Source organism: Mycobacterium sp. TKK-01-0059, assembly GCF_000709305.1.
Taxonomy (GTDB): domain Bacteria; phylum Actinomycetota; class Actinomycetes; order Mycobacteriales; family Mycobacteriaceae; genus Mycobacterium; species Mycobacterium intracellulare.
Map to the genome: position 1 here is coordinate 2636819 of NZ_KL446993.1, position 57399 is coordinate 2694217.

The following is a 57399-nucleotide window of genomic DNA, read 5'->3' on the forward strand; positions in this document are numbered from 1 at the left end:
GAAGTCGGGCCATTCGACCTAGCGCGACGACGATGGGGCATGGAACAGGCCGCTGAGAAGTCGGGCCATTCGACCTAGCGCGACGACGATGGGGCCTGGAACAGGCCGCTGAGAAGTCGGGCCATTTGACCTAGTGCGTCCAGCCCTCGGCGGCCTGTTCGTCGAAGGTCCGGTCGATGCGCTCGAACCTGCGGCGGATGGACGCCCGGGCCGCCGCGTGCGGCAGGATATACAGCCGGTTGGCCAGGATCGCGTCGGCGGTCAGCCGCGCGACGTCGTCGGCGCCGACGCTCTCGTCCTGGGTGGGCAACGTCCCGAACGCCCCCTCGGGACTGGCCGACAGCCCGTAGTCCGCGCCGCGGATTCGCTCGGAATTGGAGACCAGCTTGGTTTCGACGACCATCGGGCACAACACCGATACGCCAATGCCATTGGCCTTGACCTCACGCGCCAGTGTCTCGGCGAGGCCGACGACACCGTATTTGGCGACGCCGTACGTCCCGAGACCGGCGTTGGGCACCAACCCGGCGAAGGACGCGGTGAAGGCGATGTGCCCGCCGCTGCCCTGTTCGATCAACCTGGGCACGAAGGCCTCGACGGCATGGATCGATCCCCATAGGTCGATGTCGATCACCCAGCGCCAGTCGTCGTGGTTCATCTGGCCGATCGGCCCCGCGACGACGATGCCGGCATTGCTGAAAACGACGTCGACGCTGCCGAGCAACCGGAAGGCTTCGTCGGCGAGGTGAACCATCTCGTCGAGACTTCGGACGTCGCAGACCACTCCGTGTGCGTCGAAACCCTCGGCGCGCAGCCGATTCACCGCCTGTTCCAGCGCGGGTTGATCGACGTCGGAGAGCACCAGGCGGGCGCCGCGGCGGGCGAATTCGGTGGCCGTGGCCAAGCCGATGCCGCTGGCGCCGCCGGTGACCACGGCCCCTCGGCCGTCGAAGCCAGACAGAAAGCCGTCCATGGGACGGAACTCTATTTCAGGCAGCTACCCGCGTCGATCGGCAGGGTCACACCGGTGATGTAGCGCGCCTCGTCCGAGGCGAAGAACAGCACCGCGTTGCTGATGTCGATCGGCTCGACCCACGGGATCGGCAGCGTGTGGAACAGCTGACAGATCGGCGCCATGTCGTCGGGGCCCGGGTTCTCCAGGTCCGGCCGGAACATCTTGAACGTGCCCTCGTTGTGCAGCATGGGCGTTTTGACGTGCGTGGGGTGCACGGAGTTGACGCGAATCATGTGCTGTCCCAACTCAACTCCGAAGGCGCGCATGAGCCCGACGACGCCGTGCTTGGCCGCGACGTAGTGGCCGGTGTGGGGATAGGCCTTGAGGCCGCCGACCGAGCTGGTCAGGATGATGGACCCACCGTTGCCACCGGTAATGAGATGCGGCACACCGGCTTTCACGGTCTTCCACACCCCGGCCAGGTTGATGTCGATCATCTCGGTCCAGTCTTCTTCGCTGGTCTTGTCCAAAGTCTCGCCGCCGTTGCCGATTCCGGCGTTGGCCACGATGATGTCGAGCCGGCCGAGTTGCTCGACGCCGTTGTCCACCGCCGCCTTGAGCGCGTCGTAGTCGCGCACGTCGACTTCGGCCGTGAAGATCCTGCGGTTGTGCCCCTTGACCAGGTCGGCGGTCTCGGCGAGGTCCTCGGGCGTCGACGCCGGGATCGCGGTGTCCAGCACGCCCTCGCGGATGGGCTTGCAGATGTCGACGGCGATGATGTCGGCGCCCTCCTCCGCCAACCGCACCGCATGGCTGCGGCCCTGACCGCGCGCCGCTCCGGTGACCAGGGCGACTTTGCCCTCAACACGTCCGGTCATGGCTACCTCAACTCCTGACTTGATCTGATCGGCACAGCCTGCGCGGAGAACAATCGCGTCCCCGGATCGTGGGTCTTGCCGCTTTTGAACTCTGTCATTCGGCCAACACGGGTGTCAATGGCGAATCCGTTTCGGCTATTTGTGGTTCTAGATATTAGAGAATCTCATTCTCACGGGCAAACGGCGTGCGCTATCTGCTCAGCTCCGGAGCGAGGAAGATCACGGCCCGTGGGGGCGTGCTACGCGACGAAACCGCGTGAGCAGAAGTCCCATACCTCTTCTGCGGTGATGGGGTGGGTCGTCGCGTCGTCGGGGCCGCCGCTGGACTGGGCGATGAACATCACCGTCTGCATGGTCATGGCGGCCACGCGCTTGGGATTGATGGTGTTACGCAACTTGCCGGCATCGTGAGCCGCGTCCATCAGTTCCGTCAGCAACGCCAGAAGCGGAGCATGCGCGACCTTGACCTCCGCCGGATGCGTAACCAGCAGTCGCGGAGCAAAGTCGGTGAACAGCGGGCGCTTGGCGGTCGGATCCGGGCGCGAGGCCTCGTATAGCAGTTGCACGGCGACCTGCAGCCGCTCCAGCGGATCGGTGTGGCTTTCCGTGGCGGCGCGGATCTGGTCGGCTGAGCGGCTCAGCGCGTCTTCGAACAGCGCCAGCAACAGCTCGTGCTTGCCGTCGAATTGCAGGTAGAAGCTGCGCAGCGACTGGCGGGAGCGGTCGACGACCTCCTGGACGGTAAAGTCGGTGCTGCCCTTTTCGATGATGATGGCCTGGGCGGCGTCGAGGAAGCGCTGAACACGTTGCGCCGCACGCAGTTTCGCCGTCTTGATGGACCGCTCGACAGCGCGTTGCTTCCAGGCCGGCTCTTCGCTGGGACTGGTCACGGCCGACTCAGGTGATTGCCGCGCTGGGAGAACATGGTTGGACTCTACCGGAGAACGCCGTGACATCGCTGCGCTCGACCCCCTCACGGATCACGTGTCGGAGATTGTAACTTTCTTACCACGAGAATACTATTCTCTTAGACGTGTGTAGGGAAGCGTAATCGCAAGAGTGAACCGCGCCGCTGGCGGAAAGCATGATCTATCGGCGGCGCGATTGCGCTCAGGACCATTTCGGGAAGTGCCGTGCAGCTGACGTTTGATGCCGACGTGGAGGCGTTCCGCGCCGAATTCATCGCGTTCCTCGATGAGCATCTGCCTTCCGAGGCCGAGGCACTCGACCGGCCGCAGTCGAGTTCGGACATCCCTGCGTGGGCCCGCCGTTGGCAACGCCTGCTGTTCGACAGCGGATGGCTACTGCCCGGCAACCCCCCGGAGTTCGGCGGGCGCAACGCGACGCTGCTGCAGCAATACGTGTACCAAGAAGAGTTGTCACGACGGCGGATCTATCAAAGCTTCAACCCGCAGGGCGTGGGCATCATCGCGGCGTCGTTGTTGACGTTCGGCACCCCCGAACAGAAGCAGCGCTGGGCGGTGCCGATCCTGCGGGCGGAGATCACCGCGTCACTGGGCATGAGCGAACCGGGCGCGGGATCCGACCTCGCGTCGCTGAAAACCCGTGCGGTGCTTGACGGCGACCACTTCGTCGTCAACGGGCAGAAGGTGTGGACATCGGGCGCCCATCACGCCGACGTGCTGTTGACGTTCGTGCGCACCGATCCGGACGCCCCAAAGCACAAGGGCATCAGCGCGTTACTGATTCCGACCGGCACCCCCGGTGTGGTCCGCCGTCCATTCGCGTCGATGGGCGACATCGAAGACGTCGACTTCAATGAGGTCTTCTTCACCGACGCGCGCGTGCCGGCCGAGAACCTGGTGGGCGAGCTGAATGCGGGCTGGCGCGTGGCGACCGGTTCGCTCGGTCACGAACGCGCGATGCTGTGGCTGGATTACGCAGACATGTTGCACGCGCTGACCGTCGAGTCCAGCCCCGCGGGGCCCGTTCAGCGGGATCGCTACGCGACGCTGGTGATGGATTTCTACGCGATGCGACTGCTCGGGTCGGCGACGCTGGCCAAAGCCGCGCGCGGCGAAGAGGACGTGCCGGCCCAGTCGGTGCTCAAGCTGCTGGGATCGGAGGCAATGCAACGCGCCTGCGAGGACGCCCTGGGCGCCAAGGGCGGCGAGGGACTGGCGTTGCACGGGGTCACCGCCCCGTTCGCACCACTCAACCTGGACAGCCATTACGGCGCCTGGTTCGACCGGTACACGCGCACGTTCGCCGCGACCATCGCCGGCGGCACCTCGGAAATTCAGCGCAACATCATCGCCGAACGCGTGCTCGGGCTGCCGCGGAATTGATCCGCGCCTCAGTGCCTGGCGACGTCTAGCCTGGCGTAATAGCCGATGGCGACGAGACCGACCAGTACCGCGATCACGCCTAAAACCATTCCCGCCAACGCGGTTCGGGGATTGTTCGCCTCCCCGCGGGCGACGCGCCGCCGGGCGACGTCGCCCGTCACCACCGCCGCGATACCGAACGGCACCCCCAGCATCATCCAACACGTGATGAGCCCGACCAGGCCCAGCAGCAGCGAGGCGACGCCGGCCTCGTTGCGCGGTGCGTCGGGGTGACTCATTGCGTCCCATCCTTGTGGTGTCGGGACGAGTCTACGTGGACGCCGCCGAGAAGAGGCCCGCCGATCGTCATCGCGCGGGCCGATCCGTCACAGCTGGGCAAGCCGTGGGGCGGATCCCGTTGTCACCAAAGCTCTTCCGGCCTCGCGGGTGAGTTCTCGCGCGCTTCCCAGCAGTCCGTCGAGAATGAGCGAGCGTTTGATGTGGTGGTGCAGCGGGTGTTCGGCGGTGAATCCGACACCGCCGAGCACCTGCTGGCAGTGCCGTGCTGCGGTCAGCGCCGCCTGGCCGGCCGCGGCTTTGGCCAGCAGTGCGGCTAGCCCCTCGTCGTCGCACTCGGTGGCGGCCTGCAGCGTCGCCTCGGCGCCCTCGATGGCCACCAGCGTCTCGGCCAGACGGTGTCGGATCGCCTGGAAGGAGCTGATGTGGCGACCGAACTGAACGCGGTCCAGGGCATGTTGACGGGCCAGCGAGAGCATGGCGCGGCTGGTGCCGACCAGCCACCAGCCAAGGGCGCGCCATCCCGCGTGCAGCGCGGCCGATGGCAATGGATCGCCTTGCGGCACAGGGTGTATGGGAAGCAGCTCATCGATCGCCGCGTCGGACTCGTCGCGACGCTCCCACAGCACCCAGGACCCGCCGGCGAACGGCAGCGGAAGCGCGCCCCCGGGCGCATCACCGGCCGCGCACAGCAGCACATCGTTGAGCACGGGCGCGTGCGAGCCGGTCTCGCCGAGCAGCTTGAAGACCAACGGTATTGCGGCGTCGGGCATTTCGTCGAGCATGTCGCGCCAGCCGAGGTCGGTCAGTGCGGTGTCGAGCTTGGCTCCGGAGGCGGCGCCCATCGTCGTCCGCAACGCGTCGGCCAGCAGACGCAGCGATTCGGGGTCTGACTCGGTGTTCGGCGAAGGCGTCACGGTCACTCCTTCCCGAGGTCGAGCAATCGGCGGGCGATGATATTGCGCTGGATCTCGGCGGTACCGCCATAGATCGTCGCCGCGCGCGAGTACAGGTACTCCGAACGCCACGGTGTGTCTTCGAGTTCGAGCTTCCCCGGCAACAGGTCATGGACGGTGTCGTAGAGCCGCTGCTCGGCGGCGGCCAACAACACCTTGTCGATGGAGGTGTCCGGGCCCAGGCGGGCCCCGTCGCGCATCCGGTGCTGGGTGGCGCGCGAACGGCAGCGCAGGGTGTGCAGCGCCAGATAGGCTGCGCCCAGCGCGGATTCGTCGGGCTCACCGATCTCGGACGCTTCGGCGATCAGGTCGTCGAACCGGGAGTAGAGGTAGGCGATTCGCTGCCAGAAGCAGGAGGAACGCTCATAGGGCAGCAGGTCCATGGCGAGCCGCCAGCCGTCCCCAGGCCGGCCGAGCATCCTGCTCGCCGGAATCACCACGTCGTCGTAGTACACCTCGCAGAATTCGTCGACGCCGTGCATCGTGCGCAGTGGCCGGATGGTGATGCCGGGGGTGTCGAGGTCGACGAAGAAGGCGGTGATGCCGTCGTGGCCCGGCGCGGTGCGGGTGAGCAGGACGCACCGCGTCGAGAACTGCGCGAAGCTGGTCCACACCTTTTGCCCGTTGACGATCCAGTTGTCGCCCTGCTGGGTCGCGCGAGTGGTCAGCGACGCGAGGTCACTGCCGGATCCCGGTTCGGAAAAGCCCTGGCACCATTGCTCTTCGCCGCTCAGCAGCCGCGGCACCATCTCCGCGGCGAGCTCCGGGGGCGCGTAGTCGATCATGGTGGGTGCCAGCACTTCGAGCATCGAGTACGGGCCGGGTTCGGCCAGCCGACGGCCCACCACTTCTTCGCCGACGACCGCGCGCAGCACCGCCGGACCGCCCAATCCGCCGACGTCCTCCGGCCAGCCGTAGCGCATCCAATCGGCGTCGTAGAGCGCGCGACTGACCCGGGCGAACTGCTGCATGTGGCCCCGCAGCGAGTGGTCGGGCCCGGGTGTCAGATCGTTGTCGTCGAGCCACGCGCGCAGGTCCGCCCGGAACTGCTCGACATTCACCGCACCGTCGATCGCTTGGCTCCTTAGGTCGTCGGCTGGGCCGCCGAGTCACCGGCGGGGCGCCCGATGGCGTGCGGGCGCCCGGAATCGTGCACACCGCTGCGGCGGATGAACGTCATCGCGCGGGTCTTGAGGCGCCACCCGTCGGCGGTCCGCACATAGGTGTCGCGATAGTAGCCGATCCGCATGTCGTGGCTGGAGTGGTCGATGAAGCACAGCGGCTGGGTCCCGCTGGCCGCGTCACCGTCGAGGTCGACCACCGCAGTCCCGGTGAGAAACAAGCCCTTTGGGGCCGCGGCCACCAGTTCCGGGAAGCGGCTCAGGCTGTAGGTTTCGCCGAACGCGCTGTAGGTTCCGTCCGGGGTGAAGACCGCGACCAGCCCGTCGATGTCCTGCTGGGTGATGGTCACCGCGTAGCGGCCGAGCAGTTGCTGGATCTCGACGAGGTCGTCAGTTCTGGTTGGCCCGCTTTCAGGCTGACCGGGGGTCGACATAGACCTTGCCACCTTTCATCACGAAGCTGACGTTGCGGGTAACGGTGATGTCTTCCAACGGGTTCCCCGGCACCGCGATGATATCGGCGAGCTGGCCCGTCGCGAGGCGCCCCCGGTCGGTCTTGTCGATGAGCTCGGCCGCGGTGGTGGTGGCCGCGCGCAGCACGGCCAAGGGCGGCAAGCCCCACTCCACCAGCGTGACGAGTTCGTCGGCGTTCTTGCCGTGGGGTATCGCCGGGGCGTCCGTGCCGACCGCGATCTTCACGCCGGCCTCGTAGGCGGCCTTGACCGACGTCTTCGCCTTCGGGAACATCTCGGCGGCCTTGTCCTGCAACTCCTTCGGGGCGCGGGACACGTCCATCGCCTCGGCGAGCCTGCGGGTGGTCACCAGGAACCGGTCGTTGTCGACCAGCATCTGGATGGCCTCGTCGTCCATCAGGAAGCCGTGCTCGATGCAGTCGATACCGCACGCGACCGCGTGCTTGACCGCTTCCGCCCCGTGCGTGTGCGCGGCGACGCGCAGCCCGCGCCGGTGCGCCTCGTCGACGATCGCGCGCAGTTCCTCGTCCGAATAGTGTTGTGCGCCGGCCTCGCCGGTCAACGACATCACGCCGCCCGAAACGCACACCTTGATCAATTCGGCGCCGTGCTTGATCTGGTATCGCACCGCCTTGCGGATCTCGTCGATGCCGTTGGCGATGCCCTCTTCAACCGTGAGCTCGAGTGCGCCCGGCATGAACGCGGCGAACATCGTCGGGTCCAGGTGCCCGCCGGTGGGCGTGATCGCGTGACCGGCCGGGACGATTCGGGGCCCCTCGATCCAGTCCGCGTCAATCGCCTTGCCCAGCGCGACATCCAGCAGGTATCCGCCGGTCTTGACGAACAGGCCGAGGTTGCGCACGGTGGTGAACCCGGCGCGCAGCGTGCGTCGGGCGTTGCCGACCGCGCGCAGCACCCGCGTCGGTGGGTCGTCCTGCACTTGGGACAGCCCGGGCGTCTCGCCGCGCCCGCCCATCAAGAGGTTGACCTCCATGTCCATCAACCCGGGCAGCAGTATCTGGTCGCCGAGATCGATGAGCTCGCCTTCCGGCTCGCCCCCCACACCGACGATCCGGTCACCCTCGATCCGCACGATGCCGGGCCGAAGGATCTCGCCGCTGTCAACGTCGAGGAGCCCGGCGGCCTTGAGGGTCAGCTGCGGTGAGCCGCTTGCGCGAAGAGCGTCGGACAACGTCAGATCACCGGCTCCCGAAGCACCTCAACCCACGCCGCGCCGCTGTCCGGGACGCGGGGCTGCTTCCACGCCTCGATCGGGAACGACACCATCACCAACGATTGCATCAGGTGCATCAGGGTCTTTGCGTCGTCCGGCAGGTCGTCCAGCGGATATTTGTCGCAGTACGCGATCACGTCGTTCAGCAACGGGAACGCAGCATCGTAGAACTCCTGCATCTCCGGCATCGTCGAGGCCAGCCGCTTGGCGTAGCGCTCGGGCTCGGTGGCCAGGTCCCAGTCCAAATATGGCTCGAGGGCGGCGAATTCAGACGGTAGCGCCATTGCGCTGGTACTCCTTGACGTAGTTGGCGGTCGTGTGGTGCAGATGGCGGATCAGGACTTCCTGGTCGCACAGCAGGAACTCCTTGACGGCCCGGGTGCCGATCATGGTCTGGGTCGCTTCCAGGGTGTTGGCGTCCTGCAGCGCATACTCCTTGAACGTCACCGCGGCCAACTCCTGGGCCAGACGCTCCCGCGCATTGCGCGGCGGGACGAAATACAGCGTGGACTCGAAGATGTGCTTGTCCACCGCGGTGGGCCAGTAGTGATAGGTCAGGTACCAGCCGGGCTCCCAGATCAGCAGCATGAAGTTCGGGTAGAAGAGCCACGAGTCGATGCCCCACTGCGGCACCCGCTTGACGTTGACACCCGGAGGCAGCTCGAGCTTTTCGATGATCTCGGGCTTGTCCCAGGGGCCGAACAATCCGCTGCGCAACACCTGGTCCATGGGCTTGACCATGGACATGTCCGGGGGCGGCGCCTGGCCACCCCAGGTCGACTGCAGGCTGTGCGGGCCGGCCACCTCGTAGTGCAGCGCCTCGTAGCCGAACTTTTGGATCTTGGCGGCTTCTTCCTTGGTGTACTGCCCCTGGTGCAGGATCGGCGCGTGGTAGAACTCGACGAACGCGTCGATGAAGAGCTTCCAGTTGCTGCCGACCTCGGCCCGGTAGGAGTAGGCCTCGGTCATCTCGCCGAAGGGGTAGCCCTCGATGCTCTTGGCCAGCGGCCCGAGGTAGTCGGTGAGCGGCGCCGCGTTGTCATCGAAGTTGATGAAGATGAAGCCTTCCCATACCTCGCAGCGGACGGGTGCCAGCCCGTAGTCGCCCTTGTCGACGTTGAAGAACTCTTCTTCCTGCTGGATGAAGGTCAGGTCACCGTCGAGGTTGTAGCGCCAGGCGTGGTATTTGCAGGTGAACTGCCGGCAGGTGCCAGAGGTCTCCTCGTTGGGAAAGTCGTTCCACACCAGCTTGTTTCCGCGGTGGCGGCAGACGTTGTGGTAGGCCTTGACCGACCCGTCCTTGGTCTTGACGATGATCACCGACGTCCCCTTGCCGGCCGCCGGCAGTTCCCTGGTGAAGTAGCTGCCGGTGCGGGGGAGCCGGTTGACCCTTCCGACGTTGAGCCACATCCGCCGGAAGACCGCATCGCGCTCGGCTTCGAAGAATGCGGGATCAATCGAGTCGGTGTAGTCGACCGGTTCGGTGCCCAGTTCGGGGTAGTTTTCTGTCCAGCTGCCGGCGGCTGGCTTGGGGAAGTGCGGCAACGTTCTTACTCCTCTTATTCGACGTTGTTAGCGGCTGTGGCGGCGTGTTCGGGCTGGACGCCGAACGTGTTGAAGGCCATGGCCAGCAGCGCATAGCAGCCGACCGTGAAGACGAAGTCCATGCGTTGCTGGTCGTTGAGGCGCTCGCCCAACGCCGCCCACGTGTGGTCGGACAATTCCGATTTCTCGTCGAGCTCGTCGACCCCGGTGATCACGGCTTGGTCGAAGGCGTCGAGTCCCTCCGCACGCTGCACCGCCGCGATCTGGTCCTCGGTGATGCCTTCTTCCTTGGCCATGCGGACGTGGTGGGACCACTCGTAGGCAGAGTGCCGGCGATGGGCCACCCGCAGGATGGCCAGTTCGCGGATGCGAGGCGGCAGCGTGGACGACGTCAGCAGGTGCACATTGAAGCGAAGAAACGCCTTGGCCAGCGCCGGGTGGTGCGCCAGCGTCGACAGCGCGTTGTTGGTGTCCGCTTCACGCATGGCCGAGAGTGCCTGCTGGGTAGCCTCGTCCCACTGATCGGCGGGGAGCGGCCGCAAGCGCATTAGCAGTGTCCTCTCGGTGAAAGAGAATCGTATTCTCATTTGCAACTAACAGACTGGCACGAAACGTGCGCCCGGTCAATGCCGGCGTGTCGCTCGAGTACAGGTGCGGTCATCGCTTGGTCTACGCGGTGGTCGGGATGGCCGCTGTGCCCAACAAGGGCGCCGCGGCGTCAGGCCGGGTCCTACCTCATGGCATCGCCGGTCGGCGGCGGGGAATTCGCCCCTTCCTTCGGTCGCTGGTCAGGCGGGTGCGGGCCGGCTCAGCAACCGATGGATGTTGATTCTCGCCTGGCGAGAAGATAGTTTTCATTTTAGTGATCTTGGCACGGGACAGCGATTCGCCGAGTCCGTGATCGACTCGGTGGAACCGACGGAAGGGACGGCCATGAACAAAGAGGACATGATCCTGATCAGCGTCGACGACCACACGGTCGAGCCGCCCGACATGTTCAAGAACCATCTGTCAAAGAAGTACCAGGACGATGCGCCCCGGCTGGTGCACAACGCCGACGGCTCGGACATGTGGAAGTTCCGCGACACCGTCATCCCCAACGTGGCCCTCAACGCGGTGGCCGGCCGGCCGAAGGAGGAGTACGGCATCGAGCCGACCGGGCTCGACGAGATCCGGCCGGGTTGTTACAACGTGGACGAGCGCGTCAAAGACATGAACGCCGGCGGCATCCTGGCCTCGATCTGCTTCCCGTCGTTCCCCGGCTTTGCCGGGCGCCTGTTCGCCACCGACGACAACGACTTCTCGATCGCGCTGGTGCAGGCCTACAACGACTGGCACATCGACGAGTGGTGCGGCGCCTACCCGGCGCGGTTCATCCCGATGGCGATACCGGTCATCTGGGACGCCGAGGCATGCGCCGCCGAGGTGCGCCGGGTGTCCAAGAAGGGTGTGCACGCGCTGACGTTCACCGAGAACCCGGCCGCGATGGGCTATCCCAGCTTCCACGACGAATACTGGAACCCCCTGTGGAAAGCCTTGGTGGACACCGACACCGTGATGAACGTGCACATCGGTTCCTCGGGGCGGCTGGCCATCACCGCGCCGGATGCGCCGATGGACGTGATGATCACGCTGCAGCCGATGAACATCGTGCAGGCCGCCGCGGACCTGCTGTGGTCCACGCCGATCAAGGAGTACCCGGACCTCAAGATCGCGCTGTCCGAGGGCGGAACGGGCTGGATTCCCTACTTCCTGGAGCGCGCGGACCGCACCTTCGAGATGCACTCCGCCTGGACGCACCAGGACTTCAAGGGCAAGCTGCCCAGCGAGGTGTTCCGCGACCACTTCCTGACCTGCTTCATCAGCGACAAGGTCGGCGTGGCGCTGCGCAACATGATCGGCATCGACAACATCTGCTGGGAGGCCGACTACCCGCACAGCGACTCAATGTGGCCGGGTGCGCCCGAAGAGCTCTGGGATGTGTTGTCCCTCAACAGTGTTCCCGACGACGAGATCAACAAGATGACTTACGAGAACGCCATGCGCTGGTACTCGTTCGACCCGTTCACCCACATTTCGCGGGAGCAGGCGACCGTCGGTGCGCTGCGCAAAGCCGCCGAGGGGCACGACGTGTCGATCAAGGCCCAGGGCCACGAAAAGGACAGCCGAGGCGGCTCGTCCTTCGCGGATTTCGCGGCCAACGCCAAAGCCCTTTCCGGCAACAAGGACTGACCTGGCGAGCAGACGCAGAATCGCACTGTTCGGGCGGAATTCGTGCGGTTCTGCGTCTGCTCGCGCTGAGGACGAGGAGTGCCACCAGTGGGTGGAATGAACTTTGAGCTGACCGAGGACCAGGAACTGATCCGTCGGTCCGTCGCGGAGCTGGCGCGCAAGTTCGACGACCAGTACTGGATGGAAAAGGACCAGGCGCACGAATTCCCGACCGAGTTCTACCGCGCCATCGCCGATGGCGGCTGGCTGGGAATGACCATCCCCACCGAATACGGCGGCCACGGCCTCGGGATCACCGAAGCGACCATCCTGCTCGAGGAGGTCGCCAAATCCGGCGGCGCCATGAACGCCGCCAGCTCGATCCACCTGTCCATCTTCGGCATGCAGCCCGTGGTGGTGCACGGCTCCGATGACCTAAAGGCCCGGACGCTGCCCGCGGTCGCGACCGGAGAGGTACACGTCTGCTTCGGGGTGACCGAACCCGGTGCGGGGCTTGATACTTCCCGCATCACCACGTTCGCCAAGCGCGACGGCGATCGCTATATCGTCAACGGTCGCAAGGTGTGGATCTCCAAAGCGATGGAATCCGACAAGATCCTGTTGCTGACCCGGACCCAAAGCTATGACGAGGTCACCAAGAAGACCGACGGTATGACGCTGTTCCTCACCGACCTCGACCGGAGCCGGGTCGACATCCGCCCGATCCGCAAGATGGGCCGCAACGCCGTCAGCTCCAACGAGCTGTTCATCGACAACCTAGAGGTGCCCGTCGAGGACCGGGTCGGTGAGGAGGGCAAGGGATTCCAGTACATCCTCGATGGCTTGAACCCGGAGCGGATGCTGATCGCCGCCGAGGCTCTCGGTATCGGCCGGGTGGCGCTCGACAAGGCGGTGAAATACGGCAACGAGCGCGAGGTCTTCGGCCGGCCGATCGGGATGAACCAGGGCCTGCAGTTCCCGCTCGCCGATTCCCTGGCCCGGCTCGATGCCGCCGAGCTGATGCTGCGCAAGGCCACCTGGCTCTACGACAACGGCAAACCCTGTGGGCGAGAGGCCAATACGGCCAAGTACCTGTGCGCCGACGCCGGCTTCACCGCCGCGGACCGCGCGCTGCAAACCCACGGCGGCATGGGTTACGCCGAGGAGTACCACATCACCCGCTACTTCCGTGAGGCCCGGCTGATGAAGATCGCGCCGGTCAGCCAGGAGATGATCCTGAATTTCCTGGGAGCCAACGTTTTGAAGCTGCCGAGGAGCTACTGATGCCGGTTGGCTGCCGCCGGTTGACGGCGGTGTGGTGATGTGACGCGCGTTCGACACCGATGACCACGAACGACGGACCGTCGTTGCTGTCGCAAGACCGCGACGGCGTGCGCACCCTCACCCTCAACCGGCCACGGCGCAAGAACGCGATCAACCCGCAATTGTGGGTCGCCCTGCGCGACGCGCTCGACGCCGCCGGTCACGATCCTGGCGTGCGCGCGCTCGTGCTCACCGGTTCCGGGGGCAGCTTCTGCTCGGGGGCCGACATCTCGGTGCCCGAGGACATCCATCCGAAATACAAGCTGCAGCGCCTGACCGACGTGGCGCTGGCGTTGCACGAGCTATCGATTCCGACGATCGCCAAGGTGACCGGTGTGGCCGTCGGGGCCGGTTGGAATCTCGCGCTGGGCTGCGACCTGGTGGTCGCGACCCCGGAATCGACGTTCTGTCAGATCTTTTCGAAGCGTGGTCTGTCGATCGACCTCGGCGGCTCCTGGCTGCTGCCCAAAATCGTTGGCCTGCAACAGGCGAAGCGCCTCGCATTGCTCGCGGACACCATCGATGCCGAGGAGGCGTGCGCGCTGAACCTGGTGACCTGGGTGGTGTCGGCCGCGGAGATCGACGCCTTCGTCACGGATCTCGCCAATCGGCTGGCCGCCGGCCCCCCGATCGCGCTCGCCCACACCAAAGCGTTGCTGAACGAGGGCGCCGACCGCACCTTGCGCGACGCGCTGGCCAGCGAGGCCCGCGCGCAGGGAGTCAACTTCGCCACCGCGGACACCGCGGCGGCCTATGCCGCTTTCGCGCAGCGGCGGGAGCCGTCGTTTACTGGTCGATGGGCCCTAACAAAATCCGGGGTGGAACCGGATTCGGGCGAGAAACAATCGGAGTAGAGATATGCGTGAAACAGTCATCGTCGAGGCCGTGCGCACCCCGGTCGGGAAGCGCAACGGCGCACTTGCGGGCATGCACGCCGCCGACCTGTCCGCGATCGTCCTCAACGAACTCGTCGAACGCACCGGCATCGGCCCCGAGATCATCGACGACGTGGTGTGGGGCTGTGTCTCCCAGGTGGGCGACCAGTCCAGCAATATCGGCCGCTACGCGGTGCTGGCCGCCGGCTGGCCGGAAAGCATCCCCGGGACCACCGTCAACCGCGCCTGCGGTTCGAGCCAACAGGCGCTGGACTTCGCCGTGCAGGCGGTCATGTCGGGCCAGCAGGATGTCGTGGTGGCCGGCGGTGTCGAGGTCATGAGCCGCGTCCCCCTCGGCTCGGCGCGCGCCTCGGGCATGCCTTATGGCCCGAAAGTGCTTGCCCGCTATGACGATTTCTCCTTCAACCAAGGCCTCTCGGCGGAGATGATCGCCAAAAAGTGGGGCTTCTCCCGCACCCGCCTCGACGAGTACAGCGCCGAGTCCCACGAGCGGGCGGCCGCGGCCCAGGACGGCGGCGCGTTCACCGACCAGATCGTGCCGGTGTTCGTCGACGGCGCCGAGAACAACGTCGTGGCCGCCGACGAGGGGGTGCGGCGCGGAAGCAGCGCGGAGAAGCTCGCCGCGCTCAAGCCGGCCTTCACCGAGGACGGCGTGATCCATGCCGGCAACTCCTCGCAGATCTCCGACGGCGCGGCCGCGTTGCTGGTGACCACCGCCGAGATGGCCGTCGAACTGGGCCTGACCCCGATCGTGCGGTACGTGGCGGGCGCGGTCACCGGGGCGGATCCGGTGCTCATGCTCACCGGCCCCATTCCCGCGACCGAGAAGGTGCTGAGCAAGGCCGGCGTCGCGCTGTCCGACGTCGGTGTGTTCGAGGTCAACGAGGCGTTTGCGCCGGTCCCGCTGGCGTGGCTGGCGGAAACCGGGGCGGACCCCGCTCGGATGAATCCGCTGGGCGGCGCGATCTCGCTGGGGCACCCGCTGGGCGCTTCGGGAGCCGTGCTGATGACCCGCATGGTGCATCACATGCGCGACAACGGGATTCGGTACGGGCTGCAGACCATGTGCGAGGGCGGCGGGACCGCCAACGCGACGCTGGTCGAGCTCGTCGGCTAGCGGCGACCCGGCTCACGAAAAGACACCCCGGTGACCCTTGTCACAGCCGCCCAACTAACCTACTGTGTGTTCACTAGGTTGGTTCAGCCGCCAATCGCACCCGTTTGCTCCAGGGAGTCCAGTTGGCCGTCGCACGGCGCTACGACACGCTTCTCGCCAAGGGGGAGGACCGCAAACAGCGGATCCTCGACGTCGCCCAACGCCTCCTGACCCGCAACGGCTGGCGCAGCACGACGCTCGCCCAGATCGCCGGCGAGGCCGGGGTGACCCCCGCGGGCCTGCTGCATCACTTCGAATCGAAGGAGCAGCTGCTGCACGCCGTGCTCGATGCGCGCGACCTCGACGACGACACCCACGCCGACCGAACCGGCGACCTCTTCGACCAGATCACCCAGGTCGCCGACCGGTTCCACCGCGCCCCCGAGCTGGTGGGCACCTTCACGGTGCTGCTGGTGGAGAACATCCTCCCCGAGGCGCCGCTGCACGACCGGATGCTGGCCCGGCACCGCGCCGCGACCGACATCGTCGCCGACCTCATCCGTCGCGGTCAGGCCGATGGCCGGTACCGCGACGACATCGACCCCGCCGTCAAGGCAGTGGAAATCCTCGCCTTCGTCCACGGAATGGAAACCACATGGTTGCTCGATCCTTCGATACCGCTCCCCGAGGTGTTCAAGCAGTACGCCGAGACACTGGCGCGGGACTTCGCGCCCACGAAGAAACCCGCGACGACATGAGATACCGGCTCGACGTCGTCGCCGCCACCGTCATCGACGTGGTGCGCTTCGCCGGCGGCTGGATCTTCGACCGGTCGATGGCGGGATGGGACGTCACCGTGCTGGTCGCGGACCACCCCGACGTCCGGCCCCTGCAGATCGTCGGCGCCCGGGTGCTCGACCTCGAGGACGCCCTGACGTCGGTGCGGTCGCGTCCCCGACCGCAGGCCCTGGCCGCCGCGGCCGACCTGTTCGGCTGCGATCCGCGGGTGCGTCAGGGCGTGCTGCAGGCCCTCGATCACGGCGTCACCGAGGTCACGCTGTGGGGGGAGAACTGGCCGTCCGAACTCGACGAAAGCGTCGGACTGGTGCAACACCAGCTGAGCATGGCCGCCCAGACGTTCAAGGCGCAGGCCCTGGCGGCCGCGTCGAATGCCGCGGGCGCCCCGCAGCGTCCCGTGGCGCACGTCGAGACCTTTCGGAGCGGTCTTTTGGCGTGGCCGTCGGTCGCCGCCGATCTGGTGCCCGCCAGCTGATTCGGCGTGCCGGGGGCCCGCACGACGGCTCGACGTGCCGCCCGTCTCGGCGCGCGGACGGGACCCCGCGTTGACGACCACCGCGCCCTATGGAAATGTAATGCTCATCTGCGAGAGGCACGTTCTCACTAGCCGAGATTCAAGGAGCAGGAGATGACGAAGGAATTCTCCGAGTTGGACTTCTTCCGCGGCAGCGAGCTCATCGCGGACCCGTACCCCTACTACGAGGCGCTGCGCCAGCGGTGCCCCGTCACGCGGGAAAGCCATCACGACGTCACGATGATCACCGGCTGGGACGAGGCGTGCGCGGTGCTCAACGACGCCGAGACGTGGTCGTCGTGCATCTCCGTGACCGGCCCGTTCCCCGGCTTTCCGGTGCCGCTCGAGGGCGACGACGTCACCGAGCTGATCGAGCGGCACCGCGACGAACTGCCCTTCAGCGACCAGTTGCCCACGCTCGACCCGCCGACCCACACCAACCACCGCTCCCTGCTGATGCGGCTGATCACCCCCAAGCGCCTCAAGGAGAACGAGGACGCGATGTGGGCGCTCGCCGACCAGGCGCTCGACGAGTTTCTGGCGCCCGGTCACGGCGAATGGATCAAGGGCTTCGCCGGCCCCTTCACGCTGCTGGTGATCGCCGACCTGCTGGGCGTGCCCATGGAGGACCGCGACAAATTCGTCAAGGGCATCCGCGAGCACTCGGGTGGCGGCGTCGGCGGCACCGGCAAGGAATCGCTGGCCCACAGCCCGCTGGAATTCCTCTACGGCCTGTTCTCCGATTACGTCCGCGACCGCCGGAGCGAGCCGCGTGACGACGTGCTGACCGGCCTGGCCACCGCCACCTATCCCGACGGTTCGATCCCGGAGGTCGAAGACGTCGCGCGCGTCGCCAGCAACGTCTTCTCGGCGGGCCAGGAGACCACCGTGCGACTGCTCGGTGCGGCCCTGCAGACGCTGGGCGAGCGCCCCGACATCCAGGCGCAGCTGCGCAAGGATCGCAGCCTGATCCCGAATTTCATCGAAGAGTCGCTGCGCCACGAGAGCCCCGTCAAGGGCGACTTCCGGATGAACAGGCGACCGGTCAACGTCGGTGGCGTCGACCTGCCGGCCGGCACCACGGTGATGATCGTGCAGGCCGCGGCCAACCGTGACCCGCGCCGGTTCGAAGACCCCGCCACGTTCGACCCGGCCCGCAAGAACGCCAGGCAGCACATCTCCTTCGGCCGCGGAATTCACAGCTGTCCCGGCGCCCCGCTGGCGCGGGCCGAAACCCGGGTGGCGATCGAACGGCTGCTCGACCGCACGACGGACATCAGGATCAACGAGGAAGTCCACGGGCCCGCGGATAACCGTCGCTACCAATACGTTCCGACGTATATCCTGCGTGGCCTGACCGAACTGCACCTGGAGTTCACGCTCGCATGAAGGTCTGGGTGGACGATCAGCGGTGTCGCGGTCACGGGATGTGCCTGACGCTGTGTCCCGACGTGTTCAGCCTGACCGACGACGGCTACGCCGAAGCGATAGATTCCGACGTCCCAACGGAATTGGAGGCCGACGCCCGGGAAGCCATCCAGTGTTGTCCCGAGCAGGCGATCAGCGAGAAGTAACTAATCCACAGGCAGGCAAGGAGATTCGGAGTGGCAAAAGGTTATGTCATCCTGACCGAGGCGATCAAGGACCCGGAGGGCATGAAGGCGTACGCCCAGGCGGCCGGATCGGCGATGAGCGGCGCCACCATTCTCGCGGTGGACACTGCGCCGAAAGTCATCGAGGGCGACTGGCACGGCGACCAGACCGTCGTCCTGGAATTCGAATCGGTGGATGCCGCCCGGGCCTGGTACGAATCCGAGGGCTACCAAAAGGCGGCGAAGCTGCGCCAGCAGGCCGCCGACTGCAACGCGGTCATCCTCTCCGGATTCTGATCGCTACTCACCGACGATGGAGATTGCCTGCCGAGGGCATTGACGGACGGCCTCGCGCACGTCCGCCTCGTTCTCCGGGGTGACTTCCTCTTGGTGGACGGTCAGCATGTCGTCGTCGCCGAGCTCGAAGATGTCCGGGTTGATGCCCATGCAGACACCGTTGCTCTCGCAGAGTCCCCAGTCGACTTCGATCTTCTTCGTCATCGTGGCCCCCTTTAACGAAGCACCTTGACGGGCACGTTCTTCCAGCCCGCCACGTTTTGCATGGTCACCCGTTTGCACCCCGCCAAATTGACCTCGTAGCGCGGCATGAAGTCGAGCAGCCGCTCCAGCGCGATCCTGCTCTCCAGGCGGGCCAACGCGGCGCCCAGGCAGCTGTGGATCCCGTACCCGAGTCCGAGGTGCTGCGCCTCGGTGTGGTCGCGCTCGATGTCGAACGTGTCGGCGTTGGTGAAGGCATCCGGGTCGCGGTTGGCCGCGGCGCCGCACAGGAACACGGGTTTGCCCGCCGGAATGACGCCGCCGCTGACGTGGGCCTCTTTGAGGGTGTAGCGGACGTTGTATTGCACCGGCCCCTCGTAGCGCAGGAGTTCTTCGACCGCCCCGGGGATCTTGTCCCGGTCCTCCTGCAGCTTCTGCCACTGGTCGGGGTGATTGGCGAAGATCACCGCGGCGTTGCCCATCAGTTTGGTGACGGTCTCGGCGCCCGCTCCGCCCAGAAGGGTTGCGAATCCGCAGATCTCGATGTCGTCGAGCTTGCGCAGCTGGCCGTCTTCGCCGGGGATCTCTGCGGCGATCAGCCGGCTGATCATGTCGTCCTGCGGCTCCTGGCGCCGTTCCTGGACCAGGCTGAAGTAGTACATTGCCGTGTCGATGTTGGCCTGCACCCCGGCCTCGCTGACCTCGATCTGGCCCGGCTCGTGGTGCAGGCTGGTGTCGATCCAGTGCCGGACCTGCTGGCGGTATTCCTCGGGCACACCGGCCATCCGGGTGATGACCTCCACCGGGAACGGACCGGAGAAGTCCTGCACGACGTCGAAGTTGTCGGGATCGACCGCGCCCAGGTACTTGTCGATCACCTCGATGATCGTCTCGCGCTGCGATTGGATCGCCCGGGGGGTGAACGCCTTGTTGAGCAGGCTGCGCATGTGGCGGTGCTCGGGTGGATCCATGAAGATGATCGACTTCTGCTCGGGGGCAATGCCCCGCCGCACCATCGCCAGGTCGCAGCCGCGCGCCGACGAGTACGTCTCGAAGTCTTTGAACGCGGCCGCCACGTCCTCATGGCGGGTCAGCGCGTAGAAGTCCTCTTTTTCGTCGTAATACAGGGGCGCGTCTTCGCGCATCCGCCGATAGATGTCGAATGGGTTGTTGAAGTAGTCCTCGGAGTATGGATCGAAGACAACTTTCGGTTTTGTCACTGAATCCTCCTCAGCGGCGGGGTCGGGCTGAAACCTTTACAGCGGAGTCCCCGACTGTAACGCTAACGGTAATACCTTCGTGACGAACCGGAAAGACCAAAACGCTGGCATCTCAAACCAACTTCGCGGTGTCGATCGCCGTGATGACGTGATCCAGCGCGCCCAGGTCGCTGCCCAGTTCCGCCGCGATATCGCGGACCACGGCCACGTCCTTGCCGACGAAGTCGCCGGTTACCTCGATGAACTCCGCGACGGACCCGCCCGCCGCGACGAGGTCCAGCACGCGACTGGTCGCGCTGCCACGGCCCAGGGCGCTCAGCAACGTCGATTCGGGCACGCCGAGGCGTTCGCCCAGCCGGATGGCCTCCGCGAGCAGCCCGATCTGTGCGGCGAAGAGGGCGTTGTTGACCAGTTTCACCTTCTGGCCGGCGCCGGCGGGCCCGACGTGCAGGACCGGATCGCCGTAGCAACCCAGCAGCGGTCGTACCCGGTCCACCGCTGGTTTGGCACCGCCCACGAACAGCGTGAGCCGGCCGGCCGCGATGTCGTGCGGGCCACCGCTGACCGCGGCGTCGACGACGTCGAGGTGATCGGCGCGCGCGGCGATGGCCTCGATGGTGTTGGGGCTGGCGGTGGTGTGCACCACCAGCGTCGATCCCGACGGCATGGCCGGTAGGAATCCGCCGTCCAGGCACACGCGGCGCACCTGTTCGTCGGTGAACACGCAGAGCACCACCACGTCGGCGTGCGCGCCGGCGTCGGCGGCGTCCGCGACGACGCGCGCGCCCAGTTGCTCGAGCTCGCGGCGCTTTTCGGCGGTGCGGCCCAGGGCGTGGACGTCGTGACCGGCCGCGACCAGACGACCGACCATGGGGCCACCCATCCGCCCCGCGCCGATGAATCCGACCCTCAACGGGGGTGCTCCATCAGCGTCAGCGCCGCGTCGGCCGCCGCGAGCACGGCGCCGCCGTCGGCCCCGGCCTGGTCGGCAAGGTCGACGACCAGCCGGACGTCCTTCTGTAGCAGCCCCCCGGCGACACCGGCCAGCCGATCCAGCCCGCCGATGCCGCCAAGGGCATTGAGCGCAAAGCTGTTTCCACTGCTGCGGGAGACGACCTCGGTGAGACGCTCCGGGGTGACACCCAGCGCGTCCGCCAGCGACAGGGCGGTGGCCGCCGTGGCGAGGTTGGCGGTGAACAGCAAGTTGTTGAGCAGCTTGGTGGTCTGCCCCGAACCCAGCTCGCCGAGATGAACCACCGGATCGGCATAGGTTTCGAAGACCGGGCGGCAGCGCTCGACGGTCTCGGTGTCACCGCCGGCCATCACCAGCAGGCGGCCTTCCGCCGCCGCTCCGCCGCCCCCGCTCACAGGCGCGTCGACGATCGACACACCGACGGCTCCAGCCCGCTTCGCCAGCTCGCGACACGTCTTGGGGTGCACCGTGCTGTGCACCGCGATGATGCCGCCCGGCTTCATCGCCGAGAGCAATCCGCCTTCGCCGCCGGTGAGCTCGTCGATGTCGGCGTCGCCGACGACACAGAGGCAGACCAGGTCACTGGCCGCGGCGAGTTCGGCCGGCGTACCGGCGATCTGGGCCGGGGTGTCGGCGAACGCCTCGAGCGTCGCGGGCCGGCGCGCCCACAGCGTGGTGGCGTAGCCGCCCTCGGCGATGCGCCGCGCCATGGGCCCGCCCTGACTGCCCAACCCGATGAACCCGACGCGCATCAACCGGCCTCCAAATCGGGTTCGTCATCGGCCGAGCGTGACACCTCAGTCACGTTCGGGCCCGACGGTGACTGTGCTGTAACGTTCGGCGAGTCGGACGAATCCGACCGGGCCCTTATGCATTCGTCCGCGAACGCCAGAACCGTGGCGTGGTATGCGGGCGCCGTGTGCCCGAGGCTGATGTTGTGTCCCGCATCGGGTTGCCGATGAACGCTGAACCGCGGTGTTGCGGAGAACAGCTCCGCGATCTCGTCCATCGCCGAAGCGTCGTTCTGCCAGACCTTTTCGTGCTCGGCGATGCTGAACCGCACCGGCACGCGTATGGCGGGGGCGAGCGTCGGGAAATCTTGGCGCGCCCAGTTCGATACCATCTGGTCTTCGTAGGACGGGGCGGTCGGGGAGACCGTCGCGCCGTTGAGAACCTCGGGCGGATAAAGGCTTTCGGGTTGCCACAACAGCTCACGCAGTCCCGCGGGACGACGTTCGCGCGTCGCCGTCTTCAGGATGTCGCGGGCCGCGGGGTGATAATGCCGGCCGGTTCCGGCCAATTCGATGCCGAGCAGATCCGCGCCGCGCCCGTCGGCCGCCATCCGCATGACGAGTTCGCAGCCGCCCGAATGGCCCATCAGAAACAGCCCGGCGCCGCGCGGCTTCTGTCCGAGGATGCGATTTACCGCCCCGTATGCGAGGTCGACTCGTTGCTCGGGCCGCGCCATCGCCTCCGGATAGGGGGCCGAGCTGCCATAGCCGGGCCGGTCGAGCGCGACGACGGTGAATCCCGCTGCGGCGCCGCTGCGTAACAGTGAGGACGACGGGTGGCCGGGGCAATCGAAGTAGACGGCGGTGGTGCCGCCGCCGTGGATGGCCACGATCACGGCCTTCGGGTCGGCGGCCTCGGCGACGATGGCCGACATCGGCACCCCGTCGACGATGACGAGTCGAGGGCGGGGAGTGTTCACGTGCCGGACCGCAGCAAAATCACGCCGCTGGGAGTGAGGCCGCCGCTGCTGACGACGCCGACGCGGGCACCGGCGACCTGGCGATCGCCGGCCTCTCCGCGCAGCTGGGTGATCGCCTCGTGCATGAGTCCCATGCCGTGGGTGCGGCCGTGCGAAAGCTGGCCGCCGTGCGTGTTGAGCGGAAGCTGGCCGTCGCGCGCGATGTTCTTGCCGCCGTCCAGGAATTCCTTGGCTTCACCGATTCCGCAAAATCCGAGCCCCTCGATCCAGGACAGGCAGTTCATGGTGAACCCGTCATACAGCTCGGCGACGTCCACGTCGGCGGGTCGCAGCGAGGTCCGCGTCCACATGTGCGCCGCCTGACCCAGTACCTGTGGCTCGTGGGTGAGAGTGCTTTGGTCCCAGTCGATTCGCTCGATGATCTGGGTTCCCACCGCCTCCACCAGCACGGGCGGCTTGGCCAGGTCGCGGGCGGCGTCAGCGGCGGAGACGATGACGGCGATCGCGCCGTCGCAGGGCACGTCGCAGTCGTAGAGGCCGAAGGGCGTGGTGATCGGCCTCGCCTCGAGGTAGTCCTCCATCGTCATCGGAGAGCGGTAGATCGCGGTCGGGTTGAGTTCGGCGTTGGCGCGCTGGTTCAACGCGATCCAGCCCAGCGTCTCCTTGGTGGTGCCGTAACGGTGAAAGTGCCGCTGCGCGTTCATCGCCAGGGTGTGCGCCGCCGAGGTTGCGCCGAATGGCATCTGCCAGCCCGACATTCGGCCCATGGACGGGGCGATCTTGCCCTGCTTCATCAGCTCGCCGTGGGTGGCTTCCCACAGCGTCCGGAAACACAGCACGTGACGCGCCAACCCGCAGGCGACCGCGAGCATCGCGGCGATCACCGAGCCGCCGGGTCCGAACGTTTCCATGGCGCCGTTGTGCCATGTCGGCCGGATGCCCAGCGCGGCTTCGAGAGCGGTGACGCCGCCCTCCCCAAAGCCGGCGACATTGATCGCGCCGGGGTAGGTGGACAGGCCGTCGATGTCGGCGTACGTCAGGCCGGCGTCGGCGATGGCCGCCTCGCACGCCTGCACGGTCAGCGCCAGCGGCAGCTGCATCAGCCGACGCCCGATCGGCGACATGCCGATCCCGGTCAGCGCGACCTTGTCTTCGAACTTCTCCGTGGTGAGCATGGGCCGGACGTGCTCGCCGAAGCGCTCGGGTGCGATCTCGTCGGTGGGCAGGGCGGCGGGCTCGGCGTCGGGCACGGGCCGAAACAGCGGGAACCACACGTCCTCGACGTGTTCGAAGACAACCTCGACCTGCTGGCCGAGTTCGAGCTTGTCGGGATCGCACTCCACGATGTTGGTGGTCAGGCGAACCCGCGGGTCTTCAGCGATGGCGACCTGGGCGACCACGTATGGCGCCGGCAAGCCGGGCAGGCTGAATCGTTCGTTGATGGTGAATCCGGCGAGGCTCGCCCTGCCCGAGACCGCGCGGACCCCCACATCCAACGAGCGGCAGTATCGGCACACCGGCGCCGGTGGGTGGATCAGCGCTTCGCAGCTCTTGCATTCCTGCAGCCGGAGCTTTCCGTCGGCGCCCGAGGTCCAGAAGAATTCGTTCTCCTGCGTGACCAGGGGCAATGGGCGGCCGGGTGCTGCTGACACGTCACCTCCGGTGCGTCGCACGGCCAACTCGGTAGGGCCGTTATACGAATCGGAGAATCACGTTATCACCTGCGAGCAGGCACGATCTAGACCGCTCCTGCCGTGCGAGCGCCGTCAGTACGGCACCCAGGTGCCGGTGAAATAGGTACCCCATTGGTGGAAACCGGCATTCCACATCGGTTCGTTCGGTGACCACCATGGCCGCGGCGGAGGAGGCGGCGGCACGTCCTGCGCCGCAAACGACGGCGCGTATTCCGGCGGAGCGGTGTACCAGTCCGGCAGTGGCGGCGGCGGTTTGCACTCTTCGGTCGTCCGATTCCACGACATGTTGCGATCGCACTCCGCGGAGCCGATCGCCGGCGTGGCGAACATCCCGACCGCCATCGCCGCGACGGCGACCGCGATGCCGGCGGTCAAACGACGAACAAACCACTGCATGGTGGGCCTCCTATTGGGGCCTTTCCGACGTTGGCGGGTTTCAGCTTATTGCGTCGGACGCTATGCTCCAAGCGCGATATCAAGTACTTAACATTGCGAGGCCTGGTTGCTCGAAGCGGAGAAGATCCTGATCACCGGGGCGACGGGCAAGATCGCGTTTCCCATCGCGCGCGCCCTGGCGGCAGCGGGAAACGAGGTGTGGGGCGCCGCGCGCCTGAAAGATGCGACGGCGCGGGAAAAACTCGTCGAGGCCGGCGTCAAACCCATCGCGCTGGACGTCGGCGCCGGCGAGTTCTCCACTCTCCCCGAGGATTTCAGCTACGTCTTTCACGCGGCGGTCGACCCCGGCGCAGAAGACTGGGGCCGCTGCGTCGAAACCAATGCGCAGATGTCGGGCGAATTGCTCTACCACTGCCGCGCCGCCAAAGGCTTCGTGTTGTGCTCGACCGGGTCGATCTACGCGTACCAGGGACAGCGCCCCTTGACGGAGGCCGACCCGCCGGGGGTGCCGCTGCGCGCCAACTACAGCTTCTCCAAGGTTGCGGCGGAGGCGGTTTGCACGTGGATCGCCCGGCATTTTCTCATTCCGCTGACCATCATCCGGATCTGTTCGACGTACGGGCCGCAGGGCGGGGCGCCCGCCGACCGCCTCGATGCGATGCTGGCGGGCAAGCCCATTCGACTGCATCCCGACAAGCCGAACAACTACAACCCCATCTATGAGGACGACTACGTGGAACTCGGCATCCGCGCCATGGAAGTGGCCGCGACCCCGCCGGTCGTGGTGAACTGGGCCGGCAGCGAAACGGTCAGCGTCGAGGACTATTGCACGTTCATGGGTGAGCTGATCGGTGTCGAGCCCACCTTCGAATACACGCCCGACGCGCACACGCCGCTGTGGCCGGATGTCACCCACATGCACGAGGTGCTCGGTCGCACGAAGGTGCCGTGGCGCGAGGGCTTCCGCCGCATGATTGCGGCCCGTCATCCCGAAATAGCGCTGCCCCAGCACGATTCGACGCGACGGTGAGGACGAACGCGATGCAACTACCCGGCACACCCTCGGACGAGGTCACCGAAATCCTTGCCACGGGTAATGGCGGGATCAGCACCCTGTTCGTGTCCATGGCGACCCGGCACCCCGAGGGCAAGGACGCCGAATACCTGCGCTGGCACACCCTCGACCACCGCCCGGAACAACACCGGCTGGCCGCGGTGCGCGCCTCGTTGCGCCTGGTGTCCACGCCGGCCTGCCGCTCCGCACGCGCGCTCACCGAGGGGCCGTTGAATGCGGTCGACCACGTGATGACCTACTTCTTCGCCGACGTCGCCGGCCTGCACGATTTCAACGAATTGTCCACCGCGCTCGGCAACGCCGGCCGCAAGCTCGCCTTGCTGCCACCGGTGGAGCGCGGCGTGTACGACGTCCAGCACAAGGCGGCGGCACCCGGGATCAAGGCCGGGTCGGACGTCCTGCCCTGGTTGCCCGCGCGGGGCGTGTACCTGTTGGTCGAACGCGGATCGGCATCGCCGGACCCGCTGCTCGACGTCGACGGCGTCACCGGTGTCTGGTCCGCGCTCTCGCGCCGGGTCGACGCCAAACTGGCCAGCGCTCAGGGCAATCAGTCGATCACGTACTGCTTCCTGGATGACGACCCGATCGACACCGCGGAGCGGATGCGACCGGTGCTGACCGACCGCTGGGCCGATGACCGCGTCGAACCCTTGTTCGCCGCACCGTTTTTCGCGGTGGTGCCCTACGAATGGGATCGATATGTCCCCTAGACAGCGAGAGTCGAGGGTCGCATGCGCATCGGTTTGATGGTCGGCTCCGACAAGGAGCGCGCGCGTGCCGACCGGCTGGCCGGGCTGATCGACGACGGGACGGGCGCCGAAAGCGCCGGCTTCACCGCCTTTTGGATTCCCCAGGTTCCCGGCTACCTCGACGCGATGACCGCCGTGACGCTGATCGGGCAGGCGACCGCTCGCATCGAGATCGGGACCGCGGTCGTGCCGATCCAGACTCGCCACCCGATGATCATGGCGCAGCAAGCCTTGACGACGCAGATCGCGTGCGGCGGGCGGTTCACGCTCGGCATCGGTCCGTCACATCATTGGATCGTCAACGGTCAACTGGGGCTGGCCTACGACCGCCCGGCGCGCCTGATGGGCGACTACCTCGACGTGCTGAACGCGTCGTTCGGGGGACCCGGCACCGTCGACGTCGACAACGAAAGCTATTGCGTCCATTCGCCGGTGGATGTCACGGACGCCTACGGCGTGCCCATCTTGTTGTCGGCGCTGGGACCGGCGATGCTGCGGCTCGCGGGCGAGCGGGCCGGCGGCACCATCTTGTGGATGGCCGACGAGCGCGCGATCGCGGACCACGTCGTCCCGCGCATCACCTCGGCGGCGACCGGGGCCGGGCGGCAGGCGCCACGAATCGTCGCCGGTGTTCCCGTCGCCCTGTGCTCGGCCAACGAGGTCGGCGATGCCCGCGCCTACGCCAGCGAGGTGCTCGGACACGCGGATTTCTCGCCGAACTACGTGCGGCTGCTGGAACACGGCGACGCCGAGGACGTCGGCGACACCATGGCGGCCGGCGATGAACAGGCCATCCTCGCCCGGTTGTCCCGCTACCGTGACGCGGGCGTGACCGACCTGGCGGCGCGAATTGTGCCGCTGGGCAAAGATGTTGGCGAGCGGGCCGACTCGCGGCGCCGGACCCAGGACTTCCTGTCGTCGCTGTGTCCGGAGTTGTGATCAGCGCGCCGGCAGGCCGAGGACCCGCTGGGCGATGATGTTGCGCTGAATCTCCGACGTGCCACCGGCGATGGTGCCCGCGTAGCTGCTGATGTAGCGGGCGAACCAGCCGGCGGTGAAAAGGTCGGGGGCGTAAGGGTTGTACGGGGCCGTCAGCCCCTTGGCGCGCAACCCGTCGGCGCCGGCCGCGTCCAGCGCGTGCCGCAGCGCGCTCTGCTCGGCCTCCGAACCGAAGACCTTCAGCACCGACAAGGCGGCGACGTCGACGTCGCCGCGGGCCGCGCGCCCCAGTGCCGCCGAACCGAGCAGCCGCAGCGCGTAGTAGTCCATCACAATGGTGGCGTAGTGGTCTGCGTTCAGCTCGTCGGCCGGCCGGTAGTCCTCGAGCAGTTGCTCGAGCCGGTTCGCGAACGCCATCCACATCAGGGTGCGTTCGTGGCCGAGCGACCCGTTGGCGACCCGCCATCCGCCGCCCCGCGGGCCGACCAGGTTGTCCGCGGGCACCCGGACGTCGTTGAAGAACACCTCGTTGAAGTCGAGCTCGTCGGGGTCATAGACCGAGGCGAAGGGGCGGCGCTGAACCCCGGGGGTTTCGGTCGGGATGAGCAGGGCACTGATCCCCTTGTGCCGCGGCGCATTTGGGTCGGTGCGAACGAAGGTCAGGATGACGTCGGCGTCATGGGCGCCCGACGTCCATACCTTCTGGCCGTTGACCACGAAGTGATCGCCCACCAACTCGGCCTTCGTCCGCAGCCCGGCCAGGTCGGAGCCGGCGCCGGGTTCACTCATTCCCAGTGAGGCGGTCTTGTCGGCCCGCAGAATCGGGACGGCCCAGCGCTGCTTTTGCTCCTCGGTCCCGAAGGACAGCAGCGACGCGGCGATGATGCCCACGCCTTGGGGGTTGAAGCAGTGATAGATCCGGCGCCGCGAGAGTTCTTCGCGGTGCACGAACTGCTGGAGGATGTTGGCGTTGCGGCCGCCGAATTCCGGTGGGTTTCCGGGCAGCAGCCACCCGTGGTCGAACTGGAGCCGCTGCCAGCGGCGCGACCACTCGGGCACATGCGAGGTCGACGAGGGGCGCTCCGCGGCCTGGGCCTCCACCGGCAGATGTTCGTCGAGAAAGGCGACGAATTCCGCGCGGAAGGTTTCAACGTCGGCGTCAAAGGTGAGTTGCATGGTCGTTAAGATTCACGCCCGGAGAAGGTCAACGGGTGAATCCCCATTCGGCTTCGTTCTCTTCGGTTTTGAGATTCTCCGCCGGATCCTCGGCATCGGCGAGTGGCGGCTGGGGGGCGCGAGCGGTGCGCTGACCGATCTCGGTGATCGCGTGCACGGGGCAGTCCAGCAGCGCCCGCATGACCGCATCGCGGTCCGCTTCCGCGACCGTGCCATCGCCGATCAGGGATGCATACCCCCAGTCGTCCAGCGAGAAGTATCCCGGCGCGTGTTTGGCGCAGATGCCGAAGCCGTCGCAAATGGTGCGGTCCAGACGGATTTTCATGCGTGCCTCACAGCTTCCGCCTCGTAGGGGCGCCCGGCGTGGAACGCGCCGCGGGCGCAGTCCGGGCACGCGCCGTCGACGTGCGCGCCGACTTCGTCCGGGAACTGATCGAGCAGGCTGGCGGCCACATTGGTGGCGGCATCCAGGGTCGCGCAGGCCCCGCGCCCGCGCAGCACCACCGACCAGCGTCGCAGCCGCTCGACGTCTTCTGGGGTTGCGGCGCCGTCACGCAGGGCACCGGCCGCCGCGGCCATCGCCGCCGTCCCGTTGAAGCACGAGCCGCACTGTCCGGCGTTCTCGCGGTCGAAATAGGCCAGCACCGACGCCGCCACGGCGACGGGGCAGTCGTCCGTGATGACCGAGATCGCGCCGCAGCCCAGCCCGCTGCCGACCCGTCGCATCGTCTCGTGGTCCAGCGTCGTCTCCAGCACAGAGCGGTTGAGCAGGCCGGCGAAGTAGCCGCCCATCAATGCGCCGCGCACTTGGTCGGCCGGAACGCCGTGCACGGCAAGCAATTCGGTGAACGGCAGGCCGTGGGGAAGCTCGTAGAGGACCGGCGGTCGCCCGGCCCCGGTGATGGTGGCCAGGAAGGTACCCGGCGACAGCGGCGTGCCCTGCGCGCGGAACGCCGCCGAGCCATGCCGCTGCAGGTAAGGCAGGTTGGCCAAGGTCTCGACGTTGCTCACCAAGGTCGGCCGGTCGTCGACGCCCGCCTCGAATGGGCGGGGCGGCTTGTCCGTTGGCTTGGCCGGGCCGCCATTGATCGCGCGGACGGCCGCGGTCTCCTCGCCGGCCACGTAGCCGGCCGGCACGGTCAGCATGGTGATCGGCACGCCGAGCGTGTCGGGGCCCAGTTCGCCCAGCGCGGTCTCGACGCTGTGCGCCGACTCCGCGTCCGACACATAGAGGTAGGCGCGGTCGGCGGCAACAATCGTTGCGGCCAACCGCAGCCCGTCCAAGACCAGGTGCGGACGGTTGCGCAGCAGCCAGCGGTCCTTGATCGACGCCGGTTCTCCCTCTTCGCCGTTCGCGACCACGACGGGGCCACCGGTGTCCGCCATCAGGCGTCCGTTCTCGCGCACCGTCCGCAGTTTCACCGCAAGCGGGAACGCCGCGCCGCCCCGGCCGACCAGTCCGCTGGCCTCCACCTCGCTCAGCAACGCGTCGGTGTCGGTCATCGGGTGATAGCCGCCGGCCTGCCGGTAGGCGGCCAGGTCTTCCCGGCCGGCCTGCTCGGACAGCAGCCGCGGCGAGCACCCGGCGGGGACGGCGGTGGTGGTTGCGGACTGGGTGGTGTTCAAAGCTGGCCTGCCATCGTCTTAGTTAGGCTTGCACACATGCGAACTGCCGTGGTGCGTGTCAACGTCGACCCGGAAAGCGGGCTCACGCCCGCACAACTACGTGACGGCATGGCAGCTCTCCACGAGCTCGCGGCCGCGGCCGGCGCCGACGTGGTCAAAAACGACCTCGCCACCATGCCGGTGCGCCGCCGCGAGGTCGAATTGCTCATCGCGGCCGAAGACAGCGGCGCCGCGCAGAACACCGCAATCGGACTGTGCGCCAAAGCTTTCGGCACCACCCCACGCCCGGGTGTGATCACCTTCGTCAGCCGGGGCACCAACGACGACGCACACGGGGTGCTGTCCGCCTTCGGGCTGACCGGCGACATCGAGCGAACCCCGGGCGACGACGGCTTCGACATCGTGCACGTGACGCTTCGGGAGAAAGACCTCGAACGGATTCCGGAAAGCCGTGTGCACACGGCGCTGGAGGCGTCGCTCAATTGCGAGGTCCACATTCGCACCCGGTAGGAACCACAAAAGACGACGTAGGGACATTACGAGCCCAGGAATTCCAGGATCGCGGGCGCCGCCTGCACCCACGTGTCGAACATGTTGAAATGCTGCACCCTGCCGGCGGCGCGGTCTTCGGACGCGCGCTCCCAGGCGTCCTCGGGCCAGGGCGGATCAATGAGCTTTGACCCCTTGATCAAGCAACTGACCTCCAGCGACGTCCGCTTGGGGTGATCCATGTCGTTCTCGCCGCCGCGAATGATCAAGGTGGGCACCTTGATCCGGTCGAACATCTCATCCTCGACGCCGGGAATCGTCTGCCCCGGCTTGGAAACGAACGCGTTGAGCCAGCGCAGCATCACCTTGAGGAATTCGTCTTTGTCGAAGTCGAGGAATCGCTGCTTGTTGTTCGGGTTTTCCTCGATGCGATCGCGCCACTCCTGCACCTTCACCACGCCGTCCATCCCGGTACCGCGCACCGCGAGAATGCTGGGGATGATGTAGAAGGAGCCCAACACGAACGTGCCGTAGACGCCGCCGACGATGTTCCACACCACGAGCTTGGTGACCATCTCGGGGTAGAGCATCGTGGTGAGCATCGAATCCCTTGCGCCACCGGAGCCGCCGGCGAGGATGCAGCGCTCGAAGCCCAGGCCGGTCACCAGCTTGTGCAGCGTCTCGGCACGCATGTGCGATTCGCTCTGGCCGTAGAACTGAACGTCGGAGGCACCGCAGTTGGGCCGGTCCCACAGCAACACGCGATAGCCGCCGGCGGCCAGCGCGTCCGCGAGCGGACGCAGGCCCTCGATCTCCTTGCTGAACCGGCCGCCCGGCGTCAGGGCAATGAGATCGCCGGAGTCACCGAGGATTTCGTAGACGACGTTTCCCCCGTTGATCTCGATTGAAGGCACCTGATTCTCCTGTTGTCTAGGCCTGCACCAAGACGTCGTCGCCGACGACGCGCACCGGATAGGTACGGATACTCCATTCGGGCTTGACCGCGGTGGTGCCGGTCGCCAGCTCGAAACCCCATTGGTGCCAAGGACAGTAGATGTACTCCAGGTCACGCACCATGACCGAGTCGCCCGGGGCGGTCTCGTCGACGATCGTGCGCCCCCGGGCGCGGCCCGAACACAGCGGACCGCCCTGGTGCGGGCAATAATTCGCGATGGCATAGAAGCTGCCGTTGACGTTGTAGACGCCGACGCCGTGCCGCCCGATCGGCACCAACTTGTGTGTTCCCGGCGGGATTTCGTCGACCGTCGCCACTACGTGTTCGCGGCCCTGGGCGAGGCGAGGCTCGGGCCGTTTCGTCTCCTCTGTCAACTCAGAGCACCCGGACCTGGCCCTCGAGGACGGGAACCGTCTCGGGCAGGTGGTATGTCGCAATGCCGTTCTTGTACATCACGGCGTCCCGCGCATGCTTGGGCAGATGCTTGACCAGCCAGCGCGGATCGTCGAACGTCCAGTGCGGGTAGTCCGAGGAGAACAGCAGGATCTTCTCGCACTCCATCCATTCCAGCGCGCGGGTCAGCTCGGTCTTGTCCTCGGGGTAGTCCAGCGGCTGGGTGGTGAACTTGATGTGGTCCTTGACGTAGTCCGACGGCTTGCGCTTGATGTCCACCCACGACTTGCGCGCTTCGTAGATCGCATCCATGCGCCACATCAGCGGCAGGATCCAGGAGAACGCGTGCTCGACGAACACGATCCGCAGCGTGGGGAACCGGTCGAACACGCCATCGAAGATCAGGCTCATCACCTGGTTGGCCGCCAGCAGTGAGTAGGTGACCATGAAGTCGTGGTTGTAGCTGGGGAAGCCCACCGGCGGGATCGGTAGCTCGTCGTACTGGCTGCGCGACAGGTGGCAGCTGACGGTGATGTCGTGCTTGGTGGCGGCGGCCCAGATGGGGTCGTATTTGGGATGACCCCAGGACGGCTTCGGCTCCGCCTTGATCAGGATCTGCGCCATGAAGGGATGCCCGGCCCAGCGCTCGATTTCGCGCACCGACGCTTCCGGCTCCTCGATGGCGAGGCAGATCGAGCCCCGCCACCGTTCGTGCCAGTTGTTGTGGCTGTCGAGCCAGTGATTGGCCTGCCAGTCGTTGAGCGCGTACGACATCGCGTGCTGCGCTTCGGGAAGGCGTGCCGGGTAGGCGGCGGGTTCCAGGATCGCGATGTCGGATCCCGCCTCCATGATGAGCTGGCGGAACGCCATATCCGGGTCGCTGCAGGGGAACTCGCCGTTGGCGGGGAACGAATCCACGCGCATCGCGTAGGAGTGCGCGTAGTCGGGAGCGTCGTAGTAGATCAGCTCACCCACGTTGCGGTTGAGGAAGTACTTGCTGCGCCAGGGCTCGGGGATGTACGGGACGAGCTCGCCCCGCTTGGGCGCCGGGTGGACGTCCGAGTCGACGCACCGGACGGCTATGCACTCCGCGGCGGGGACCCGCTCCTGCGAATGGGTCAACGTCATGTTGAACTCCTCGGTCTCACGTCTTACTCCTACTGTGCGCCGACTCCGGCGGGGATGTCTATCCCGTACAGCCGCGCCGCGTTACGCCAGCACACCTTCTCGCGCTGTTCGGCCGACAGCGCACCGGGAAGTTTGCCGGCGTCACCGAACTGCCAGTGCGGGTAGCTCGAGCCGAACATCACCATGTCGTCCTTGCCGGTGAAGCCGAACCATTCGCCGGCGAACTCGACGTCACCGGGACCGTCGAGGCTGCCCTGAACGAAATACACGTGACCGGGCAGGTAGTCGCTCGGAATCCGCGGCGCCCACGGCGTCTGTTCCAGGTGCGGCCGGCCGAACGTGTCCATCCGCCAGATGAACGGCGTCAGGAAGTCGGCGGCGCCGTCGGCCCAGACGAATTTCAGGTCGGCAAAGCGCTCGAACACGCCCTCTGCGATCATGTTCATCTGGTGGTAGATGTAGTTCAGCGCCATGAAGCTCACGTATTGCTCGTACGTGCGGGTGTTGCCGGACGGCGTCGGCGGGAACATGATCCCGTTGCCGACTTCGATGTGCGCGGCCACCGGAAGTCCCGCGTCGACCGCGGCCTCCCACAACGGCCAGAATTGTGGCTTGCCGTAGAGCTCGCGGGATTGCAGCGGCACGCCTATCTGGACGACGCGCGGATGCGCACGCCACCTCTCGATCTCGCGCAACGCGCCGGGGATGTCGTCGGGGTTCACCCGGATGGTGCCGCGGAATCGCTCGCCGAAGTCGGGGGACTCCAGCCAGTTCGACACCATCATCTCGTTGTGGGCGGCGTGTAGCGCGCTGCCCAGGTGGCGGTCCGGCATGATGCCGCGCCCCATCGGGTGCAGGACCGCCACGTCGACCCCACGCTTCGAAAAGAGCTCATTGGCAACGAATTCCGGATCCGAACCGGGATACTGCCCGTCCGGGCCCTCGGTGTTGGGCGCGTACTCACCGCCCGGAGCGCCATACCAGTCCATCTCGTAATCGGGGAACCCGCGGCTTTTGAACGGCTCGCGGAGAGTTTTGCGCAGCGCCTTGTTGGACGGAAAGAAAATGTGCACGCTCGCGTCGATGAGCGGTGTGCGGGTTCCGTCAGCGTGTTCGATCACGAAGCCATCCTTCGACTCGGGCGGCCAACGCGCACCCAGTCGGGTCATATGATAGATAATCTAACATTCTTCTCGGCGGTCAATCAACGGGTTTTCGGTAAGCATTTCGTTTAGTCATCGTCGCTGGTAGTCGCGGTTTTCGGGCCGCGGGCGCCAGTATCGTTCTTAAATCCGGATAATACCATTCTCGCGCCTTGGGCAGGGGTCGTCACAGTGGCCGGGTCGTGCGGAGGCGCCCGGTCAGGAAGAGGTGCGGCCCACGGTCACGCCGGCGGCCTTCTCCAGCGGTTTGATCACCGTCGTGAAGTCCGAATCGGGGCCCTGGTCGTCCGCGACCTTCGCCCAGAGCCGGCCGATCGTTGCGGCGACGTCGGTCGGCACGGCGAGCGCTTCCGCCTCGTCGAGGTACAGACGCACGTCCTTGACCATCAGGCCGGTGGCGAAGCCGTAGTCGAAGGTCCGGTTGAGGATCGCCCGGGGGAATTTGTCCCGGCTCGCGCTGGTGGCGCCCGACCCGGCGTTGAGCACCTCGATCATCACGTCGGGGTCGAGGCCGGCCTTGACGCCCATCACGACAACCTCGGCGGTGGCGGCCAGCACGTTGGCCGCCAGGATGTTGTTGGCGAGCTTCATCGTCTGCGCCGAACCGGGTTTGGCCCCGACGTAGAGGGGCCGGCCGATCGCCTCGAGCGCGGTCCGGACGGCGTCGAAGTCGGCGCGCGGACCGGACACCATGACCGCGAGCGCGCCCCGCTCGGCCCCAGCGACCCCGCCGCTGACCGGGCTGTCGATCGTCGCGATGCCCCGCTCGGCGAGCCGGTCGTGGATCTGCACCGCCACCCGGCTGCCGACGGTGGACAGGTCGACATAGCGCTTGACTCGTGCGCCCCCGATCACGCCGGCGGCACCGGTGGCCACCTCGAGCGAGGCGAGCGGTGTCGGCAGGCTCGCCAGGACGGTTTCGGTGCGGTCGGCGACCTCTTTCGGCGATGACGCCGGAAGCGCCCCCTCGGCGACGATGCGCTCGAGTGCCCCCTCGCGCGTGTCGAAGGCGACGACATCGTGGCCCTCCTGAATCAGGCGGCGCGCCATGGGAAATCCCATGTTGCCCAACCCGATGAATCCGACCTCCACGACGAGCCCTAGTCCCGGTCGGCTTCGGCGAACGCCTCACGCGCGATGCGGAAGCTGTCGACAGCGGCGGGCACACCGGCGTAGATGGCCACCTGCAGGAAGACCTCGCGGATCTCGTCGCGGGTGACGCCGTTCGTCAGTGCGGCCCTGACGTGCGTCCGCAATTCGTTCGGCCGATTGAGCACCGAGATCATCGCCAGGTTGAGCATGCTGCGCGTCTTGCGGGGCAGCTCCTCGCGGCCCCACACCGCGCCCCAACAGTATTCGGTGACGAGATCCTGCAGGGGCTTGGTGAACTCGTCCGCGTCGGCCAGCGCGCGGTTGACGTAATCCTCGCCGAGCACTTCGGAGCGAATGTGCAGGCCCCGCTGGTAGGTTTCGCGATCCAATGGTCTACTCCTTCGTCGTGGAGGTCGGCGCGCCGGAATCGCCGTGACCGCAGTCTTGCATCGCGGACACTGTGCGCGGCCCGCACCCGAGGCTCGATGCGCCCCGCCGGGAGCTCGCTCGGCCGCCTCGGTCACCCCATAATCCATTTGCGAGATTATTACTTCCACCGACGAGAATGATATTCTCGCCTCGGCGGTGATGACAGGAGGCGGCCTTCATGCTGTTGGAGTTCGATGCCGATCAGCGGCTGTGGCAGAAGACCGTTCGCGACGCCGTCGCCAAGCAGTGCCCGCCCTCGCTGGTGCGCGGCGTGGCGGAAGACGGCGTCGACCCGAGCCCGTTGTGGAAGTCCTATGTCGACCAGGGCTGGACCGAGCTGAGCGATCCGGAAAGCGCCGTCGAGCTGGCCATCGTGCTCGAAGAGCTCGGACGCGCCACCGACCCCACCCCTTTCCTGGCGACGATGAGCCAGTACGCCCCGTTGGCGGCCGCGCACTTCGACCCGCACGAGTCGGGTACCGCCGTGTACACCGGGGTGGCGGCGCATCGGGACGCGGACGGCTGGGTGCTGGACGGTACGGCCCGCCATGTGCTCGACGGCGACCGCGTCGACCGGCTGGCGGTGGTTACCGACGCCGGGGTGTTCCTCACCGCGTCGAACCAGGTGTCGGCGCGTCGCTCCGCGGTCTTCGACCCCGTCCTGCACGTCGCCGACCTGTCGTTCTGCGAGGTCCGGGTGCCCGACGCCGCCCGGCTCACGGTCGACCCCGAGCGCGCGCGCCACCTGGCGCTCACTGGCATGGCGATCACCATGGTCGGCGCCTGCCAACGCATTCTCGACCTGGTGCTCGAACACGTCCGCAGCCGTCAGCAATTCGGTGTGCCGATCGGCTCGTTCCAGGCCGTTCAGCACAAGGCCGCGGACATGCACGTCGCGGTGGAACGGGCCCGGGCACTGGCGTACTTCGCGGCGCTGACGATCGCCGCCGACGATCCCCGCCGCCGGCTGGCGGCGGCGATGGCCAAGGCGTCGGCGGGGGAGTGCCAGTCGCTGGTGTTCCGCCACGGGTTACAGCTCCATGGCGCAATGGGATTCACCTGGGAGAACGATCTGCAGTTCGCGCTGAAGCGAGCCAAAGCCGGCGAGCTGATGCTCGGTGGCGCGGCCGAGCACCGGGCGCGCATCGCGGAGGAATACCGTGCAGCTGACTTTTGATTCCGACGTCGAGGAGTTCCGGGCGCAGTTCTCGGCCTTCCTCGACGAGAATCTGCCTGCCGCAAGCGAAACGCTCGAGCGCCCGCGGTCGGTATCGCACATGCCTCGGTGGGCGCGCGACTGGCAGCGGCTGCTGTTCGACAACGGCTGGCTCCTGCCCGGCCAGCCGCCCGAGTTCGGCGGTCGCAACGCGACGGTCATCCAGCAGTTCGTCTACCTCGAGGAGCTCAGCCGCCGTCGCATCTACCACAGCTTCAACCCGCAGGGCGTGAATATCGTTGCGGCGTCGCTGTTGTCGTTCGGCAGCGAGGAACAGAAGCGGCGTTGGGCGGTGCCGATCCTGCGGGCCGAGATCACGGCCTCGCTCGGGATGAGCGAACCCAGCGCGGGCTCCGACCTGGCGTCGCTGCGCACGCGCGCGGTGCTGGACGGCGATCACTTCGTGGTCAACGGCCAGAAGGTGTGGACGTCGGGAGCGCACGACGCCGACGTGCTGCTGACCTTTGTCCGCACCAACCCGGATGCCCCCAAGCACAAGGGAATCAGCGCACTGGTCATCCCCACCGACAGCCCGGGCCTGGTGCGCCGGCCGTTCCCGTCGCTCTGCGGTGCCGACGATCTGGATTTCAACGAGGTCTTCTTCACCGACGTGCGGGTGCCGGCGGAGAACCTGGTCGGGGAGCTCGACCAGGGCTGGCGGGTGGCCAACGGGTCGCTGGGGCATGAGCGCACGATGATGTGGCTGGGTTTCGCCGATCGCCTCGACAACATGATCGACGACTTCCGGCCCCACACCGAGGTCGAGCGCGACCAGTACGCGAGCACCATCATGGACAAGCAGGCGCTGCGGCTGTTGGGCTCGGTGGCGTTGGCGCGTGCCGCGCGCGGCGAAGACGACGTGGCCGCGATCTCGGTGCTCAAGCTGCTCGGGTCCGAGGCCGAACTGCGTGGCATGGAGCTGGCGCTGACATCGGCGGGATCCGACGGACTCGTCCACCCGGGGCAGACCGGGCCGTACGCGCACATGAACCTCGACCATTATTTCGCCAGCTGGTTCGAGCGTTACGCCCGCAGCTTTTCCGGGACCATCGCCGGGGGCACCTCGGAGATCCAGCGCAACATCATCGCCCAGCGGGTGCTCGGGCTCCCGCGGGGTTAGCCGCCCAGGGCAATGCGGGTGGCTAGACCGGGTCGAATTTGGTGATCAGCCACTGGCCGTTGATCCGCGCCAGACTCACCAGCACGCTGCTGGACGTCATCGCCGGGTCGGGGTTGTCCTTGCTGGTGGTGCTCTGGTCGACCAGCACCAGCACGACCGCCGAGTCGGGCCGCAACTCCGAGACCGCGGCGCCGATCTCCCGAGCGCTGGCCTGCAGCGACTTCTGTTTGGCCGCCGGGGCGACGATCTGGTCGGTGAACTGGTTGTAGTACGAGAGGAAGTCGCGGAAAGGTGTGACTTCGCGGCCGCAAAGTCTTTGTCGAGCGTGTCGGGCGAGTAGAACAGCAACGCGACCGTGCCGTCGGACGCCGCACCGACGACCGCGTTCGCGACGCAGGCGTCGGTTTGTCTGTCGGGCCGGTAGTACTCGAAGTACAGCCACGTGGCCGCACCGGCGGAATCAGCAGCAGCAAGATTAGAACGACGGGAACGACTTTCAACCTGCGCCGCACGCGGGTCCCGTCACCCGCATCCCGTTTGGTCGGCGGGGCGGAATCGTCGGCGGTGTCGACGTCGCGGGTGTCTTCGCTCACGGCATCGCAGCTGCAAGCCCTGCACCGCCGCCACCGGGGACAACCGCCCGCACCAGGACACACCCGACGCGTCGAGTTCGAGTACCGCCGCGGTGGCACCCTGGCCTACTTCGCCGCCTACGACGTCCACCACGCCCGAGTGCTTGGCCAGATCGCCCCCAAGACCGGCATCGAACCCTTCGAGAAGTTGGTGGCCCACGTCATGACGACCGAACCATATGCCTCGGCCCGACGGGTGTTCTGGGTCGTCGACAACGGGTCGTCCCACAACGGGGCGCGCTCGATCGAACGCCTGAACACGGCCTGGCCCACCGCGACCCTGATACACCTCCCGATCCATGCGTCCTGGCTCAACCAGGTGGAAATCTACTTCTCGATACTGCAGCGAAAAGCCATCAACCCCAACGACTTCGCCGACCTCGACCAACTCTCCGAACGCATCATCGGCTTTCAGGACCGCTACAACAGCACCGCGACACCATTCGACTGGACCTACACCCGAGACGACCTCAACGCCTTCCTGAACCGCCTCGACCTCAACGACACCAGCCTGCACGCCGCATAACCCCCGACGAACTAACGACCGTGACCACTAGCGCTTCAGCTTCGGCGGCTTCGGCCTCGGCTTCCTCGATCAAGGCCATCGTGTCGGCCTTCGAGGTGGCCGGATCTCGCGGCGGTTTCTTGGCGTCAGCCATCGCGCTTGCTGCCCGTTGCCACCATGATTCGACTGACCCCTGTGCGTTCACGCGGCTACCATCGCACGAGCCAGAACTGTGAACTGTTGGTGCTACCCGGTCCGCCACTGCAGCCCGTGTCGAACGTCGAGTCCACCTGACCCGCCAGCGTCGCCGCGTCCCACGTGTACACGTCATGCGACGGGAAGAACTGGACCGCGCAGCGCACACCGTCGGCCATGGTGTAGCGGCCGTTGGCCAGGTGGGCGTCCGACTTCCAAAACGCCGCCTGCCCGTTGGGTTGCGCGATCGCTTGACCGTCAGGCATTCCGGTCCTGGTCATATCGGCACGGTCGAATCGCAGAGGTCCAGCTGTGGCTCGGATCGCGGGGGTGTCCAGCCGATAGTTGCCGATCTGCATGTCCGCGCGTGCGGTGGCATTAAGAATCAGCGCGGCCGTGGCAAGCGCAAGGCTCACAGCAAGAGTCTTCACCGATGCGTCGCCCATCTCTGCACAAGCGGTTGACCCAATATCGGGCGCGGTCCCACCGAACAGGCCTACTCGGCAAATTGCGGGGGGCAACGGCTCAGTCGATGACGGCGGCCTCCTTGCGTTCGGTTATCGGCCTGGCAAGTTCTTGTTGGTCGCAAATGCGCTGCAATTTCTCCAGCGTCTCGTCCAGGCCGGCCCCGATCTTGCGGCCGGGGGTGAAGCCGGCCGGCAGCTTGCGCATGCCCTGGATGACGCCGATGGTCTCGTAGTGGATGGTGCCCTCGGGGTCGCAGTGATAGTCGGGCATCCGGTCGAGAACGGCCGTCAGCATCGATTTGAACACGGTGCGAGCCACGTTGGATCCGATGCACCGGTGGACGCCGAGGCCAAAGCTGAAGTGGCGATTACCCTTTCGGTCCAGCACGATCTCGTCCGGGTCTTTGAACACCGCTGGGTCCCGGTTGGCCATGGCCCACGAGATCCACAGCCGTTCCCCCTCCTTGAACTGGGTGCCGTCGAGTTCGACGTCGTCGGAGAAGGTTCGGCCGTCGCCGGGGGCCGGGGTGAAGTACCGCAGGAATTCCTCGGTCGCCGGGTCGAGCAGGGTATCGCGTTGCTTGCTGAGCAACTCGCGTTGATCGGGGTGCTCCGAGAGCCATTCCAGGGAATGGGCGGTCAGCGCCGTGGTGGTGTCGAAGCCGCCGCCGATGACCAGGCCGAGGTTGCCGAGGATTTCCAGGTCGGGGGCGGGCTGCCCGTCGATCCGCATCTCCAGCAGGGCGTTGACGATGCCGGGTCGCGGGTTCTGGCGAATCTCGATCATGTTGTTGACCAGGTCGAGCCCCATCTGCCGGTGCATCTCGGTGACCCGCTGGATATCCGGGGAGTGTTCGGGGGTGTAGACGGCCGCATGGGTGGGCTCGCTGTACATCTGCCAGTTCTTCAGTGGGATGCCCAGCATGGCCAGTGTCAGAACCGCGGGCACGACATTGGCCAGGTCGTCGACGAAGTCGATCTGGCCTTCCTCGATCTTCTCGTCGAGGCAGGCGCGGGTCACGTCGTCGATGAACGGCTTCCAGCGCTTGACCGCTGCCGGTGACAGGTAGGGGTTGAGCACGTTGCGATAGATGCGGTGCTCGGGGTCGTCCATCTCCAAGATGCCGCCGCGTACCCCGTTGATCCGGCTGGCCGTCGGAATCGAAATGCCTTTGTAGCCGCGGCGTTCGTTGTTGACATCGTGATCGTTGGAGACCGCCGGGCAGCGAGCCAGTTCGAACACCTCGTGGCTTCCGGCCGCCACCCAGTGGCCGCCGTAGGCGTCGCTCCAGGCCATCGGGCACTTGGCGTGCATCTCTTCGGTGATGGCCTTGAAGTTCGACCGGTATTCCGGGGAATGCCGCTCGAACTGATACCGCTTCTTCTTGCGGTCGCTATCGCTGACCGCGTCGCCGACACTCAAAGCTCTGTCTCCCTTTATGTGTCATTCGGTGATGATGATGGCCTGCTCCGGGCAGGACTGCGCGGCTTCGCGAACCTGGTCCTCGCGCTCGGTAGGCACCACTTCGTCGACCGCGGACGAACTGCCGTCGATGTCGCTGAGCTGAAAGGACTCCGGCGCGATCATCGCGCACAGGGTGTGGCCCTGACAGCGTTCTGGATCAACCCAGACCTTCACGGTGTCTCCTTGTGGTGGTTCCTTGCCGGCTCAGGTGTTGCGGCCGCCGTTGACGCCGAGGATCTGACCGGTGATGTAGCCGGCCTCTTCGGAGACCAGGAAAGCGCATGCCGCCGCGATGTCTTCGGGCTTGCCCATCCGGCGCACCGGGGTCCGCGCGATGGTCTCCTCGATGTCGCCCAGGAAGCCGTTCTTCTCCGCGGCGCGCAACATCGGGGTGTCGATGAAGCCCGGCGGCACCGCGTTGACCGTGATGCCGGCGGGGCCGTACTCGAGGGCCAGGGACTTGGTGAGCCCGTTGACGGCGGACTTGGCCGCCACGTAATGGCTCATGTACGGCGCGCCGGAATGCGTGCTCGAGGAGGAGATGTTGACGATGCGCCCCCACTGCGTCTCGATCATGTCGGGCAGCACGGCCTGAATGGTGTGGAACACCCCGTTGAGGTTGACGTCGATCACCCGTTGCCAGTCGTCGAACGTGATGTTGTTGAAGCGCTTGAATCCGTCCAGACCCGCGGCATTGACGAGAACCGTGACCGGCCCGAGCTTGGCGCGGATGGCCGCGAACGCGGCGTCCACCTGCGATCGATCGGTGACGTCCGCGGTGAACGAATGGTCGTCGTCCGACGGTCGCAGGTCGATCGTGGCGACGTCCAGGCCGTCGGCGCGCAACCGCTGCGCCACGGCAAGACCGATGCCGGATCCGCCACCGGTGACCACCGCAGTCTTCACGTTTGAGACCTCTACTCCACAGGTGACCGTCTCAGCCACAAAGAATCTCGCTTACGATTATGAGAACCTTACTCTCACGGAAGATCGGGTTGCAACACGCCCGGGAAACCCTGTTCGGCCTGCTTCGAGGCGCCCTACGCGGCGGCGGACGGGCGCTTGCGTCGCTGGTCAGGGGCCCGCCTTCAATCCTGAGAGTTTCTTGAATTATCGAGACTCGAATGTAAGACTCGCCGGGGAAGAGAATGAAATTATCGTGACCGTCACCACATTAGGGGGTACGGAATGCCTGCCCAGGACACGGCAGAGCCCGCCGCTGGAGCCACAGCGACCATCGCGGATGCCGCGCCTGAGTCACACGCCGACCGCCGGCTGTTGATCGGTGGCCGCCTGGTCACCGCCGACAAGACTTTTCCGTCGATCAATCCCGCCACCGGTGCGGTCATCGGGCACGCTCCGGACGCCGGTGCCGGCGAGGCCCAAGCGGCGATCGCGGCGGCCCGGCATGCGTTCGACACCACCCGTTGGTCCACCGACGTCGAGTTGCGGATCCGCTGCCTCGACCAGCTGCACCGGGTGCTGGTCGAGCACGCCGACGAGTTGCGCGAGCTCACCATCGCCGAGGTCGGCGCCACGCGGGCGCTGACCCAGGGCGCTCAGCTCGACGAGCCGATCGGCATCGTGCGCTTCTACGCGGACCTGCTTCGCGGCTATGAGTTCTCCGACGACCTCGGCGAGAAAGAATCGCGGGGCATGCTCCACCACCGCTGGGTGGAGAAGGAAGCGGCCGGGGTGGTCGCGGCGATCATCGCCTACAACTACCCGAACCAGTTGGCGCTGGCGAAGCTGGCCCCGGCGCTCGCCGCCGGGTGCACCGTCGTCCTCAAGGGCGCGCCGGACACACCGTTGGTCACACTGGCGCTCGGCGAGCTGATCGCCGCACACACCGACATACCGGCCGGCGTGGTCAACGTGCTGAGCTCGTCGGGTCCCGAGGCGGGTGAGGCGTTGACCACCAGTCCCGACGTCGACGTCGTCACCTTCACAGGATCGACGGCGGTCGGGCGCAAGATCATGGCCGCGGCGAGCGAGACGGTCAAGCGCGTCTTCCTGGAATTGGGCGGCAAGTCGGCGGCCATCATCCTCGACGACGCCGACTTCACGAGCGCGGCCATGTTCGCGGCGTTCAGCATGGTGACCCACGCGGGGCAGGGGTGCGCGCTGACGTCGCGGCTGCTGGTGCCCCGGTCGCACCACGACGAGATCGTCGACTTGATCGCGCAGAACTTCGCCAAGGTGCGCCATGGTGACCCGGCCGATCCGAAAACCTTCATGGGGCCGTTGATCAACGAACGCCAGCGGGACAAGGTCGACGGCATGGTCCAGCGGGCGGTGGCCGCCGGCGCGACCCTGGTCACCGGCGGCAAGCGGTTGGATCCCGGCTACTTCTATGCACCGACGCTGCTCACCGACGTCGATCCCGACAGCGAGATCGCGCAGGAGGAGATCTTCGGGCCGGTGCTGGTCGTGATCGCATTCGACGATGACGACGACGCAGTGCGCATCGCCAACAACTCGATCTACGGGCTGGCGGGCGCCGTCTTCGGCGGCGACCAGGACCGGGCGCTCGCCGTGGCGCGCCGGATCCGGGCCGGTTCCTTCTCCATCAACGGCGGCAACTACTTCGGCGCGGACAGCCCGTTCGGGGGCTTCAAGCAGTCGGGGGTGGGTCGCGAGATGGGGGTTGCCGGGCTGGAGGAGTTCTTGGAGAGCAAGACGTTTGCGGTGCCGGCCGCGGGGGCCCGGGCATGAGGCCGCTGGAGGGGATCCGCGTCCTGGAAGTGGCCATGTACGGCTTCGTCCCTTCGGCCGGCGCCGTGCTCGCCGAGTGGGGCGCGGACGTGGTCAAGGTCGAGCACGCGGTGACGGGCGACCCCCAGCGCGGACTGCGCCAGACCGGCATGCTGCGCGTCGAGGGCGACCCGAACCCCAACATCGAGCACGCCAACCGGGGCAAGCGCAGCATCGGCCTGGACATGTCGGTGCCCGAGGGCAAGGAGGTGCTCTACGAGCTTGCCCGCCGCTCCGACGTCTTCCTGACCAGTTTTCTTCCCGCTCACCGGAAGAAGTTCGGCATCGACATCGAGGACATTCGTACGGTCAACCCGAAGATCGTCTACGCCCGCGGGAGCGCGCTCGGTCCGCGCGGCCCCGAGTCAGACAAGGGCGGCTACGACATGACCGCCTTCTGGTGCAGGGCCGGAACCGCCGCGACAATCACCCCGGCGGGGATGCCCGGCATGATCGCGCCCCCCGGCCCGGCCTACGGCGACACCATCTCCGGCACCAACCTCGCCGGCGGCATCGCGGCCGCGCTGCTCAAGCGGGAGCGCACCGGCGAAGCGTCCATCGTGGACGTGTCGCTGCTGGGCAGCGGCCTGTGGTCGATGGGACACACGGTCGCGCTGACGAAGCACCTGGGGCAGCGGATGGAAGCGCCTCCGCCGGGCGTGCACGGCGCCCCGAACAACCCATTGGTGGGCCTCTACACCACGTCCGACGAACGCTACATCTCGTTCGTGATGATGCAGCCCACCAAGTTCTGGGCCGACGTATGCCGGCATGTCGACCTGCCGGAGCTCGCCGACGATCCGCGCTTCGCCACGGTGGAAAACATCGCCGCCAATACGGCGGACGCGGTGGAAATCCTCACCAAGGCCATCGGCACCCGCACCCTTGCCGAGTGGAGCGAACGCTTTGTCACGCTTGCCGGTCCGTGGGCGCCCGTGCAGGACACCTTGCAGGCGGTCGACGACGCGCAGATCCGGGCGAACGACTACCTTGTTCATGCAGGCGAACTCGACCTGGTGGCCAACCCGGTACAGTTCGACGTCGCAGCGCCACAGACCGGGCCGGCCCCAGCATTCGCCGAGCAGACCGACGAGATTCTGATGGAGCTCGGGCTCGATTGGGACCGCATCATCGAACTCAAGACGGCCGGCGCCGTCACTTGAGTGCTATAGGGACGGAGCTGTGTGAAATGCCTGAGCCGCGCGCCGCTTGTCCTCCGATGGGCTGCCGGATAACGGTTTCGAGTTTTCGGTTCCACCGGGACGCGGCATGAGTCATAATCGCCGGACGCTTCGAGACGTGGGGCCCCTCGCTTCGAAGGTCCAACTCACGCGACAGGACGGAGGCGGGGCGTGAGGATCGTAGAGGTTGTCACGCCAGAGGTAGAGGCCGGAATGTGGCTGTCCGCTACGCATTTCGCGATCGAAGGCGTGAGTTCGTGGCGGTCGGATCGACCGACCTTCCAGCAGCCGGCGCAACGGAAAAGATTGAAGAATGAGACTGTCGGTCTGAAAAATGCTGGAAGGAGCTGAGATCGATGGCGATTAGGCGAGCCGGCCCGGAGCGATGGACGGGGGGCATCTCGTTGGGACGCGGCTCCAAACCGATGGAGGCGGTCGGCGGCCTATTTGCGATGTCGGCCGACGCGATCAAATTCGTCTTTCGCCGACCCTTTCAATGGCGCGAGTTCTTGGAGCAGTCGTGGTTCGTTGCGCGCGTTGCGATCGCACCGACGCTACTGGTTGCCATTCCGTTCACCGTGTTGGTCAGCTTCACCCTCAACATTCTGTTGCGGGAACTGGGTGCCGCGGATCTGTCCGGCGCCGGCGCCGCCTTTGGTGCGGTCACCCAAGTTGGTCCACTGGTAACGGTGTTGATCGTGGCGGGGGCGGGTTCCACGGCGATGTGTGCCGACTTGGGTTCGCGAACGATCCGGGAAGAGATCGATGCGATGGAGGTGCTGGGAATCAACCCGGTGCAACGACTGGTGACGCCTCGTATGCTCGCGGCTGGGCTGGTGGCCCTGCTGCTCAACAGCCTGGTCGTCATCATCGGGATTGTGGGCGGCTACGTTTTTTCGGTGTTCGTTCAAGACGTCAACCCGGGGGCGTTCGCCGCTGGCATCACCCTGCTAACCGGTGTTCCCGAGGTAATCATTTCTTGCGTCAAGGCAGCGCTTTTCGGCCTGATCGCCGGCTTGGTCGCGTGCTATCGCGGGCTGACGATCACAGGCGGCGGCGCCAAGGCCGTCGGCAACGCTGTCAATGAGACGGTCGTGTACGCGTTCATGTCGTTGTTCGTCGTGAACGTGGTCGTCACCGCGATCGGCATCCGAATGTCAGCCAAGGGTCACTGAGGAGGTGGAGACGCACGCCATGATGACGTTACGAGCCGCTTATCCGCGCTTGACGCGGCAAATCGAAAAGCCGGTCGGCACTCTCGGCCGCATCGGCGACCACACCCTCTTCTACGGCAAGGCGCTTGCCGGGGTCCCTTTCGCGGTGCGCCACTACCGGCGAGAGGTCATCCGCCTCATCGCCGAAATCAGCATGGGCGCGGGAACTTTGGCCATGATCGGCGGCACGCTAGTGATCGTCGGCTTCTTGACGCTGGCGGCGGGCGGCACGCTGGCAGTACAGGGTTACAGCTCGCTGGGCAATATCGGCATCGAGGCGCTGACCGGTTTCCTGGCCGCCTTCATCAACGTTCGAATCGCAGCGCCAATCGTCGCCGGAATCGGTCTGGCGGCGACCTTCGGTGCCGGTGTGACCGCGCAGCTCGGCGCGATGCGGATCAACGAAGAAATCGACGCGTTGGAATCCATGGCGATCCGGCCTATTTCGTATCTGGTCAGCACCAGGATCGCGGCAGGGATGATGGCGATCACACCGCTGTATTCCATCGCCGTCATCCTGTCCTTCCTCGCCAGCCAGTTCACGACCGTCGTCCTCTTCGGCCAATCGGGCGGCCTGTACCAGCATTACTTCACGACCTTCCTCAACCCGATCGACTTGTTGTGGTCGTTCCTGCAGGCCGTCCTGATGGCGATCACAATCTTGCTGATCCACACGTACTTCGGTTATTTTGCTTCGGGCGGTCCAGCCGGAGTCGGCGTCGCGACCGGGAACGCGGTACGGACGTCGCTGATCGTGGTCGTATCAGTAACACTGCTGGTGTCGCTGTCTATATACGGCTCCAACGGCAACTTCCACTTGTCCGGGTAGGAGGATGTGACTTGACGGAGCGTCCCGGGCCCGGCCCTACTCACCGCTCTGACACCAGCAGCAGCGCGAGATCAGTCGCGGCGCCGCCCCGCCGCCACTCGGGGGCGGTGTCTTACACGCGCCCCTTGGCGGGTTTGGCCACCATCGCCTTCGTCGGCCTGATCGTTGCCATCGCAATAGGCCTTTTTCAAGGCGACTTCACCAAAACCGTGCCGGTGACTGTGGTCTCGCCGCGGGCCGGCTTGGTGATGAATCCGGACGCGAAAGTAAAGATGCGCGGAGTGGAGGTGGGAAAGGTCGCTTCGATCGATGTGCGGCCTAATGGTCAAGCCGTTCTGCACCTCGCGATGCAACCCTCGCAAATGCATTTGATTCCGGCCAATGTGCTCGTCGACATCGCATCTACGACGGTGTTCGGCGCCAAGTTCGTCGAGCTGGTACCGCCCGCCGAACCCTCTCCGCGACCTCTGCGCTCCGGTCAGGTACTCGAGGCCGAACATGTGACGGTGGAAATCAACTCGGTTTTCGAGGAGCTGACATCGGTATTGTCCAAGATCGATCCCGCCAAACTCAACGAGACGCTGGGCGCGATCGCATCGGCGGTCAACGGTCGCGGCCAGAAGATCGGGCAGATGCTGTCCGACCTGGATGACTTTCTGGCCACCCAGGATCCGAGCCTCCCGGCGTTACGCCACGATCTCGCGGTATTACCTGAGGTGGCCAACGCCTATGCCGACGCGGCACCCGATCTAGTCAGGACGGCCCAGAATGCGACCCGGATCAGTCAGACGATCGTGGACGAGCGACGAAACTTGGATGCACTTCTGATCAGCACAATCGGTCTGGCCGATATCGGCAACGAGGTGGTGGGTGGCAACCGGCAGGCATTGACCGATGCTCTGCACGTGGCGGTGCCGACCACCGATCTGCTCAACGAATACCACCAAGCCCTGTGGTGCGGCCTGGGTGGGATGGCCGGAAATTTGCATGGCCCGGCGGCGCCGGACCCCGGTGCGACCGTAGATGTCGGTCTCGAGTTCGGCGCCGAACGTTACAGGTACCCGGTCAACCTGCCCAAGGTGGCAGCGACCGGCGGGCCGCAGTGCCACGACCTTCCGAACATGCCGGTCGATGTGGCCCCACCGTTCGTGGTCGCTGACATCGGTGCCAACCCCTGGCAGTACGGGAACCAACAGCTTCTGCTCAACTCCGACGCGCTCAAACAGCTGCTATACGGGCCCCTAGACGGGCCGCCGCGCAATTCTATGCAGATTGGGCAGCCCGGATGACCGGGTCACGCGCGATGATCGTCAAATTCGGGGCGTTCGCCGCCGTGATGATTCTGCTGACCGTGTTCTTGTTCTTCATTTTCGGCCAATACCGGACCGGTTCGACAAACGGGTATTCGGCGCTCTTCACCGATGCCTCGCGCCTCAAGCCCGGGGAAACAGTGCGGGTCGCGGGAATCCGCGTAGGTACGGTGAACAGCGTCGCGCTGCGCTCCGACAAAAAAGTCCTCGTGAAGTTCGACACCGATCGCAATGTCGTGCTAACCACTGGAACCCGTGCCGTGGTCCGATACCTCAACCTGGTTGGCGATCGCTACCTCGAACTCGTCGACGGTCCCGGTTCCACCAAGGTTCTGCAGGCCGGCGCGGAGATCCCGATAGACCGCACCGCACCAGCGCTCGACCTCGATCTGCTGCTCGGTGGACTCAAACCCGTCATCACGGGCCTCAACCCGCACGACGTCAACGAGCTCACCACGGCGCTGGTGCAAATCTTTCAAGGCGAGGGCGGCACGTTGCAGTCGCTGCTGTCGGAGACGTCGTCGTTCTCAAATACCCTGGCCGACAACAACCAAACCGTGCAGCAACTGATCGACAACCTCAAGACTGTAGTGGGCACGCTCGCCGACGACGGTGACAAGTTCTCCGGTGCACTGGATCGTCTGCAGCGGCTAATCAGCGGGTTTTCGCAAGACCGCAACACGATCGGCGCCGCTATCGACTCCCTTGACAAGGGCACGGCCTCGCTGGCGGATCTGCTGTCCAACGCGCGGCGGCCGCTGGCCGGCACGGTGGACCAGTTGAATCGGTTGGCTCCGCTGCTGGATCAGGACAAGGACCGAATCGATGTTGCGTTACAGCGGGCGCCCGCAAATTACCGCAAGCTGAACCGGCTCGGCGCATCCGGCAGCTGGATTCCCTATTACCTGTGTGAATTAAGCATGCGTGTCTCGGATCTCCAGTACCGGACCGTTGTGGTTCCCATTATGAAACAAGAAGCAGGAAGGTGCGCGGAGCCCACCGAAGAGGAGGTGCGCGCAACCCGATGAATAAGTACCGCGGAGCAGGCCTCATCCGCGCCGGGTTTATCGGCGCCGTCCTGGTGGTGCTCGTCATCGCCGTCGGACTAAATCCCGAGCAATTGATACAGCGGGCGACCATGGTCAGGTATGACGCAGTATTCAGCGAGGCGGGCGGCCTGGTCGCCGGTAACGACGTGATTGTTTCCGGGGTGAAGGTCGGGTCTGTTTCGAAAGTGGCCCTGCACCACGGCGACGCGTTGGTGACCTTCAACGTCAAAGGGACGGTTCAGCTCGGTTCGTACAGCACTGCGCACATCAGAACAGGTTCCCTACTGGGCCAGCGTGTCCTCGCCCTGGAATCAACCGGCAGCGGCACGATGCATCCTCGAGACGTCATCCCGATTTCCCGCACCTCCTCGCCGTATTCGTTGAGTGAGGCGATCAGCGACCTGGCCACCAACGTCGCCGGAACAGATACCGCAACGCTGAACCAATCACTCGACACCCTGTCCGCCACGCTCGACCAGATCGCCCCGCAGTTGGGACCGGCATTCGACGGGGTGACCCGCCTATCGCAAGCCCTCAACGGCCGCAACAAGGCACTCGGGGAGTTGCTCAAGGGAGCCGGTGACATCACCGGCATCCTTTCGCAACGCAGCGAACAGCTCAACACGCTCATCCTGAACGCCAACGATCTCCTCGGGGTCCTGGTGGCTCGGCGCCAGGAGATCGCCCAACTGCTGGCCAATACCTCGGCGGTGGCCACGCAGTTGAGGGGAGTCGTGCACGACAACGAGCAGAAGTTGGCGCCCACGCTGCAGAAGCTCAATGCGGTGACCGCGATGTTGGAGAAGAACCGTGACAACCTCGCCAAGGCGTTGCCGGGCCTGGCGAAGTATCAGCTCACGCAGGCCGAAACCGTGTCGGAGGGGTTCTACTACACCGCGTTCGTACCCAATTTGCTGTTATTCGAGCTCTTCCAGCCGTTCTTCGACTATTTCTGGGGATTCAAAGCTTACGGCACACCGGGGTATCCACCGGACACCGCCGGGCCGCGAGCGCTGTTCCCGTGGCCGTATAACGGCATCCCGGGAGGCTCGCGATGATCTCGCGCAACAGGCTCAAGGTCTGGCTGGCTGTCTTGTTGGCGGCGCTTACCGTCATCGGCGCCGGGGTGGCGATTCGCAATACGTTCTTCCGTCCAAAGACGATCACCGCATACTTCACGACTGCCACCGCGATCTATCCGGGCGACGACGTACGGGTCTCCGGCATCAAGGTGGGCAGCATCTCGGCCATCCACCCGGAAGGTACCCGGGCCAGGATAACCATGCACGTCGACCACGGCGTGCCCATTCCCGCGGACGCCAAAGCCGTGATCGTCGCTCAGAATTTGGTCGCTGCCCGCTACGTTCAGCTCACCCCGGCCTACCGGTCCAGCGGCGCCACCATGCGCGACGGCGCCATAATTCCCGTGGAACGGACCGCGGTACCGGTCGAGTGGGACGAGGTGAAGGACCAATTGATGCGGCTGGCAACCGATTTGGGACCCAACAGCCAGGTGTCGAGCAGCTCGGTCGGGCGCTTCATCGACAGTGCCGCCAACGCGCTGGGCGGCAACGGCGACAAGCTGCGCCAGACGCTGGCTCAACTCTCCGGCGTGGGGCGGATCCTAGCCGACCACAGCGGCAACATCGTCGACATCATCAAGAATCTGCAGACCTTCGTCACCGCGCTCCGCGACAGCAACCAACAACTCGTGCAGTTCAACAACCGGCTGGCCACGCTGAGCAGCGTGCTCGACGACAGCAGATCCGATTTGGACGCGGCGCTGACGAATCTGTCGTCGGCGCTCCCCGAGGTACAGCGGTTCATCGGGGAAACCCGTGACCAGACCTCCGAGCAGGTTGCGCGGTTGGCCGACCTCACCCAGATTCTGGTGGATAACAAAATGGCGTTGAAAAACGTCCTGCACGTCACGCCGAACGCTATCGCGAACGGCTACAACGACTACGAACCCGACACGGGAACCATCCGAGGCGGATTTACGCTGTCGAATCTGGCTAATCCCATAAACCTCTACTGTTCGTCAATCGGAGCGATCGAGAACGTCACCGCGACCGAGTCGGGCAAGCTGTGCGGTCTGTTTCTCGGCCCCGGGCTGCGGGTGGCCAACCCGTTGCTGTTGTTCAACTTCAACTACCTGCCGATCCCCCTCAACCCAATCATGGCGGCGTCGGCGGACCCGCAGAACATCGTCTACACCGAGGCGCGTCTGGCCCCCGGCGGCGCCGGCCCGAAGCCCGGTCCGCCCGAGCTGCCACCGGCGGTATCAGCGTATACGGGTCTGCCCGGCGATACCCCGGAGGCGCCTCCACCGCCACCCCCGCCAGCCCGGATCCCGGGAGCGGCAATGCCGGAGCCGCCAGCGCCAACGAGACCGGCGGAGCCGGCGCCTCCCGTGCCGGGCCTCCTTCCGGCGGAAGGGGCACAACCATGATCGGCCGAGGGCCGGCGCGGCGGATGTTCGCGCTCTGTTCGGTCGTCATGCTGGCCGTGACCGGGTGCGCGTTCAACGGCCTGAACTCACTGCCCCTGCCCGGCGCGGTCGGACGCGGGCCGGGTGCAAACACCTACCATGTCGAGATTGCGAATGTCGGCACGCTGGAATCGAATTCGCCGGTAATGATCGACGATGTCATCGTCGGCAGCATCAGCAAGATGACGGTGCGGGGCTGGCATGCCGATGTCGAGATCTCGGTCAACCCCGATGTCGTGGTGCCCGCGAATGTCGTGGCGAGCGTCGGCCAGACCAGCCTGCTGGGTTCCATGCATATGGAACTCAATCCGCCTCCCGGCCAGCCGGGTCGCGGACGGCTGCAACCGGGAGCCAGCATCCCGCTGAACCGCGCGTCGACGTATCCGTCGACGGAGCAGACGCTCTCATCGCTGTCCGTCGTCATCAATTCCGGCGGCCTGGGGCAGATCAGTGACATCATCCACAACTTCAACGCCGCCCTGTCGGGGCGGGGAGGCGCTGTTCGTGACGTACTGGTTCGCCTCGACAAGTTCGTTCGCACGTTCGACCAGCAGCGCGACGACCTCGTCGCGTCGTTACAGGCATTGAACCGGCTGGCCGGCACGTTTGCCGGACAACGCGACGCCATCACGCAGGCGCTGCGCAAGATTCCGCCCGCACTCGACGTGCTGATCAGCGAGAGGCCGCGCATCGTGACCGCTCTCGACAAGCTGCGCGTATTCAGCGACACTGCCGCCCGCCTGGTCAACGACGCGGGAGGCGACCTGGTGAAGAATCTGCAGAATCTCGAGCCGACGATCGGCGCGCTCGCGGACGTCGGGCCGGATCTGGATGCGGCCATCGCGTACGCGACCCTCTTCCCGTACACGCAGAACTTCGTCGACCGCGCCATCAGGGGCGACTACATCAACATGTTCGCCGTTATCGACTTTACGAACGCGAAGCTCCGCAAGAGCTTGCTACTGGGCACCCACTGGGGACGGTTGGGTGCAGAGGAAGTGCCGGCCCCCGGGGACCCGTATTATCTGCAGTACCAATACACGCCCGATCCGCTTCATCCTGGAGCGCCCGGGCCCGTGCCGCCGCCGGCCGGTTCTCCGCTCACGCCCATCGCTGGGCCCCAGCCGTCATACGGCGTGCAGTTTCCACTACCGCCGCCCGGCGCCCCGCTGCCGCCGCCGATCCCGCAGCGACCGGTGCCTCCGCTGCCGCCGGGACCGGGTGCGCCGCCGGGCCCACCGGAACCGGCGCCCGGGCCGCCGGCCATGGATGGGAGTGGCTGATGCTGACCCGGTTCGTCCGTATTCAGCTGGCGATCTTCACCATCGTGGGGGTTGTTGGCGTGATCGTAATGGCCTTCGCGTACCTGCAGGCGCCAGTGCTGTTGGGTGTAGGACGCATGACGGTCACGTTGGACCTGCCCGCTGGTGGCGGCCTCTACCGGTTCAGCAACGTCACCTACCGCGGCGTGCAGGTCGGCAAGGTCACCGCGGTCGCACTGACCCCGCGCGGAGCAACAGCGACGCTTTCCCTCGGGTCGTCGCCGAAGATCCCGGCGGATCTCCGGGCGGAGGTGCGCAGCATTTCCGCGGTGGGCGAGTATTACGTAGACCTGCGGCCACGGACCGATTCGCCCCCCTACTTGCACGACGGCTCGGTCATCGCCGCGGGCGACGCCACAATTCCGCAACCGATCGGCCCGTTGCTCGACAAGACCAGCGCATTGGTCAACAGCATCCCCAAAGGCAAGCTCGGGGCATTGCTCGACGAGTCGTTCAAGGCATTCAACGGAGCTGGCTACGACTTCCAATCACTGGTGGACTCGTCGGCCCGGATCTCCGGTGACCTCAACGCCGTCGCCGATCGCGCGCGAACGCTGACCGACGACACGGTGCCGCTTCTGGACTCGCAGGCGCAGACCACTGACGCCATCCGGCTGTGGGCGCGCAGCTTGGCCGGATTCACCGGGCAGGTGGTGACCAACGACCCACAGGTGCGTAGCCTGCTGGAAACCGGGCCTGGCGCAGCGGACGAGGCGTCCCGGCTGCTCGACCAGTTCAAACCGACGTTGCCGGTGCTGCTTGCCAACCTCACCACAGTCGGCCAGATCTTGGTGACCTATCACCCCTCACTCGAGCAAATACTGGTCTTGCTGCCGCCGTTTGTTGCCGCAATCGCATCCTTCACCGCCCCGAAAAGCCCGATCGGGTACGCCAAGGGTGATTTCGCCGTCGTCGTCGATGATCCGCCGGGATGCACGGTCGGGTTCCTGCCGCCCAGCGAATGGCGTTCTCCGGCCGACCTCACCATCGCCGACACCCCGGACGGCCTGTACTGCAAGCTGCCCCAGGATTCACCGATCGCCGTTCGCGGCGCGCGCAACTACCCGTGCATAGAACATCCGGGTAAGCGGGCGCCGACGGTTGAGATCTGCGACAGCGACAAGCCCTACGAACCGCTGGCGCTGCGGCAGCATGCTTTCGGCACCTATCCGCTGGACCCGAGCCTGGTCGCCCAGGGCATCGCGCCCGATGACCGGGTCAATTGGTCCCGCGACCGAATCTTCGGACCGGTGGAGGGGACGCCGCTGCCGCCGGGATCGCCTGGGCCGCGGGGAACACCACCAACGCCGCCGGGAGCGCCGGCACCGCCACCGGCAGTGCCGGTGGGGGTTCCTCCCATCGCGCCGGCCGACGTCCCGGATGGTGCGTCACCGCCCCCGCCCGGGCCCGGAAGCACGCGCCCGCAGGCGGCTCCAAGTGCGTTCGGTGGCAACGCGTCTGGATCCCATCCATCGGTGGCCATCGCCCAATACGATCCGCGTACCGGTCGATATGTCGGTGCGGACGGCCGACTATACCGGCAGTCGGACCTCGTCAAGCCGTCGGCACCGAAAAAATGGCAGGACATGCTTCCCACGTGAGGCCGATGGGCGCTCTACGGCGGCGTTGCTGGACACCGGTCCGTGGTTGCTAGACAAGGAGACTGGTTACGTTAGCTTGTCGAGCCGGAACGGCATCTCGACCACGAGCCACTTGTTGACGCGGCAGGCGCCGCTGGGCCCGATCGTCTTATCCTTGCCGGCCAGCGTTGGCGACCCAAGTTCGAAACCGCCGTTCGAGTCCACAGGAAAGAACGAGTACGTCTGCTGTCCCGGGTAGGAGCTGCCGTCGGGGCACGTCTCCCAGTTGGGCAGCTCGCGTTTGACCCACCACATTTCGCCGTCCAGCATATACATTCGTGCGCTCCAGCCCTGGTCGCTCGTCACCTGGCCTTCGCACTCCTGAACATCCGTGCACGTCGAGGTGATAGTCCAGGTGGATGTTACGGTCGGCTCGTCGTGAAACGCTTGGTTGGTCTTTGCCCACTGTCCGACCGACGTGGCGCGGTAGGTTCCATTGATGGCAATTCCCTCGGTGGACGCCCCAGCCGATGGCACGGTAACTGAACTGCCAATCACCAAGGCAGTCAAGAGTGTCGCGCTTGCGGTTGTGCCCCTTGAACGCATCATGTGCTCCTCGACGCGCTTGAGTTTTCGGCCATGCCTATTGTGCGGTTCTCCGCAGCGAAATCTCAGGTGAGACAGTAGCACCGTCCCGACGGTCATGCGACGGTTCCAGCGATTGCACGAGAAGCGAAATTTCATAAACTATCGAACTTGTCAATTAGCCAGCGACCTTTAACCTTTAACAGCGTTACCCGAACGCTGTTCGTCGTTTTCAGCGGCCCGGGCTTTTCTGTGCTTGATGTCTTTTGTTCGATGAACATCAGCACAATGGCCGAACTTTGTTGGAGCTTCGACACGGCGGCTCGGATCACGCGGGTAGTCGTCGTGATTTGTCCCCGCTGTGCCGCCGGCGCCACGATTTTCGCGGTGAACTGGTTGTAGTAGGACTGGTAATTGTCTGTGAGACGCCACTTGGCGTTTTCGAAATCGCGCGTCAGGTTGTCGGGCGAATACGACAGGAGCGCAACCGCACCGTCCGAAGCTGCCCTGATGGCCTCGTGCGCAGCCGCCTTGTCGGTTTGCCGGTCTGGGCGGTACTGAAAGTAGAATAAGCCGGCAGCGGACCCTATCGTCGATATCAGTAAGAGCATCAACACAATTGAACGCCACCTGCTCAGGCAACGCCGAATCCAGTGTCCGAACGAGCTGATCAGGCGACGAGGTGCCGGTAACGCGTCGGGTCGCGTTGCTTCGTCGTCGATCTTTGCATGGTGGACTGTCACGGCAAGAGGTCGGCTCTCGAGAGCTTGAACCGATCGCCGTCGCGCTGGATGGTCGCAATCACTCGCCACGACCGCGGCGGCGGTTTGCTCTTGTCGGGATTTACCACCTCAGCTTTCGCCGCGACCAGGACAGTCGCCGAGTCATCCGTCATCGACTCGACGGCCACAGCTTTCACGTCCACCTTTGTGCTGACCCTGGACTGCTCGACCGCCTTGACGAGGTCTTCTGCCTCGAGCAGCAACCCGGCCTTGAGAGGGCCCGTGGCGTCGTCGATGATGCGCTGCACATCGTCCCGGGCCTTGCCTGCATCAATCGACATCAGGAATACGACATCCTGCCGCGCTGCAGCCGCGAACTCTGCAGCGCGCTGCCGCTGAGCGACGGCGGTGCGATGATATTGCACCACATAACCGCTCGCTCCAAGCGCAGTGCAAATGAGTACCACCGCCGCACTCAGAGCCAGAGTCATCCGTCCTGGGCGGCGCAGCCACCGCCGCGGCAGCAATCGGGACCGAGGCAAGCCTGCCGCTGCGGACCGTTCCTCGCTGAGGCTGCCATCGACCGCCGCATCCTCGATGTCTCCGCCGTCCGCCATGTGGACAGCTTCCTCATTCCCAGCTAGGACACCGGCTTTTTCGCTCAGCCGTCTGGCGCGGACGCGGACCTCGTATGCCCGCGCTTCAGCCAGGGCGGCAGCTTCCTCTGCTTGCGCAACCGAAATCGGCGGTCCGGAACTCGTGGCTTCGCCGCACGCAGGCGAAGGGCCATCGCCCCCATCGGCATCAAGCGCCTCAGGCATACGCTCACGCGATGGCATGTCACCTCCCAGCAGCGGGCCCGCCATGCTGAAACCCATC

The 57399-nt window shown here is 66.0% G+C and carries 60 protein-coding genes and 2 pseudogenes; 27 read left to right on the forward strand and 35 right to left on the reverse strand.

The window, feature by feature from the left end; all coding sequences use genetic code 11:
• Positions 1-130: 130 nt before the first annotated feature.
• From K883_RS12800 to K883_RS12810, 3 genes are all read right to left on the reverse strand, one after another.
• On the reverse strand, positions 131-961 hold the full coding sequence (locus K883_RS12800) for an SDR family NAD(P)-dependent oxidoreductase (protein ID WP_086427173.1): 831 nt from the start codon (positions 959-961) through the stop codon (positions 131-133).
• A 23-nt stretch (positions 962-984) separates the two neighbouring features.
• Entirely contained in the window at positions 985-1833 is an 849-nt protein-coding gene (locus tag K883_RS12805; RefSeq protein WP_020821622.1) for a mycofactocin-coupled SDR family oxidoreductase, read from the reverse strand.
• A gap of 239 nt (positions 1834-2072) precedes the next feature.
• Positions 2073-2723: a TetR/AcrR family transcriptional regulator gene (locus K883_RS12810; protein ID WP_008253652.1), complete on the reverse strand. Its 651-nt coding sequence runs from the start codon at positions 2721-2723 to the stop codon at positions 2073-2075.
• A 243-nt stretch (positions 2724-2966) separates the two neighbouring features.
• Between K883_RS12810 and K883_RS12815 the strand changes: the two genes are divergently transcribed.
• Positions 2967-4142, forward strand: a complete 1176-nt coding sequence (locus tag K883_RS12815; protein ID WP_020821623.1) for an acyl-CoA dehydrogenase family protein — start codon at positions 2967-2969, stop codon at positions 4140-4142.
• An 8-nt stretch (positions 4143-4150) separates the two neighbouring features.
• Here K883_RS12815 and K883_RS12820 read toward each other — a convergent pair whose 3' ends face one another.
• The 8 genes from K883_RS12820 to K883_RS12855 all read right to left on the reverse strand — a co-directional run bounded on the left by K883_RS12820 (position 4151) and on the right by K883_RS12855 (position 10295).
• Entirely contained in the window at positions 4151-4420 is a 270-nt protein-coding gene (locus K883_RS12820) for a DUF4190 domain-containing protein (RefSeq protein ID WP_020821624.1), read from the reverse strand.
• Positions 4421-4507: 87 nt separating this feature from the next.
• Positions 4508-5341 (reverse strand): acyl-CoA dehydrogenase family protein, encoded by an 834-nt coding sequence (locus K883_RS12825; protein ID WP_020821625.1) that lies wholly within the window; start codon positions 5339-5341, stop codon positions 4508-4510.
• Complete coding sequence (locus K883_RS12830) at positions 5338-6435, reverse strand: acyl-CoA dehydrogenase family protein (RefSeq protein ID WP_020821626.1); 1098 nt, start codon at positions 6433-6435, stop codon at positions 5338-5340. The genes K883_RS12825 and K883_RS12830 overlap by 4 nt, the downstream gene beginning before the upstream one ends.
• A 23-nt stretch (positions 6436-6458) precedes the next feature.
• Positions 6459-6929: a nuclear transport factor 2 family protein gene (locus tag K883_RS12835; protein WP_008253658.1), complete on the reverse strand. Its 471-nt coding sequence runs from the start codon at positions 6927-6929 to the stop codon at positions 6459-6461.
• A complete protein-coding gene (locus K883_RS12840; RefSeq protein ID WP_020821627.1) occupies positions 6907-8160 on the reverse strand; it encodes a metal-dependent hydrolase family protein in 1254 nt (417 codons plus the stop codon). The genes K883_RS12835 and K883_RS12840 overlap by 23 nt, the downstream gene beginning before the upstream one ends.
• A 2-nt stretch (positions 8161-8162) precedes the next feature.
• Positions 8163-8486: a hypothetical protein gene (locus K883_RS12845; RefSeq protein ID WP_008253660.1), complete on the reverse strand. Its 324-nt coding sequence runs from the start codon at positions 8484-8486 to the stop codon at positions 8163-8165.
• Positions 8470-9747 carry an aromatic ring-hydroxylating oxygenase subunit alpha gene (locus K883_RS12850; RefSeq protein ID WP_008253661.1) on the reverse strand — a complete coding sequence of 426 codons (1278 nt, stop codon included), beginning with the start codon at positions 9745-9747 and terminating at the stop codon, positions 8470-8472. Before K883_RS12850 ends, K883_RS12845 begins: the two co-directional genes overlap by 17 nt.
• Before the next feature lie 14 nt (positions 9748-9761).
• A complete protein-coding gene (locus K883_RS12855) occupies positions 9762-10295 on the reverse strand; it encodes a carboxymuconolactone decarboxylase family protein (protein ID WP_008253662.1) in 534 nt (177 codons plus the stop codon).
• A gap of 385 nt (positions 10296-10680) precedes the next feature.
• Between K883_RS12855 and K883_RS12860 the strand changes: the two genes are divergently transcribed.
• The 9 genes from K883_RS12860 (at position 10681) to K883_RS12900 (ending at position 18474) form a co-directional block, all read left to right on the forward strand.
• A complete protein-coding gene (locus K883_RS12860) occupies positions 10681-11979 on the forward strand; it encodes an amidohydrolase family protein (RefSeq protein ID WP_036455460.1) in 1299 nt (432 codons plus the stop codon).
• Positions 11980-12075: 96 nt separating this feature from the next.
• The gene (locus K883_RS12865; RefSeq protein ID WP_020821630.1) at positions 12076-13242 is read left to right on the forward strand and encodes an acyl-CoA dehydrogenase family protein; all 1167 of its coding nucleotides are present in this window, start codon (positions 12076-12078) and stop codon (positions 13240-13242) included.
• 59 nt (positions 13243-13301) lie between these two features.
• Complete coding sequence (locus tag K883_RS12870; RefSeq protein ID WP_036454637.1) at positions 13302-14135, forward strand: enoyl-CoA hydratase/isomerase family protein; 834 nt, start codon at positions 13302-13304, stop codon at positions 14133-14135.
• Between the two features lie 4 nt (positions 14136-14139).
• Positions 14140-15294: a thiolase family protein gene (locus K883_RS12875; RefSeq protein ID WP_036454639.1), complete on the forward strand. Its 1155-nt coding sequence runs from the start codon at positions 14140-14142 to the stop codon at positions 15292-15294.
• Between the two features lie 122 nt (positions 15295-15416).
• Complete coding sequence (locus tag K883_RS12880) at positions 15417-16031, forward strand: TetR/AcrR family transcriptional regulator (protein WP_036454641.1); 615 nt, start codon at positions 15417-15419, stop codon at positions 16029-16031.
• A complete protein-coding gene (locus K883_RS12885; RefSeq protein ID WP_036454643.1) occupies positions 16028-16546 on the forward strand; it encodes a hypothetical protein in 519 nt (172 codons plus the stop codon). The genes K883_RS12880 and K883_RS12885 overlap by 4 nt, the downstream gene beginning before the upstream one ends.
• 153 nt (positions 16547-16699) lie before the next feature.
• The gene (locus tag K883_RS12890; protein WP_020821634.1) at positions 16700-17974 is read left to right on the forward strand and encodes a cytochrome P450; all 1275 of its coding nucleotides are present in this window, start codon (positions 16700-16702) and stop codon (positions 17972-17974) included.
• Positions 17971-18159 (forward strand): ferredoxin, encoded by a 189-nt coding sequence (locus K883_RS12895; protein ID WP_008253680.1) that lies wholly within the window; start codon positions 17971-17973, stop codon positions 18157-18159. Before K883_RS12890 ends, K883_RS12895 begins: the two co-directional genes overlap by 4 nt.
• A 30-nt stretch (positions 18160-18189) precedes the next feature.
• Complete coding sequence (locus K883_RS12900) at positions 18190-18474, forward strand: DUF1330 domain-containing protein (RefSeq protein WP_009952166.1); 285 nt, start codon at positions 18190-18192, stop codon at positions 18472-18474.
• Between the two features lie 3 nt (positions 18475-18477).
• Here K883_RS12900 and K883_RS12905 read toward each other — a convergent pair whose 3' ends face one another.
• From K883_RS12905 to K883_RS12935, 7 genes are all read right to left on the reverse strand, one after another.
• The gene (locus K883_RS12905) at positions 18478-18678 is read right to left on the reverse strand and encodes a ferredoxin (protein ID WP_007777398.1); all 201 of its coding nucleotides are present in this window, start codon (positions 18676-18678) and stop codon (positions 18478-18480) included.
• Positions 18679-18689: 11 nt separating this feature from the next.
• Positions 18690-19895: a cytochrome P450 gene (locus tag K883_RS12910; protein ID WP_008253682.1), complete on the reverse strand. Its 1206-nt coding sequence runs from the start codon at positions 19893-19895 to the stop codon at positions 18690-18692.
• Positions 19896-20007: 112 nt separating this feature from the next.
• A complete protein-coding gene (locus K883_RS12915; RefSeq protein ID WP_081656307.1) occupies positions 20008-20808 on the reverse strand; it encodes an NAD(P)-dependent oxidoreductase in 801 nt (266 codons plus the stop codon).
• Entirely contained in the window at positions 20805-21620 is an 816-nt protein-coding gene (locus tag K883_RS12920) for an NAD(P)-dependent oxidoreductase (protein WP_020821636.1), read from the reverse strand. Before K883_RS12920 ends, K883_RS12915 begins: the two co-directional genes overlap by 4 nt.
• A complete protein-coding gene (locus K883_RS12925; RefSeq protein WP_051197793.1) occupies positions 21620-22534 on the reverse strand; it encodes an alpha/beta hydrolase in 915 nt (304 codons plus the stop codon). The genes K883_RS12920 and K883_RS12925 overlap by 1 nt, the downstream gene beginning before the upstream one ends.
• A 41-nt stretch (positions 22535-22575) precedes the next feature.
• Positions 22576-24231, reverse strand: coding sequence for a thiolase C-terminal domain-containing protein (locus K883_RS12930; RefSeq protein WP_036455462.1), 1656 nt, complete (start codon positions 24229-24231; stop codon positions 22576-22578).
• Between the two features lie 114 nt (positions 24232-24345).
• Positions 24346-24669: a hypothetical protein gene (locus K883_RS12935; RefSeq protein ID WP_020821639.1), complete on the reverse strand. Its 324-nt coding sequence runs from the start codon at positions 24667-24669 to the stop codon at positions 24346-24348.
• A gap of 106 nt (positions 24670-24775) precedes the next feature.
• Between K883_RS12935 and K883_RS12940 the strand changes: the two genes are divergently transcribed.
• From K883_RS12940 to K883_RS12950, 3 genes are read left to right on the forward strand one after another with little or no spacing between them, the layout of a single operon-like run.
• A complete protein-coding gene (locus K883_RS12940) occupies positions 24776-25699 on the forward strand; it encodes an NAD-dependent epimerase/dehydratase family protein (RefSeq protein ID WP_020821640.1) in 924 nt (307 codons plus the stop codon).
• An 11-nt stretch (positions 25700-25710) separates the two neighbouring features.
• Positions 25711-26454 (forward strand): hypothetical protein, encoded by a 744-nt coding sequence (locus K883_RS12945; protein ID WP_020821641.1) that lies wholly within the window; start codon positions 25711-25713, stop codon positions 26452-26454.
• A 21-nt stretch (positions 26455-26475) separates the two neighbouring features.
• Positions 26476-27432, forward strand: a complete 957-nt coding sequence (locus K883_RS12950; protein ID WP_008253698.1) for an LLM class F420-dependent oxidoreductase — start codon at positions 26476-26478, stop codon at positions 27430-27432.
• Here K883_RS12950 and K883_RS12955 read toward each other — a convergent pair whose 3' ends face one another.
• From K883_RS12955 to K883_RS12965, 3 genes are read right to left on the reverse strand one after another with little or no spacing between them, the layout of a single operon-like run.
• The gene (locus K883_RS12955; RefSeq protein WP_020821642.1) at positions 27433-28608 is read right to left on the reverse strand and encodes an acyl-CoA dehydrogenase family protein; all 1176 of its coding nucleotides are present in this window, start codon (positions 28606-28608) and stop codon (positions 27433-27435) included.
• 28 nt (positions 28609-28636) lie between these two features.
• The gene (locus K883_RS12960; RefSeq protein WP_008253702.1) at positions 28637-28933 is read right to left on the reverse strand and encodes a ferredoxin; all 297 of its coding nucleotides are present in this window, start codon (positions 28931-28933) and stop codon (positions 28637-28639) included.
• Positions 28930-30234, reverse strand: a complete 1305-nt coding sequence (locus K883_RS12965; RefSeq protein ID WP_008253703.1) for an NADH-ubiquinone oxidoreductase-F iron-sulfur binding region domain-containing protein — start codon at positions 30232-30234, stop codon at positions 28930-28932. Before K883_RS12965 ends, K883_RS12960 begins: the two co-directional genes overlap by 4 nt.
• A gap of 36 nt (positions 30235-30270) precedes the next feature.
• Here K883_RS12965 and K883_RS12970 point away from each other — a divergent pair, with 36 nt between their 5' ends.
• Positions 30271-30744, forward strand: coding sequence for a hypothetical protein (locus tag K883_RS12970; protein ID WP_008253705.1), 474 nt, complete (start codon positions 30271-30273; stop codon positions 30742-30744).
• Positions 30745-30770: 26 nt separating this feature from the next.
• On the opposite strand, the gene K883_RS12975 is transcribed toward K883_RS12970, so the two are convergent.
• The 6 genes from K883_RS12975 to K883_RS13000 form a co-directional block, all read right to left on the reverse strand.
• A complete protein-coding gene (locus K883_RS12975) occupies positions 30771-31637 on the reverse strand; it encodes an alpha/beta fold hydrolase (protein WP_020821643.1) in 867 nt (288 codons plus the stop codon).
• 16 nt (positions 31638-31653) lie between these two features.
• Entirely contained in the window at positions 31654-32052 is a 399-nt protein-coding gene (locus tag K883_RS12980; protein ID WP_007168610.1) for a Rieske (2Fe-2S) protein, read from the reverse strand.
• 1 nt (position 32053) lies between these two features.
• Entirely contained in the window at positions 32054-33199 is a 1146-nt protein-coding gene (locus K883_RS12985; protein ID WP_007168611.1) for an amidohydrolase family protein, read from the reverse strand.
• Positions 33200-33228: 29 nt separating this feature from the next.
• Positions 33229-34320 carry an amidohydrolase family protein gene (locus K883_RS12990; RefSeq protein WP_036455464.1) on the reverse strand — a complete coding sequence of 364 codons (1092 nt, stop codon included), beginning with the start codon at positions 34318-34320 and terminating at the stop codon, positions 33229-33231.
• Positions 34321-34560: 240 nt separating this feature from the next.
• Positions 34561-35454 carry an NAD(P)-dependent oxidoreductase gene (locus tag K883_RS12995; RefSeq protein ID WP_007168613.1) on the reverse strand — a complete coding sequence of 298 codons (894 nt, stop codon included), beginning with the start codon at positions 35452-35454 and terminating at the stop codon, positions 34561-34563.
• 8 nt (positions 35455-35462) lie between these two features.
• A complete protein-coding gene (locus K883_RS13000) occupies positions 35463-35843 on the reverse strand; it encodes a carboxymuconolactone decarboxylase family protein (RefSeq protein WP_007168614.1) in 381 nt (126 codons plus the stop codon).
• A gap of 218 nt (positions 35844-36061) precedes the next feature.
• Here K883_RS13000 and K883_RS13005 point away from each other — a divergent pair, with 218 nt between their 5' ends.
• Together K883_RS13005 and K883_RS13010 are read left to right on the forward strand one after the other, a co-directional pair.
• On the forward strand, positions 36062-37060 hold the full coding sequence (locus K883_RS13005) for an acyl-CoA dehydrogenase family protein (RefSeq protein WP_007168615.1): 999 nt from the start codon (positions 36062-36064) through the stop codon (positions 37058-37060).
• Complete coding sequence (locus K883_RS13010) at positions 37044-38219, forward strand: acyl-CoA dehydrogenase family protein (protein ID WP_007168616.1); 1176 nt, start codon at positions 37044-37046, stop codon at positions 38217-38219. The genes K883_RS13005 and K883_RS13010 overlap by 17 nt, the downstream gene beginning before the upstream one ends.
• A 22-nt stretch (positions 38220-38241) precedes the next feature.
• Here the strand turns inward: K883_RS13010 and K883_RS28245 are convergent.
• Positions 38242-38812: pseudogene (locus K883_RS28245) on the reverse strand (hypothetical protein).
• Here K883_RS28245 and K883_RS13020 point away from each other — a divergent pair.
• On the forward strand, positions 38799-39377 hold the full coding sequence (locus tag K883_RS13020; protein ID WP_197095506.1) for a transposase: 579 nt from the start codon (positions 38799-38801) through the stop codon (positions 39375-39377). The pseudogene K883_RS28245 and the gene K883_RS13020 overlap by 14 nt on opposite strands.
• 188 nt (positions 39378-39565) lie before the next feature.
• Here K883_RS13020 and K883_RS28550 read toward each other — a convergent pair.
• From K883_RS28550 to K883_RS13040, 4 genes and pseudogenes are all read right to left on the reverse strand, one after another.
• Positions 39566-39997, reverse strand: a pseudogene (locus K883_RS28550) (hypothetical protein).
• 79 nt (positions 39998-40076) lie between these two features.
• Positions 40077-41441, reverse strand: a complete 1365-nt coding sequence (locus tag K883_RS13030; protein ID WP_007168621.1) for a cytochrome P450 — start codon at positions 41439-41441, stop codon at positions 40077-40079.
• 21 nt (positions 41442-41462) lie between these two features.
• A complete protein-coding gene (locus K883_RS13035) occupies positions 41463-41657 on the reverse strand; it encodes a ferredoxin (protein ID WP_007168622.1) in 195 nt (64 codons plus the stop codon).
• Between the two features lie 30 nt (positions 41658-41687).
• Positions 41688-42389, reverse strand: coding sequence for an SDR family NAD(P)-dependent oxidoreductase (locus K883_RS13040; RefSeq protein WP_007168623.1), 702 nt, complete (start codon positions 42387-42389; stop codon positions 41688-41690).
• Between the two features lie 282 nt (positions 42390-42671).
• On the opposite strand from K883_RS13040, the gene K883_RS13045 reads away from it, so the two are divergent.
• From K883_RS13045 to K883_RS13090, 10 genes are all read left to right on the forward strand, one after another.
• Positions 42672-44198: an aldehyde dehydrogenase family protein gene (locus K883_RS13045; RefSeq protein ID WP_020821648.1), complete on the forward strand. Its 1527-nt coding sequence runs from the start codon at positions 42672-42674 to the stop codon at positions 44196-44198.
• Positions 44195-45400: a CaiB/BaiF CoA transferase family protein gene (locus K883_RS13050; RefSeq protein ID WP_007168625.1), complete on the forward strand. Its 1206-nt coding sequence runs from the start codon at positions 44195-44197 to the stop codon at positions 45398-45400. The genes K883_RS13045 and K883_RS13050 overlap by 4 nt, the downstream gene beginning before the upstream one ends.
• A gap of 443 nt (positions 45401-45843) precedes the next feature.
• Positions 45844-46593: an MlaE family ABC transporter permease gene (locus K883_RS13055; RefSeq protein ID WP_007168627.1), complete on the forward strand. Its 750-nt coding sequence runs from the start codon at positions 45844-45846 to the stop codon at positions 46591-46593.
• Between the two features lie 22 nt (positions 46594-46615).
• Entirely contained in the window at positions 46616-47461 is an 846-nt protein-coding gene (locus tag K883_RS13060; protein ID WP_081656367.1) for an MlaE family ABC transporter permease, read from the forward strand.
• 107 nt (positions 47462-47568) lie between these two features.
• The gene (locus K883_RS13065) at positions 47569-48750 is read left to right on the forward strand and encodes an MCE family protein (protein WP_308192951.1); all 1182 of its coding nucleotides are present in this window, start codon (positions 47569-47571) and stop codon (positions 48748-48750) included.
• Positions 48747-49799 carry an MCE family protein gene (locus tag K883_RS13070; protein WP_007168630.1) on the forward strand — a complete coding sequence of 351 codons (1053 nt, stop codon included), beginning with the start codon at positions 48747-48749 and terminating at the stop codon, positions 49797-49799. The genes K883_RS13065 and K883_RS13070 overlap by 4 nt, the downstream gene beginning before the upstream one ends.
• Positions 49796-50878 (forward strand): MCE family protein, encoded by a 1083-nt coding sequence (locus K883_RS13075; protein ID WP_007168631.1) that lies wholly within the window; start codon positions 49796-49798, stop codon positions 50876-50878. Before K883_RS13070 ends, K883_RS13075 begins: the two co-directional genes overlap by 4 nt.
• The gene (locus K883_RS13080; RefSeq protein WP_007168632.1) at positions 50875-52272 is read left to right on the forward strand and encodes an MCE family protein; all 1398 of its coding nucleotides are present in this window, start codon (positions 50875-50877) and stop codon (positions 52270-52272) included. Before K883_RS13075 ends, K883_RS13080 begins: the two co-directional genes overlap by 4 nt.
• On the forward strand, positions 52269-53594 hold the full coding sequence (locus K883_RS13085; RefSeq protein WP_007168633.1) for an MCE family protein: 1326 nt from the start codon (positions 52269-52271) through the stop codon (positions 53592-53594). Before K883_RS13080 ends, K883_RS13085 begins: the two co-directional genes overlap by 4 nt.
• Positions 53594-55234, forward strand: coding sequence for an MCE family protein (locus K883_RS13090; RefSeq protein WP_020821652.1), 1641 nt, complete (start codon positions 53594-53596; stop codon positions 55232-55234). The genes K883_RS13085 and K883_RS13090 overlap by 1 nt, the downstream gene beginning before the upstream one ends.
• A gap of 66 nt (positions 55235-55300) precedes the next feature.
• Here K883_RS13090 and K883_RS13095 read toward each other — a convergent pair whose 3' ends face one another.
• From K883_RS13095 to K883_RS13105, 3 genes are all read right to left on the reverse strand, one after another.
• Positions 55301-55819 (reverse strand): Rv2253/PknI dimerization domain-containing protein, encoded by a 519-nt coding sequence (locus K883_RS13095; RefSeq protein ID WP_036455474.1) that lies wholly within the window; start codon positions 55817-55819, stop codon positions 55301-55303.
• Positions 55820-55953: 134 nt separating this feature from the next.
• Positions 55954-56409, reverse strand: coding sequence for a twin-arginine translocation pathway signal (locus K883_RS13100; protein ID WP_231504830.1), 456 nt, complete (start codon positions 56407-56409; stop codon positions 55954-55956).
• A gap of 128 nt (positions 56410-56537) precedes the next feature.
• Complete coding sequence (locus tag K883_RS13105; protein WP_231504831.1) at positions 56538-57398, reverse strand: hypothetical protein; 861 nt, start codon at positions 57396-57398, stop codon at positions 56538-56540.
• Position 57399: the final 1 nt, after the last annotated feature.

Bases quoted from the DNA above. Each gene is read 5' to 3' on its own strand.
- K883_RS12805 (WP_020821622.1), bottom strand. From the start codon at position 1,833: ATGACCGGACGTGTTGAGGGCAAAGTCGCCCTGGTCACCGGAGCGGCG.
- K883_RS12820 (WP_020821624.1), bottom strand. From the start codon at position 4,420: ATGAGTCACCCCGACGCACCGCGCAACGAGGCCGGCGTCGCCTCGCTG.
- K883_RS12835 (WP_008253658.1), bottom strand. From the start codon at position 6,929: ATGTCGACCCCCGGTCAGCCTGAAAGCGGGCCAACCAGAACTGACGAC.
- K883_RS12845 (WP_008253660.1), bottom strand. From the start codon at position 8,486: ATGGCGCTACCGTCTGAATTCGCCGCCCTCGAGCCATATTTGGACTGG.
- K883_RS12855 (WP_008253662.1), bottom strand. From the start codon at position 10,295: ATGCGCTTGCGGCCGCTCCCCGCCGATCAGTGGGACGAGGCTACCCAG.
- K883_RS12860 (WP_036455460.1), top strand. From the start codon at position 10,681: ATGAACAAAGAGGACATGATCCTGATCAGCGTCGACGACCACACGGTC.
- K883_RS12865 (WP_020821630.1), top strand. From the start codon at position 12,076: ATGAACTTTGAGCTGACCGAGGACCAGGAACTGATCCGTCGGTCCGTC.
- K883_RS12870 (WP_036454637.1), top strand. From the start codon at position 13,302: ATGACCACGAACGACGGACCGTCGTTGCTGTCGCAAGACCGCGACGGC.
- K883_RS12875 (WP_036454639.1), top strand. From the start codon at position 14,140: ATGCGTGAAACAGTCATCGTCGAGGCCGTGCGCACCCCGGTCGGGAAG.
- K883_RS12885 (WP_036454643.1), top strand. From the start codon at position 16,028: ATGAGATACCGGCTCGACGTCGTCGCCGCCACCGTCATCGACGTGGTG.
- K883_RS12890 (WP_020821634.1), top strand. From the start codon at position 16,700: ATGACGAAGGAATTCTCCGAGTTGGACTTCTTCCGCGGCAGCGAGCTC.
- K883_RS12895 (WP_008253680.1), top strand. From the start codon at position 17,971: ATGAAGGTCTGGGTGGACGATCAGCGGTGTCGCGGTCACGGGATGTGC.
- K883_RS12905 (WP_007777398.1), bottom strand. From the start codon at position 18,678: ATGACGAAGAAGATCGAAGTCGACTGGGGACTCTGCGAGAGCAACGGT.
- K883_RS12920 (WP_020821636.1), bottom strand. From the start codon at position 21,620: ATGCGCGTCGGGTTCATCGGGTTGGGCAGTCAGGGCGGGCCCATGGCG.
- K883_RS12925 (WP_051197793.1), bottom strand. From the start codon at position 22,534: ATGTCGGCCATCGTCGCCGAGGCCGCCGACCCGAAGGCCGTGATCGTG.
- K883_RS12935 (WP_020821639.1), bottom strand. From the start codon at position 24,669: ATGCAGTGGTTTGTTCGTCGTTTGACCGCCGGCATCGCGGTCGCCGTC.
- K883_RS12945 (WP_020821641.1), top strand. From the start codon at position 25,711: ATGCAACTACCCGGCACACCCTCGGACGAGGTCACCGAAATCCTTGCC.
- K883_RS12950 (WP_008253698.1), top strand. From the start codon at position 26,476: ATGCGCATCGGTTTGATGGTCGGCTCCGACAAGGAGCGCGCGCGTGCC.
- K883_RS12955 (WP_020821642.1), bottom strand. From the start codon at position 28,608: ATGCAACTCACCTTTGACGCCGACGTTGAAACCTTCCGCGCGGAATTC.
- K883_RS12960 (WP_008253702.1), bottom strand. From the start codon at position 28,933: ATGAAAATCCGTCTGGACCGCACCATTTGCGACGGCTTCGGCATCTGC.
- K883_RS12970 (WP_008253705.1), top strand. From the start codon at position 30,271: ATGCGAACTGCCGTGGTGCGTGTCAACGTCGACCCGGAAAGCGGGCTC.
- K883_RS12985 (WP_007168611.1), bottom strand. From the start codon at position 33,199: ATGACGTTGACCCATTCGCAGGAGCGGGTCCCCGCCGCGGAGTGCATA.
- K883_RS13005 (WP_007168615.1), top strand. From the start codon at position 36,062: ATGCTGTTGGAGTTCGATGCCGATCAGCGGCTGTGGCAGAAGACCGTT.
- K883_RS13045 (WP_020821648.1), top strand. From the start codon at position 42,672: ATGCCTGCCCAGGACACGGCAGAGCCCGCCGCTGGAGCCACAGCGACC.
- K883_RS13050 (WP_007168625.1), top strand. From the start codon at position 44,195: ATGAGGCCGCTGGAGGGGATCCGCGTCCTGGAAGTGGCCATGTACGGC.
- K883_RS13055 (WP_007168627.1), top strand. From the start codon at position 45,844: ATGGAGGCGGTCGGCGGCCTATTTGCGATGTCGGCCGACGCGATCAAA.
- K883_RS13060 (WP_081656367.1), top strand. From the start codon at position 46,616: ATGACGTTACGAGCCGCTTATCCGCGCTTGACGCGGCAAATCGAAAAG.
- K883_RS13070 (WP_007168630.1), top strand. From the start codon at position 48,747: ATGACCGGGTCACGCGCGATGATCGTCAAATTCGGGGCGTTCGCCGCC.
- K883_RS13075 (WP_007168631.1), top strand. From the start codon at position 49,796: ATGAATAAGTACCGCGGAGCAGGCCTCATCCGCGCCGGGTTTATCGGC.
- K883_RS13080 (WP_007168632.1), top strand. From the start codon at position 50,875: ATGATCTCGCGCAACAGGCTCAAGGTCTGGCTGGCTGTCTTGTTGGCG.
- K883_RS13085 (WP_007168633.1), top strand. From the start codon at position 52,269: ATGATCGGCCGAGGGCCGGCGCGGCGGATGTTCGCGCTCTGTTCGGTC.
- K883_RS13090 (WP_020821652.1), top strand. From the start codon at position 53,594: ATGCTGACCCGGTTCGTCCGTATTCAGCTGGCGATCTTCACCATCGTG.
- K883_RS13095 (WP_036455474.1), bottom strand. From the start codon at position 55,819: ATGCGTTCAAGGGGCACAACCGCAAGCGCGACACTCTTGACTGCCTTG.
- K883_RS13100 (WP_231504830.1), bottom strand. From the start codon at position 56,409: ATGCTCTTACTGATATCGACGATAGGGTCCGCTGCCGGCTTATTCTAC.
- K883_RS13105 (WP_231504831.1), bottom strand. From the start codon at position 57,398: ATGGGTTTCAGCATGGCGGGCCCGCTGCTGGGAGGTGACATGCCATCG.